Source organism: Mesorhizobium sp. M0195, assembly GCF_040322115.1.
Lineage (GTDB): Bacteria > Pseudomonadota > Alphaproteobacteria > Rhizobiales > Rhizobiaceae > Mesorhizobium.
This window is the reverse complement of sequence record NZ_JAMYSV010000010.1, coordinates 112,067-166,761: the sequence shown is the minus strand read 5'-3', so window position 1 is coordinate 166,761 and position 54,695 is coordinate 112,067. Positions and strand designations below refer to the sequence as shown.

The window sequence follows — 54,695 nt, the reverse complement described above, 5'->3', positions numbered from 1 at the left end:
CGTCATCAAGGTCAGATAGCAGTTGCCTCGAACGCAGCCTTGAGCGTCTCGAACGGCGCCAGGGCGCCGCGCACCTGCACGACGGCGGCGGCGACGCGATGGGCGCGCAGCACCGCCTCTGCCGGGGCATGGCTGGCAAGGCGAGCGGCGAGGTAGGCGCCGTTGAAGGAGTCGCCGGCGCCGGTGGTGTCGACCGGGGTGGCGACGTGTACCGCCGGCACCGATTGCGAGGTTCCGTTTTGCGCGATCAGCGCCGGTTCCTCGCCGTTCTTGACGACGACTTCGCCGACCAGCTTTCGCAGCCGTTCAGCTGTTTCCTGCGGTGTCGTATCACCAAACAGCATCTGCTCGTCGGGAAAGGTCGGTAGCGCGATGTCGGCGACGGCGAGCGCCTCGAGGATCGCGGCCTGCGCTTCCTCGCTTTGGCGCCACAGCCTCGGCCGGTAATTGGGGTCGAAGGCAATCAGCGAGCCGGCCGCGCGCGCCTTGGCCACGGCCGTCAGCAGTACCTTGCGTGGAGCCTCGTCGAGGATTGCCAAAGTTATACCGGAAAAATAGACAAGCGCTTGGTTTTCAAGGCTTTTCTGCAATGCGGCTGGGTCCGAAGCCAACTGCCTTGCGGCCGCATCGGCCCGCCAATAGGTAAAAGAACGTTCGGCGCCGGTCAGCGTGATCGCATAGAGGCCGGGGCGGGCGCCCGCTATCACCGGGCTGGCGCCGATGCCGATGCCGTTCTCGGCCAGGAACTTGATCTGGTCGCGTGAGAACGGGTCGTCGCCGAAGGCCGACACATAGGTCGCCGGCCGCTCGCCGCTCAAAGCATGCAGCGCCCACAAAGTGTTGAACGTGTCGCCGGCAAAGCCCATGCGCCAGTTCGGCCCGGCCTGGCCCGAAAGCTCGAGCATGCACTCGCCGATCGAGGCGATGCCGATTCCTGCCATGAAGCACTCCTCCATCCTGCAATTGCGGTGCTGTAGCTTTTTGCTGCCGGCAGCGCCATGCTTGGCGACGGCGGATTCTTGCACTGGGCGCGATTTCCCACAGGGGCGTGGGACGCGATCTGCCCAGCGAAACGTTATCCGCAGAACAGGAATGGGTTTGGCATCGTTATGGCGTTATCTTCTTGGAGGCCTCGGCTTGACTGCCTTGCTCGCCGGCGTGCTGGCAATCGTCTATCTGACGGCGCCGCATGCACCGCAACCAAGCTCGGACGTCGGCCGTTCCAAGACGACGGCGAACAAGCTGTTCGCGGCGACTTTCGAGCCCGAGAAAGGCGTCATCCGGCAGGGCGAACTGGAATCCTGGCTGCTCACGCTCAAAACCGTCGAGGGTGCGCCGGTGGAAGGTGCTGCGATAACGATTTCCGGCGGGATGCCGCAGCACAAGCACGGTCTGCCGACCAGCCCGCAGGCGACCGATTACCTCGGCGCGGGGTGCTATCGCATCGACGGGGTCAAATTCACGATGAGCGGGTGGTGGCAATTGCATTTTGCCATTTCCGCTGCGGCCGGTTCGGACACTGTCGTCTTCAATGTGGTGCTGTGAGCCACTGATGAGCCGGTTTCCCAGTCTTCTCGCGTTGCTGGTGGTGGCCGTGCTTGCCGGCTGCGGCAGACCGGAGTTTTCCGATGCCGAAAAGCAGACCATCGCCTCGCTGGCCCTGTCCAAGCTGCCGCCGCTGAAGCCCGATACCACCAATCGCTTCGCCGATGTGCCGGCCGCCGCGGCACTCGGCTCGACGCTGTTTTTCGACACCGGGATGAGCGGCGACGGCACGGTATCGTGCTCGACCTGCCACAAGATCGACCGGCAGTTCCAGGACGACCTGCCGCAAGCGGTCGGCGTCGGCCGCACCAACCGTCGTACCATGCCGCTGGCCGGCGTCGCGCATGATCCCTGGTTCTTCTGGGACGGGCGGCGCGACAGCCTGTGGGCGCAAGCGCTGACACCGCTCGAAAATCCGCTGGAGCAGGCCGGCAGCCGCGCCGCCTTCGCGCATTACATCAAGGCCCGCTTCGGCGAGCGCTACGAGCGCATCTTCGGGCCGCTGCCGGACCTTTCGGGCGTGCCGGCCAATGCCGGCCCGCTCGGCACCGATGCCGAGAAGGCGGCCTGGAACGCCATGCCCGCCAGCCAAGCCGAGGAGGTCAACCGCGTCTTTGCCAACATCGGCAAGGCGATCGCCGCCTTCGAGCGCTCGATCGCGCCGCCGCAGACACGCTTCGACCGCTTTGCCATCGACCTGGCTGCGGGCGCCGAGCCGAAAGGCGACGCCGCCTTTTCGCCGGAGGAAATCCTCGGCCTGAAATTGTTCATCGGCAAGGCCAATTGCGTGACCTGCCACAACGGCCCGCGTTTTACCGACGGCAGCTTCCACAACACCGGCGTGCCGCCGGTCGCGGGCCTGCCGCCGGATCGCGGCCGCGTCGAGGCGGTGGCGCAGGTCGAGGCCGATCCGTTCAACTGTTTCGGCGCCTTTCGCGACGGCGATGCCAGCGCCTGCCGCGAGTTGCGCTTCATGGTCAAGACCGGGCCGGAACTCGTCCGCGCCTACAAGACGCCGTCGCTGCGCGGTGCCGCCACCCGTCCGCCCTACATGCATGCCGGGCAGTTTTCCTCGCTGGACGAGGTGGTGGCGCATTATTCGAAGGCGCCGGCAAGTGTCGAGGGTGTGTCGGAGGTCCACTCGCTGCAGCTTTCGGACCGCGAGCGCACGGCGCTCGTGGCATTTCTGAAGACGCTGGCGGAGTGAAGGCGGCGGGGTAGCGATCCTTCGCGCCCCCCTCTGTCCTGCCGGACATCTCCCCCTCTAGTGGGGAGATTGGCAGCTTCGGCGCGCCGTTCACTCCTGCGACGTTTAGAGATTGGCGAAAGCGGCAGTGACAACCGATCTCCCCCCTGGAGGGGGAGATGTCCGGCAGGACAGAGGGGGGCGCTGTCCCGCCGGCGTTTCCTACCGATCCTTCACCGTCTCCATCGCGACAAACGTCGAGGTCTGGGCTACGTGCGGCAGGGCGGAGATGCGCTCGCCAAGCACGCGGCGGTAGGCGGCGATGTCGGTGGTGCGGACCTTCAGCAGATAGTCGAAGCTCGATGCCATCATGTGGCACTGCTCGATCTCCGGCACCGCCTGCACGGCGCGGTTGAAGGCGTCGAGCGCGGCCGAGCGGGTGTCGGACAGTTTCACCTGGACGAAGGCGACATGGCCTTCGCCCATGCGCTCACGGTCGATGATCGCCTGGTAGCCCCTGATGAAGCCGTCCTTCTCCAGCCGTTTGACTCGTGCCTGCACCGGCGTCTTCGACAGGCCGACTTTCGCCGCCAGTTCCGACATGGAAAGCCGGCCATTGCTGCCCAGAGCCGACAGGATGTTCCTGTCGATCCGGTCCAATTGGTCTTCGGTCACTGGATTCCTGGTCGAATTGGAGGTGATCAGTCCTAATGATAGATCGATCGATCTGTTCTGTCGACTTCTTTGGACCGACTGCAATCCCTACTTATGTTAGCTTGCGCCGTTCGGTCCGGTGACCGCCGGCCCGCTCCCTTATGCTCGCTCTACAGGACCGCCATGCCAGCGCTCGACACCATCCGCCAGCAGATCCGTGCCAATTACCTGCCTGACGAAGACGAGGCTGTGAAGCGGCTGGCCGAGGCGACGGCGCTTTCGGGGAAAGACCGAAAGGCGATCTCGGCCCGCGCCGCCGATCTGGTGCGGGCAGTGCGCGGCTCGTCCGATCCGCGGCTGATGGAAGTCTTCCTGTCCGCCTACGGCCTCTCGACCAAGGAGGGCGTGGCGTTGATGTGCCTGGCCGAAGCGCTGCTGCGGGTGCCCGACACCGAGACAATGGACGACCTTATCGCCGATAAGATCGCGCCGCACGACTGGTCGGCGCATGCGGGCGGCTCGAGCTCGATCTTCATCAATGCGTCGACCTGGGCGCTAATGCTGACAGGCCGGGTGCTCGACGAAGGCGAGGGCGGCATCGAAGGCACGCTGCGTGCCATGGTGCGCCGGCTCGGCGAGCCGGTCATCCGCAAGGCGGTTGCGGCGGCCATGCGCGAGATGGGCGAGCAGTTCGTGCTCGGCCGCACCATTGCCGAGGCGGTCAGGCGCGGCCGGCCGATGACGCAGAAGGGCTATCTCTATTCTTTCGACATGCTGGGCGAGGCGGCCCGCACCGAGGCCGACGCGCTGCGCTACCTCAAGGCATATGCCGATGCCATCTCTTCGCTCGATGCCGGCGCCAACGGCCCCGACATCCGCCAGAACCACGGCATTTCGGTAAAACTGTCGGCGCTGCATCCGCGCTATGAAGTGACGCAGAAGGAAAAGATGCTGCCCGTCATGGCCGAGCGGCTGCTGTCGCTGGCGCTGGCGGCGCGCCATTCGCGCATGGGCCTCAACATCGACGCCGAGGAGGCCGACCGCCTCGACCTGTCGCTCGACGTCATCGAACGGGTACTGGCCGAGCCGGAGCTTGCCGGCTGGAACGGCTTTGGCGTCGTCGTCCAGGCCTACGGTCCGCGCGCGGCCTTCACCATCGACTGGCTCTATGCGCTGGCGAAGAAATACGATCGCACCATCATGGTGCGGCTGGTCAAGGGCGCTTATTGGGATACCGAGATCAAGCGGGCTCAGACGCTCGGGCTCGACGGCTATCCGGTTTTTACCCGCAAAGCCAACACCGACATCTCCTACCTGGCCTGCGCCAAGAAGCTTTTGTCGATGACAGACCGCATCTACCCGCAATTCGCCACCCACAACGCCCACACCGTCGCCGCCATCCTGTCGATGACGACGGACCGCGATACATTCGAGTTCCAGCGGCTGCACGGCATGGGCGAGGCGCTGCATGAGACGGTGCGGCGGGCCGAAGGCACGCGCTGCCGCATCTATGCGCCGGTCGGCGCGCATTCCGACCTGCTCGCCTATCTGGTCCGCCGGCTGCTGGAGAACGGCGCCAATTCCTCCTTTGTCCACCAGCTCACCGACGAGGAAGTCGAGCCCGAGGACATTGCCCGCGACCCGATCGACACGATGGAGAAACAAGGCCCCGCCGCCAATCCGGCGATCGTGCCGCCGTCGGCGATCTTCGGTCCCGGCCGGCGAAACTCCAAGGGTTTCGATATCACCGACACGCTGACGCTGGCGGCGATCGACCAGGCGAGGGCCGAGTTCGCCGGGCCGGAGCGCTGGCACGCCAAGCCGGTCAGCCGCGCTGCCGGCTATGGCAAGCAGCGTCCGGTGGTCAATCCTGCGAAACCTTCGGAAGTGGTCGGCACGGTCAGCGAGGCCGGCGCCAAGCAGGTCGAGACCGCCGTGCGCATCGCCGTCGAGGCACAACCGGCATGGGCAAGACGCCCGGTCGCCGTACGCGCTGCCATCCTCAACCGGGCGGCCGATCTCTACGAGGCGAACGCCGTCGAGTTCTTTGCGCTCGCCGCCCGCGAGGCCGGCAAGTCGCTCGCCGACGGCGTTGCCGAGGTGCGCGAGGCCGTCGATTTCCTGCGCTACTATGCTGCCGAGGCGGCCAATGCCGAAGCGGGCACCGAGGCGCGCGGCACCATCGCCTGCATCTCGCCGTGGAATTTTCCGCTCGCCATCTTCACCGGGCAGATCGCGGCGGCACTCGTCACCGGTAATTCGGTGATCGCCAAGCCGGCCGAACAGACGCCGCTGATCGCTTTCCGTGCTGTCCAGCTGCTGCGCGAGGCCGGCGTGCCGGAAGACATCATCCAGCTTCTGCCCGGCGACGGCCCCACGGTCGGCGGCCCGCTGACCGCCGATCCGCGCATTGCCGGCGTCTGCTTCACCGGCTCGACCGAGGTCGCCAAGCTGATCGAAAAGCAGCTCGCCGACACCGCCGCGCCCGACGCCATGCTGATCGCCGAGACCGGCGGCCTGAACGCCATGATCGTCGATTCCACGGCACTTCCCGAACAGGCGGTGCGCGACATCCTCGCCTCCGCCTTCCAGAGTGCCGGCCAGCGCTGCTCGGCATTGCGCATTCTCTACGTGCAGAAGGACGTCGAGAAGAAGATGCTTGAGATGCTGAAAGGCGCGATGGAAGCGCTCAGCCTCGGCGACCCGTGGCGGATCTCGACCGATGTCGGCCCGGTCATCGATGACGAGGCGCAAGCGTCGATCCGTGACTATTGCACCAAAATGGGCCTGCAGGGCCGGCTGATCGCCAAGCTCGAAGCGCCGAAGGACGGCCGCTTCGTTGCGCCGCACGTCTTTCGGGTCAAGGGCATCGAGGAGTTGGAGCGCGAGGTGTTCGGGCCGGTGCTGCATGTCGCCACCTTCGATGCCGACGAGATCGATGCGGTGATCGCTGCGATCAACCGCAAAGGCTATGGCCTGACCTTTGGCCTGCACACCCGCATCGAAGGCCGCGCCCAGCATTTCGTCGATGGCATCCATGCCGGCAACATCTACGTCAACCGCAACCAGATCGGCGCCGTCGTCGGCGCGCAGCCGTTCGGCGGCGAGGGCCTTTCCGGCACCGGGCCGAAGGCCGGCGGGCCACATTATCTCCGGCGCTTCCGCAAGGGGCCGGAAGCCGGCACCCATCTTGCCGAAGGCCGCAAGGTGACGGCGACCGAGCTCGCCGACAATCTGCCGGACCCGGCCTTTGGCGGCTGGTCGACGCGGCCGGATCGCGTCGCCATCCTGAGGAAACATCTGCGCGGCAAGGGTGCCGCGGCTATCGGCACTACCGCCGGCATCGATTTCGGCCAGGTCGACCTGCCCGGGCCGACCGGCGAGGCCAACACGCTGTCGCTGTCGCCGCGCGGGCGCGTGCTGTGTCTGGGTCCCGACGCGGATACGCTGCTTGCGCAGACGATCCAGGCGCTGGCCGCCGGCAATGCGGTGCTCGCCGTCGCACCCGGCGCGCCGGCGGCGCTATCAGCGCTGACCGGCAAGGGCCTGCCGCTGGCGGCGATCGACGGCCGGCCGGACCCGGTCGAAGCGCGCTCGCTGCGGGTCGATGTCGTCGCCTTTTCCGGCACGCCCGAGGCCGCGCGCATCGTGCGCAAGGTCATCGCCGAGCGCGCCGGCCCGATCGTGCCGCTGATCAGCGAAGTCTATTATCCGGCCGCCTACGCCCACGAGCGCGCCGTCTGCGTCGACACCACGGCGGCGGGCGGCAATGCCAGCCTGCTGGCCGCGGCCTGAGGGTTTCGCTAGGGCTCGCTCATCGCGGGCAGGGCGGCGCCGACTTTGGTGCCTGCATGGAGATGATCGTTACCTGATGCCGAGCGGCACTTCGAACTGCCAGGTCGAGCGACCGGCTCCGTCTGGAATAGGGGGAAAGGGAGAAGCCCGGCGGACTGCGTCGAGTGCGGCCTTGTCCAGCGCGGCAACACCCGAACTGCCCGTCAGCCTGGCCGACCGGACGCTGCCGTTCGAGCCGACGGTAAAGGCAACCGTAGCTGTGCCGGTGGCGCGCGTGCGTGTCGAATTGAAGGCCCGCACCAGTTTTGACCTGATCTTGCCGGGATAGTTCGTGACGGCTGCATTGCCGATGCCTGATTTGCCGCCCCTGCTGGCGGTCAGGATCTTGCCGTCCTTCCTGGCGTCGGCCATGCCGCGCGCGACATCCGTTTCGTCACGGCCGCCGGAGCCGGCTTTTTTCTTCTTGGTGTCGGCTTTGGCCGCAGCCTTGCCCGCCTTCTTGCGCAGGGCCGGCTTTTCAGGCTCGTTTGGTTCGGCCTTCCTGGCCGGCTTGTTCTTTGCGGTTGCCTTCTTCGGCTGCTTGGGCTCCGGCCTGTCCGGCTTCGGTTCTTCCGCCGCGCCGACTGTCTCGGTCGTCTGAGCTGTTTCGGCTGGCTTCGGATCGGCTGGTGCCGGTGCGCTTGTCTCGGCAGGCTCGGCCGTTTCGGCCGCGCTGACTGGCGGCGGCACGGCATTGTCGTCGGCAGGCACCAGCCTGTCGGTCGCAAGAAGGTCGGGCGATGGGTCCTGGCGCGCCGGCTGCGCAGGTGCTGGTTCGGTGCGATCGGCAGGCGCAGCAGTTTCCGTGGCGGCCTCGCTGACCGGCTCGACCACTTCTGTTCCCGATGCTTCGGCCGCGTCAGTGACCGGCTGGAGCGTCTCCTCTGCCGCGGCCGCCTGCGCCTCGACCGTTTCGACGGGCTTGGCGTCCAGCATGGTCACCATCGTCACGTTGGCCACTTCCGGATCGTCTCCGACATCGCCGGCCGCCTGGCGCGGGTCGGCGCCGAGCAGCATTTCGCCTTGCTGGTCGGCACCTTCGATCCTTGGCCGGTCGTCCGGCAGCGTGAGAAAGGCCAGCGCCACGGCTACGTGGAATGCGCAAGAGCAGGCGATCGCGACCGTCCAGTTGCGGCGCCGCCGCGTCTGTCGTGCCTGCCGCAATGGCTCCACAGGTACCGCAGTCAAGTCGCCGTCGGCATCGGCGATGTAACTGTCTTCCGGCCTGTCGCGCGGCGAAACAAGCAGCGCCCCGCGCGGGATGGCGAAATCCGGATCGTCCGGTTCCGGCGCCAGGAAACCGGCCAATGGCCACGCGACGGGGTTTCGTGCGAATGCGGGTTCCGGTCCCAAAATTCAGACCCCGAAGGCGATGCCGGTCCTGGTCTGCGTCTTCAGCCCGCGCATGCAGGCATTCGGCTCGGCGCCGGCGCATTCCGTGGCGCTGTTGATCAACACGCGGCTGACCTTGCCGCAATCCGTGCCGGCAAGATCGAAACGCGTCACCTTGGTCTTGCCTGCCGGTAGTTCCTTGAAGTCGAGCACGGTCAGCCGGTCGACGACGCCGGCCTCGTTGAACAGCGCGATCTCGAACGCCGCCTTGGAAAGGTCGGCGCCGAGGTTGTTGGTGACCACGAAGGTCAGGCGGCAGCCCTTGTCGGAAGGCTGCGCGCCATTGAGCTCGAGGATCAGCGCCGGTGCTTGCTGCTGTGTCCATGCCGGAACCGCCGCAAGCAATATTGCCAGCACCGCGGCGAACAGACGAAGGGATGCCGTCATGCCTGTCATTGTCGTCAGCCTCCAAACCTCATCGTCGCCGCCAGCTTCAGGGTGACGCCGGGCTCGTAGACGACGCTCGTCGTCGATGCGTTCAGCGGGTTGGCGTATTTGACGTCGAACAGATTGTCGGCGCGGAAATCGACCTTGAAATTGTCGGTCGCCTGGTAGCTGGCGAAGGCATTGACCAGCGTGTAGTCCCTGGCCACCGGGTTGCCCTGCGGCTTGCCGTTGTATTGCACCTCGCCGCCGATGGTCAGCCTGTCCTCGAGGAAGCGAAAGCCGAGTTGCCCAGTGATCTGTGAGGAGGGGACGGTGACAAGGTCCGCCCGTTCGCCTTCATAGGAGATGGTGTGGCCGTCGGTGACCGACGCCGACAGCCCGGCAAAGCCCCAGGCGGCATCATAGACGCCCTCCATCTCGAAGCCGTGAATCTTGGCATTGGCGAAATTCTGATACTGGAAGCAGATCGGTATGCCCGGACCGAACGGGCAGCCGCTGGTCGGGTCGAACGGCGACAACGTCACGCCGTCGATGTAGTCGTCGACGTTGTTGTTGAAATAGGCCGCCTTCAGCCGCAGCGCGTCGTCGGCCTCAATGACGCCGTTGGTGCTGTAATTGACGCCAAACTCCACCGTCTTGCCGGTTTCGGGCTTGAGATTGGGATTGGGGAGGAACGGGAAGCTGACGCCGGCTGGATGGTTACCGCTGATCAGGGTCTCCGACAGCGACGGAGAACGATAGCCTTCAGCGTAGGTGCCGTAAAATTGCAGCCCGGAAAGGCTGGCGCTCTCGAAGGGCGAAATGCCCACTGTGATGCGTGGCGACAGCCGGTCGCCAGAAGTTTCGCCGACATCGCTGTCGAGCTTGTAGCTGTCGTAACGCAGCCCGGCGATGACCTCGAGCCAGTGCCAGATGAGCTTGTCCTGAACGTAAGCGCCGGAGACGTTCCTGTTGCCCGAGGGCGTATAGAAGCTGTCGCCGCCGGCCGTGCCGCCTGTCTCGACATCGTCGCCGACCCAGTCGCCGCCATAGGTCAGCTCATGCGCGATTCCAACGGTCTCGAATCTCGACGTGTTCCAAATGTCGATGCCGGAGGTGCCGATGTCGAACGTCGATTTCGAACCCGCCGGCAAAACCACGGGCAGACCGGTGACCGGATCAAACCGGTTTTGCGCCACAAGGGTCGTCAGATCGAGCTTGGTCTTGTTGTAAGACGCGTTGATGTGGAGATCGAGCCAGCTCTTGTCTTCGTCGGTGATGTTGTAGCGGGCCGTGAAGGTATTCGCCTTCAGGTCGGCGTCGTTCACCGGCGCACTGCCGCTGGTTTCGGTCCATCGGTCGTTCGAGCCGATCCAGCCGAGCTTCAGCTCGCTGTTGTCGCTGGGGCGGATGGTCGTCTTGAGCAGCCCGCTCAAGACATCGAAGCCGGTGCCCGCTACAGTGTCGCCGCCGCCATGCCTGTAGTCGTCATAATCGCGGTAGACGATGTTGCCGAGCACGTCCCAATTCTCGTTGATCCGATAGGCACCGCTGGCGCTGGTGGTCCAGCCTTCGCCGTTGGTTTCGTAGCGCCCGGTCGCTGCTGCTGCCCAGGTCTCGTCCGACCTGAGGAAATCCTGCGCATCCTTGGTGTCAAAAAAAACGACGCCGCCGATCGCCCCGGAGCCATAGGTGTTGGCGACCGGGCCGCGGATCACGTCAACGGATTTGATTAATTCGGGATCGATGTAGAAGGTCGATTGCGTGCCATGATCCGAGCGCTGGAAATTCTGACGGGCGCCGTCGACGATGACGGAGACGCGGCCGAAATCCTGCAGGCCGCGGATGTTGATGCTGGAGCTGACACGCCTTGCGTCGGCCTGGACGGCGACACCCGGCACACCGAACAGCATTTCGTTGGGCGTCGTCGCCATGCGGCGCTCGAGCTGTTCCTCGTCGACATGGCTGGCTGACGCAAGCGATTCGATCGCCGTCTCGCCGGTGCGGCTGAGGATCAGGATCTTGTCGAGCAGCGTGGTACCCGTCGGAGCCGGCTTTGCCTGTTCGGGCTGTTGTGACGGGTCAGTCCGTTGCTGGCCGGTTGCCGGTTGGGCGGCCTGCTGGGCGCCGGCCGGTGTGGCGAGCAGCGGGATCGCCGCCGCGCCGGCCAGCAACGCGGCCATTTTGCTTGCCATAGAACCCATTTTTCTTGCCGTCGACCAGTGTGCCAGGCCGCTGCCCGCCGGCCGTCCCCAATTCGCCAACCCCATGCTGCAACTCCAAGAATCCATGTTCGATGCTGGCTGGCTTGGGGCTCGCTGGCATTTTTCATCGCGTCCGGCGCCTTAAATGTTGACTATTTACTCCGGTATTGCACTGCTAGATAACATGACCATTCAAGTCAAGAATTGAATCGGCATTCACGCAGGCGCCGAGCCAGATGCCCGGCACAGGAAAGGGATCGAACCAATGAACACGCACAATCCCAGCGACTTTCGCTATCGCGTCCGCCGTTCCGACGAAAATTCCATCCGTTTCGACCGGGTCCAATCGGCCGTGAGAACGCTGTCCAGCAACACGCTGTTCCAGGGTGAGCACGAGATCGGCATCGAGCATCATGGTGCGCTGTATCGGCTGAAGATCACCCGGCAGGGCAAGCTCATCCTCAACAAGTAGGTGGTAGAAATGGACCAGCGCGTAAAACCCGCCCCGCACGAGATCCGGCGGGCACGGGCAGACAATCCGAAGATGCGCGAGCGTGAGCTCGCCGCCCAGCTGAGGATTTCGGAGGCCGAACTGGTCGCCGCGCATTGCGGCGACGGGGTCGTGCGCGTCGAGCCGCGTGTCAACGACCTCTTGACTGGCCTCGAAGCTGTCGGTGAGGTGATGGCGCTGACCCGCAACGAAAGCGCGGTGCACGAGAAGATTGGCGTCTACGACAAGGTCGTCACCGGCAATCACAATGCCATGGTGCTCGGCGAAAACATCGACCTGCGCATCTTCCCGAAAGTCTGGGCGCACGGCTTTGCCGTGGAAAAGCGCGATGGCGCCGACATCCGCCGCAGCCTGCAGTTCTTCGACACCGCAGGCGAGGCGGTACACAAGGTGCATCTCAGGCCAGCCTCCAACCTCTACGCCTATCAGAAACTGGTGGCCGGGCTGGAATCGCCGAACCAGGAGCCGACGGTGGCGATTTCAGCGGGCACGGCTGACGAGACCGAGACTGCGGACAATTCGGCGAGCGTCGACGATCTGCGCAACCGCTGGAGCCAGTTGACCGACGTGCACCAGTTCTTCGGCATGCTGAAGACACTGAAGATCAACCGCCGACAGGCGGTGCGCATGGTCGGCCAGGACTACGCCTGGCTGGTGGACAAGGATGTAGTGAACGCCATGTTCAACCACGCCGCTGCCGGCGCCATTCCGATCATGTGCTTTGTCGGCAATCGCGGCTGCATCCAGATCCATTCCGGCCCCGTCGCCTCGATCAAGCCGATGGGACCATGGCTCAACGTGCTCGACGAGACCTTCCATCTGCACCTGCGGACCGACCACATCGATGAGGTCTGGGCCGTGCGCAAGCCGACCAAGGACGGCCATGTCACGTCGCTGGAAGTCTATGGCGCCGACGGCAAGATGATCATCCAGTTCTTCGGGAAGCGGCACGAAGGCGAAAGCGAGCGCGAAGACTGGCGCTTTCTGGCCGAAAACCTGCCGCGTATCCCAAGCCCGACCGCAGCCTGAGGAAAAACGACGATGGTTCTTGTCTCCAGGCTGGCATCGGTCTCCAGGCCGGCGCTTGGTCCTGCGGCCGCCGTTTTCTTGGCATTCGCCACGCTGATGACGGCTCAAGCCGCCGAGGGCATCGCGACTTTCGCCGGTCGCTCGAGGATCGTGGCTATTGGTGGCTCGATCACCGAGATCGTCTACGCGCTCGGCGAGCAGGATCGGCTGGTTGCCCGCGATTCGACCAGCCGTTACCCCGAGGCGGCGCTCAAGCTGCCTGATGTCGGCTACATGCGCCAGCTTTCGCCGGAGGGTGTGCTGTCGGTCAATCCGTCGGGCATATTGGCCCTGCACGGCAGCGGACCGAAGGAAGCCGTCGACGTCTTGAAGAAATCAAGCATACCGTTCATCGAGGTGCCCGAGCGCTATGATAATCAAGGCATTCTCGAAAAGATCCACATCGTCGGCAAGGCGCTCGGCACCGAGGCCAAGGCCGATGCGCTGGCGGCCCAGACAGACGCCAAGCTGAAGGCAGCTGAAAAGCAGACCGCCTCGATCAAGGAGCGCAAGCGCATCCTGTTCGTGCTGTCGATCCAGGGCGGCAGGCTGCTTGCCGCCGGCAGCGACACCGCCGCCGACGGCATCATCAAGCTGTCGGGCGGCATCAACGCCATCGATGGCTTTGCCGGCTACAAGCAATTGTCGGACGAGGCAGTCATCACCGCCAGGCCCGACGTGATCCTGATGATGAACAATGCCGGGCCGGCCACCGCGGATGACGAATTGTTTTCGAACCCTGCCGTGGCTTCGACGCCGGCGGGTGCCGCCCGCAAGCTGATCCGCATGGACGGCGGCTATCTGCTCGGCTTCGGCCCGCGCACGGCCGACGCCATCCATGATCTCGCCGTCTCGCTCTATGGCAGCCAGGTCGCGGATTGAGCGCGATGGCCGATCATTCGATCGCCGGTGCGACGGGCATCATGGCGACGGCAGGTGACCGTTCGCGGCGTGCCTGCCTCGTCATCGTGCTACTCTGCGTCGGGCTGGTTATCGCCGTGCTGTTGTCGCTGACCTCCGGCGCGTCCGATGCCTCGGCCATCGGTGTCATGCACAACTGGCTGTTCGGCGCGTTGCCCGGCGACGCGGCGTTGAGCGCCCGCGACCGCCTGATCATCCATGACATCCGTCTGCCGCGCATCATTCTGGGCGTGCTGATCGGTGCATCGCTTGCCGTCTCCGGTGCCGTCATGCAGGGGTTGTTCCGCAATCCGCTGGCCGACCCCGGCCTGATCGGCGTTTCGGCTGGATCGAGCCTCGGTGCGGTCGCCGTCATCGTGCTTGGTTCGACCATGCTGGCGCCGCTAACTTCGGCGCTCGGCACGCTGGCTCTGCCGCTGGCTGCGTTCTGCGGCGGGCTGGCGACGACATTGCTGCTCTATCGGGTCGCGACACGACAAGGCCGGACCTCGGTCGCCACCATGCTGCTCGCCGGCATCGCGCTGGCGGCGCTTGCCATGGCGCTGACCGGCATCCTGATCTTCATGGCCGACGACCGGCAATTGCGCGACCTGACCTTCTGGCAGCTCGGTTCGCTGGGCGGCGCAACCTGGCAGAAGATCGGCTCGGTCGGGCCGGTCATCGTGCTGGCGCTGGCGGCAATGCCGTTCCTGGCGCGCGGCCTCAACGCGCTGGCGCTTGGCGAGGCCACCGCCGGCCATCTCGGCATCCCGGTGCAGCGGCTGAAATACACCGCCATCATCGGCGTCTCGGCAGCGGTCGGCGCCTCCGTCGCGGTCAGCGGCGGCATCGGCTTCGTCGGTATCGTCGTACCGCATTTGCTGCGTTTGCTGATTGGCCCGGACAACCGCTATCTGCTGCCTGCATCGGCACTGCTTGGTGCGGCGCTGCTGCTTTTGGCCGACGCCGTCGCCCGCACCATCGTCGCCCCGGCCGAATTGCCGATCGGCATCGTCACCGCGGTCGCCGGCGCACCGTTCTTCCTGTGGATACTGCTGCGTAAGCGCGGCGTCATCGACCTGTGAGAGACTGTTTGGAAACTCTACTCTGGCGGCCATCTGATGGCGTTTTTCTGCGCTTCCGGTGCTCACGGACCCAAATGTCCGCTCCGCTCCGGTTCTCGAAACCACCACCATATGACTCGCCAGAGCGAATTTCGAAACAGTCTCTAAGAGGGTTTTTATGATCGAAGCGCGCGATGTCTCGGTGGCGATCGGCGGCAAGCGCATTGTCGCCAATGTCGATTTCGAGGCGCGGCCGGGCGAAATCGCGGCCATTGTCGGCCCCAACGGTTCGGGCAAGACGACCTTCCTCAGAGCAATGTCCGGCGATCTTGGCTATTCGGGAGAGGTCACCGTCAACGGCCGCAATCTATCGGCGATGAAGCCGGTCGAGGCGGCGACGGTCCGTGCAGTGCTGCCGCAGGCGACGACGCTGTCCTTCCCGTTCACCGTGCGCGAGATCGTCAGGCTAGGCCTGGTCGGCGGGCGCTCCGGCGCCTTGCCCGGCGAGGACCAGCGCCTGCCCGAACGGGCGCTGGCTCGCGTCGACCTCGAGGGTTTTGCCGGCCGCTTCTACCAGGAGCTATCCGGCGGCGAACAGCAGCGCGTGCAGCTTGCCCGCGTTCTGTGCCAGGTCTGGGCGCCGGTGCTCGACGGCAAGCCGCGCTATCTGTTCCTCGACGAGCCGGTGTCCAGCCTCGACATCAAGCACCAGCTAATCATCATGGACATCGCTCGCGATTTCGCCAGACGCGGCGGCGGCGTGGTCGCCATCCTGCACGACCTCAATTTGACGGCGATGTATGCCGACCGGATTTTCGTCATGCATCGCGGCAGGCTCGCCGCTACAGGTTCGCCGCAACAGGTGCTCAGCGACGAGCTGATCGAAAAGGTCTTCGATTGCCGGCTGAAGGTCGGCGTGTTGCCGGCCGCAAACATGCCGTTCATATTGCCGCAATCGGCGGCTTAGGCAATCAGGAAACTCAGGCGGCCGGCGCCCTTTGCACCAGCATGTCAATGCCGAGCAGGTGCCGCACATTCGGGCGCGCCGCCACCAGATCGGCGATCGTGTAGCGCGACAGCACGGCGAAGAAGGCGTTGAGCGCTTCGCGCAATGCCGAATTCAAGGCGCAGCTGTCGACCAGCGGGCATTCGGCGGCGTCGTTCTCGAAGCACTCGGCCATGGCAAAGCTTTCCTCCGTCACCCGCACGACATCGAACAGGCTGATTGATTCGGCCGCACGGCCGAGCCTGACGCCGCCATTCCGGCCGCGCACCGTTTCGATCAGCCCGTGCTGGACCAGCGGCTGCAGGATCTTGAACAGGAAAAGTTCCGATACCGAATAGGCGGCGGCGATCTCGGGGATGCGGCTCAACCGTTCGGTGTTGGCGGCGCAATACATCAGAATGCGCATGGCGTAGTTTGTCTGACGGGTAAGCCGCATCGTGTCCTCACATAGCAGTGGTTGGCGTCAATATGGCCTATAGTTTGGAACAATTCCAGACTGGCGCTGCATAATAGATGAATTCCGGCGTCAAGTTTGCGTGCACGATTGCGCGCGCTGAAACCAGCGGCGCGCTTTCCGGGGCAGGCGGCACTAGATAAGTTCGCATACACGATCAGGAGCGGCCCATCATGTCTCGACCAGCCCCGGCATTTGCATCTGTCGCGTCCGCCCGGTTCGATGCCGATGCCAAGCTTTCGGCGCTCAGGCGCACCAAGTTCGTTGCCGCCGCAGCACTTGCGTTTTGCGTGCTGGTCTTTGCGGTGGCGAAATCGCTCGAGAGCCGGCATGCGTGGCTGGGCTTCGTCGCCGCTTTCGCCGAGGCGGCGACGATCGGCGGGCTGGCCGACTGGTATGCGGTGGTGGCGCTGTTTCGGCGGCCGCTTGGCCTGCCGATCCCGCATACGGCCATCATCCCGGAAAACCAGAACCGCATCGCCGACAATCTCGGCCGCTTCATCGAGGTCAATTTCCTGGCGCCGGAACCGGTGCGCGAAAAGCTTGCCGAGGTGGACTTTTCGGCGCTGGTCGCGGACTGGCTGGCCGACCCGAACCGCGCCGCCGATTTGTCGCGTTTCGTTGGCCGGCTGGTGCCGCAGACGCTGGTAGCGGTCGAGCAGTCCGGGCTGCGCGGATTCGTCACCAGCCGCATGCTGGAGCAGATCGAGAAGGTACCGCTGGCGCCGCTCGCCGCCGAGCTGCTGTCGGCGCTGACCGACGATCGCCGCCACCAGAAACTGTTCGACGAGTTCACCAAGGTGGTCGGCCGCTTTCTGAGCGACGAGCAGGCGCTGGCGACGATGCGCGAGAAGATCCGCGAGGAACTGCCGTCGCTGTTCAACCTGTTTCGCGCCGACGCCTATCTGTTGAAGAAGATCGTTGCGTCGGCCGGCTCGCTGCTCGATGAGGTGCGGGCCGATCCGCACCACCCGATGCGAGCCGAATTCGACCTTTTCGTCGAAACCTTCGTCGAGCGGTTGAGGACATCCAAACAATATGCCAGGCGCGCCGAAAAGCTGAAGCGCGATTTCCTTGCCCGGCCAGAGCTCAGCGCGCTGGCCGGCGATATGTGGGACAGCTTGCGGCTGTTCATCGAACAGGACGCCAAGGCGCCGAATTCGATGATCCGCGACCATCTCGCCACCATGTTCGTCGATGTCGGCCGCCATCTTGCCGACGACGCGCAGATCAGGGCCGACATGAACCAGGGCTTCATCGTGGCGCTGGCCTCCTTCGTTGAAAGCCAGAAAAGCGGCGTGTCGAAGTTCATCGCCGACCAGGTCAAGCGCTGGGACCTCGCGCAACTGACAAGGCTTATAGAAATGAACATCGGCAAGGACCTGCAATATATCCGCTTCAACGGCATGATCATCGGTGGCCTTGCCGGGCTCGTGCTCTACATCGCCGAACGGCTGTTTCTCGTCGGCTGACTCGTCCGAATGGACCGCTGAGCTTCGCTGCACTATCTTCGGTGCAGTGGCGGCGTTCACGGCAACAGGGGGGGAGAACCAGCATGGCGAAACGACCGGAGTCTGAGTCCTTCATCGACATGTTCGGCAAGTTCGGCCGCGACCTGAAGCTGCCGAATGTCGACGTCGAGGCGATCCTCGCTCACAACCGCAAAAACTTGGAAGCGCTGGAGAAGTCGGCCCGGGCGAGCGCCGCCGGAGCCTCGGCGCTGTTGTCAAGGCAACGCGAGATGCTGCAGGACACGCTGCGCGAAATCACCGACATGGCACAAAACTACAGGGCGCCCGGCAATCCGCAGGAAATGATGCAGAAGCAGGCGGCGTTCGCCAGGAAATCCTTCGAGACCGCGCTGAAGAATGCCGGCGAGATGGCCGAACTGGCGAGGGCGTCCGGTAGCGAATCGATCGAAATCCTGCGCAGCCGCATCAAGGAGGCGATGGAGGAGATCCGCGCCGGCCACCACAAGAGGTAAGCTGTTCCCGGCAGCACGCTTGCCCGCAGCGAAGACCGGCGATTCGCGGCCGAAGATTATGGGCTGGAATCGCACTGGCGAATTGACAGGGGCGGCCGGTCGTGGTCCGGAACAGGCAAGCGATCGGGAAAGCAGGAATGACGCAGATACGGCCGAGGACGCCGCCGACCTTCGAGCAACTCAGGGCGATGGCCGGGCAGGAGTTGGGCGTTTCGGACTGGACGTTGGTCGATCAGCACCGCATCGACCAGTTTGCCGAATGCACTGGCGATCATCAATGGATCCATGTCGATCCCGAGCGGGCGAAGCGGCAAAGCCCGTTCCGCACCACGATCGCGCATGGCTATCTGACCCTGTCGATCATCGGCGCGCTGGCGCTCGAGATGGGGATCGTGCCCGAAAACACGCAGGCCGCGTTCAACTACGGTTTCGACAAAGTGCGTTTCGTGGCGCCGGTCAGGGTCGGCTCGCGAATCAGGCTGCGCACCACGCTGTTGTCGATGGAAGACAAAGGTCCGGGGCAGTATTTGATGAAGGCTGCCAATACAGTCGAGATCGAAGGCGAGCAAAAGCCGGCGCTGACCGCCGAGACGCTCGTCATGCTTTATGCACGCCGCAAGCGGGCAGGGGCCTGAGGGCACAGCCTCAGGCCAGCAGGCTTCCGGCAGCGCAATCAACGCGACATCGCCTCTTCAAGCGCCCTGAAAATCCGGTCGTCTCCCGATTGGGCGACGTTGAAGCGCATGTAACGGCTGGCCGAACGGGACAGGCTGAACGCATTGCCGGGCGCAAGCACGACGTTGGCCGACAAAGCGTGACGAGCGACGTCCGCGGCATCTATTCCCTCCGGCAGCCTGCACCATAAAAACATGCCGGCCGGCTGATCTATCCACGGCACGATGCCGATTGCCCTGAGCCGAGTGCCGGTTTCTTCCATGGCGTGCGAGAGCCGCGCGCGCAGCAGATCGACGTGCTTGCGATAGAGGCCGTCCTTCAGCAACGTCAGCACCAGTTCGGATGCAAGTCGCCCGCTGCCAAAGGATGTGGCAATCTTGAGATCGGTCAAACCTTCCATCCAGTCGCGAGGAGCGGCGATGAAGCCGCAGCGCACCGATGCCGACAGCGTCTTGGAAAAGCTTCCGATATGGATGACCCGGCTGAGGCCGTCGAAGGCCGCCAGCCTGGGCGTAGGCGTGTGTTCGAAATCGGCGAAGATATCGTCCTCGATGATCGTCAGCCCCGACTGGTCGGCGAGCTTCAGCACCCGATGGGCAACGACCGGGGACAATATCGCGCCGGTCGGATTATGGAGCGCCGAATTGGTGATGTAGAGGCGCGGCCGGTGCTCGTTCAGCGCCTGCGCGAACAGTTCGATGTCCGGCCCCGAGCGCGTGTAGGGGACACTGATCACCTTGGCCCGATGGGCGCGCAACAGGGCATGGAAGTTGAAATAGCACGGATCGTCGACCAACACCGTGTCACCCGGTTCGAGCAGGAACCGGCACAGCAGGTCGATCGCCTGAGTGCCCGATTCCGTCAGCATGATCTGTTCCGGGGACGCTTCGATGCCGTGCTCGGCCATGCGCCGCGCCAGCAGATGTCGCAACGCCCGCAACCCGAGCGGCGTGCCGTAATCGGTCAGCGCTGCGTCGTCGGCGCGGGCCATCGTCCGCAGCGCGCGACGCAATCCGGTCTCGGGCATCCATGACGCCGGCAACCAGCCGCAACCCGGTTTCAGGACGCCGTCGCCGGCTTCCAGCGATTGGCGTGAGACCCAGAGCGGGTCGACAGCACGGTCAAGCCTGGGGCCGATCTCGGCCAGCGACAGCGGAGCCAGCGGTCCGGCGGCATAGAAGCCCGAGCCTGGCCGCGAGCGGATCATGCCTTCCGCCGCAAGTCGTTCATAGGCTTCGACCACGGTGGATTTGGAAACCTGCATGGCCTTGGCGAGAGCCCGGATCGAAGGCAGCCGCATTCCCGGTGTCAGGCTGCGCGAGGCGATCCTGTGCCTGATCGTCGCCATGACGCTTTCGACAAGCGTCCGGCTGCCTTCATCTGTTGTCGTCTGCTCGTCCATCCGTACTGCTCGCCCCACCATGACAGTTTTGTCAAACTGTACCTGATTGTCTCTGGCGGAGCCATACGCTCGGCCCGATAGAGGGCGAAATCAGCGGGGCATCTATGGACAAGGCGGCGAGTAGCTGGGCGGCGAGCAGTTGGGCGGCGAGTGGCTGGGCGGCAAGTGGCTGGGTCAACGGGTTCATCGGCGTGCTGATCTTCAGCGGTTCGCTTCCGGCGACGCGCGTGGCGGTGATGGATTTCGATCCGGTGTTCGTAACGGTCGCCCGTGCGGCTTCGGCGGGCATCCTCGGCCTGGCGCTGCTGCTTCTCTTTCGCCAGAAGCGCCCGGAGCGGCGAGATCTGTTCCCGCTGGCGATCGTGGCGCTTGGCGTCGTGGTCGGCTTTCCCCTGCTGACAGCGCTGGCGCTCAAGCACATCACGTCGGCTCACTCCATCATTTTCGTCGGCCTGTTGCCGTTGGCGACCGCGATCTTCGGCGTGGTTCGAGGCGGCGATCGCCCGAAGCCGGCGTTCTGGCTGTTCTCCTGCCTCGGCAGCGCCCTTGTTGCCGGTTTTGCAGTCACGCAAGGCCTGTCGGTCTCGCCGCTCGGCGACATCCTGATGCTGGCCGCCATCATCGTGTGCGGATTGGGCTATGCGGAGGGAGCGGCGCTGTCGCGCAAACTCGGTGGTTGGCAGGTGATTTCGTGGGCGCTGGTGCTGTCGCTGCCCCTCATGCTGGCGCTGACGTTCATCACCATGCCGCCGTCGCTCGAAAGTGCAGGCAGAGGCGCATGGATAGGCCTGGCCTATGTTTCGCTGTTCAGCATGCTGATCGGTTTCGTGTTCTGGTATCGCGGCCTGGCGCAAGGCGGCATCGCCGCGGTCGGGCAGTTGCAACTGCTGCAGCCCTTCTTCGGCCTTGGGCTGGCGGCAGCGCTGCTGCATGAGCAGGTCAGTCCCGCCATGATCGCCGTCACCGCCGCCGTCGTGCTTTGCGTCGTCGGTGCCAAGAGATATGCGAAATAGGTGCGCCAGCGCACTCTTGACTCGATACAATCGCGTCCAATTGATACCAAGAGCTGCCGACCTGGCGGAACGACGTCTCGAGGTGCCGAGTCGGCCAGAGTGGCACAAAGGCGCGAGGTGGCCTCACGTCGGCGTGGAGGAAAAAGGGACGATTTTGGTGCCTGGGGTCCAGAAGATAGTCTTGTCCTCCGGCGGCGAGGTGGCCGTCCGGACGGCTGGTGACGCTTCCAAGCCCGCGCTCGTGCTGCTGCACGGCTTTCCTAGCTCTTCGCGGACGTTTCGCGACGTGATCGCGCCGCTCTCCGGCAGCGCCTATGTCGTGGCGCCTGACCTGCCGGGCTTCGGCGCGTCCGATCTGCCGCCCGAGCCATCGTTCGACATGCTGGCCAGCGCGATTGAAGAGCTGCTCTCGCGTCTCAACGTTGGCCGCAGGTTTCTTTATCTGCATGATTTCGGAACCCCGGTAGCGCTTCATCTCGCCATGCGCGCGCCGGAACTCGTCGAAGGCCTCGTTATCCAGAATGCCAATGCCCACCGCTCCGGTTTTGGTCCGCAATGGGCAGACACATTGGATTTCTGGGCTGCGCCGAATGCGGCGAATGAGCAGGCCGCCACCGCCCATCTGACCCTCGAGGGAACACGCGACCAGTACGTCGCCGGGCTGCCAGCCGAGATCGCGGCGCGGGTCGATCCAGGTAATTGGATTGAAGACTGGCGGGTCATGTGTCTGCCGGGACGACTTGATCTGCAGAAGGCGCTGATTGCCGACTACGGCCGGTACGTCGACCGGTTCGGGGAAGTTGCTGATTATCTGGCGAAGCATCAGCCCCGAGCGATGCTTCTTTGGGGTCGCCACGATGCCTTCTTCGACATTGCAGAGGTTCAGTCGTGGCTTGTGGATCTTCCCCGGATGGAAGCTCACGTCTTCGACGCAGGCCATTTTCTTCTGGAGACGCATGCGCCCAAGGCTGCTGGACTGATGCTGGAGTTCGTCGCCGGCGGCTCAGCTTAGCGCGCTGGCCGCGGCGACCAGAAATAGTCGCAAGGATCAGCGCCGCCACTACCAGGGCCGTCGCCACCTGGAAAGTGACCTGCATCCCTCGTGCGGCTGCCGCAGGTGCTAATATGGCCAAGCCAGTTCCTTCGCTTCCGCCAGCCGATGCGAAGGCAAACACCGCGCCCATCACCGACGCACCGGTGATCAGGCCGAGATTGCGCGACAGATTGAGAAGGCCGGAGACGACGCCGCGCTGGTCGGGTGCCACGCCGGTCATCACGGCTGAATTGTTGGAGGTCTGAAACAGGCTGTAGCCGGTGCAGACGATGATGATCGGCACGATATAGCCGGCAATACCGAATTCCGCCCGCGACAGAGCAAAAGTACCAATAGCGAGATCGAACAGGCCGACGATCGTGATCCGGTGCGCCCCGAAACGATCGACCAGGCGTCCGGCCGGCAGCGCCGCCAATGCGGTAACCAGAGGGCCGGTCGACAGAACCAGCCCGACCATGGCTGCGTCTAGCCCAAGCGTGCGCGACAGATAGAACGGCGCGACCACCAGCGTCGCCATCATCACGGTGGCGACGATCAGGCTCATGGCGAGGCTTGCGTTCAACGCCTGATCGCGGAGCCTCGCAGGTTGAATCAAAGGGTTCTCGGCCCTTGTCTGCGCAATCACGAACAGCAGGCCAGCCACGGCGGCGGCAATCAGCAAGCCGATATTGAGAGAACCAAAACTGCCGCGCCCAAGAGTCATGGCGAGCGCATAGGCGGCCAGCGTCAGAGCAAGTAAGGCCGTGCCGATCCCGTCGAAACCCCGCCGATCTGGCGTCTTTTTTCCGGCCGGCAGGACGCGCCAGGCAAGCGCGAAGGCCAGCGCCCCCAACGGCAGATTGATGAGGAAGATCGCGCGCCAGCCGAGGCCGGCGATCAGCAATCCGCCAAGCGACGGGCCAAGCGTGGTGCCGATCGCCGACATGGCGCCGAGCAGGCCCATGGCGCTGCCGGTTTTTCCCCGGGGAACCGTGTCCGCGACAAAGGCCAGCGTAAGAGCCATCATGACAGCCGCGCCGAGCCCCTGTGCCGCCCGTGCGGCGATCAGCAGCCAGAGCGTCGGGGCAAGCCCGCAAAGCACGGATGCGAAGGTGAACAGGGCAATGCCGCCGAGCAATAGCGGGCGGCGGCCGAATATGTCGGCGAGCCGTCCGGCGCTGACGACCAGGGTGGTGATGGCGAGCAGATAGGCAAGAACGACCCATTGCACGAGCTGGAACGATGCGCCGAACGCCTGCATCAGCGATGGCAGCCCGACGCTGGCGATGCTGGTGGCGAGCGACGACAGCAGCGTTGAAAGCGACAGGCTTGCCAATGCCCATCGGGTCGAGCGTGCGCTCACCGGGGCAACTTCGCCCCAGGTCTTTTCAGCGGTCGATGCCAAGGTGAACTCCTTTGCCGTCAGCCCCAAATCGGAGCTGTCGGAGGCTATTCCCTCGCATGATGTGGCGGAAGGCGCAGTATTTGCATCTTATTCGTGCATGAAACGCCACATTACGGCTGAGCTGTGCTACGGTCCTTCCATGTCATCGCCCGATCTCAATCTGCTTGTCGCCCTTGATGTGCTGCTGAGCGAAGGCAGCGTCGCGCGCGCCGCCGGGCGGCTGCGCCTCAGTCCCTCGGCGATGAGCCGGACGTTGGCGCGGTTGCGCCAGGCGACAGGCGACCCATTGCTGGTTCGGGCTGGCCGCGGCCTGGTTGCGACACCGCGCGCGCTCGAATTGCAGCAACAAGTGGGCCGCGTCGTGCAGGATGCGGAAGCGCTGCTGCGCCCGGCCAGGCCCCTCGACCTCTCCGCTCTCGACAAGGTGTTCACGCTGCGCGCCAACGAAAGCTTCGTCGAAGAGTTTGCACCGCCTCTTGTGACCCGTGTCGAAGCGGATGCGCCTGGTGTGCGGCTGCGTTTTGCGCCGAAATCCGACAAGAGCGACATGTCGTTGCGCGACGCGGCGATTGATCTCGAAATCGGGGTTGCCAGTGAAACGAGCCCTGAAATGCGCATTCAGGCGCTGTTTCGCGACCGCTTCATCGGTGTGGTGCGAACGGGACATAAACTGAGCGAGGGCCCGGTGAGCCCGGAACGTTATGCGGCCGGTCGCCACATCAGCGTGTCGCGGCGTGGCCGCGAAAAGGGCCCGATCGACGAGGCCTTGAAACTGCTGGGTCTCCAGCGGACGGTTGCGTGCATGGTTTCCGGCTTCTCGGCCACGCTCGCCATGGCGCGCGCCTCTGATCTGATCGCCAGCGTCCCCGAACGGCACACGCAAGGCGCACGCGCCGGCATGCACAGCTTCCCATTGCCGGTCGATATCGAGGAGGTCACCATTTCGATGCTCTGGCATCCGCGGCTCGATGTCGATCCGGCGCAGCGCTGGCTGCGAGCCTGCGTGCGGGAGGTCTGCGCGTCGTTTCGTTGATCCAGACTCGGGGCGTGATCTAGAATCTGGTCACCACGCCGATGCCGATGCCTTCGAAGCCGCCCATCGCCATCAAAGCGGCCGGCGCTTCCTCGAGGCTGATCTTCTTGCCGACCAGCAGTTCGGGTTTGAGCTTGCCAGTGCGGATCATCTCCATCATCGCCTGGTAGCGAAACGCCTGCATGCCGTGGCTGCCGCGGATTTCGAGCTCGAATGCGATCACCTTGTCCATCGGAATCTGCGGCCTGGCATGGTCGCCGAGCATCAGGCCGACCTGCACGTGGCGCCCGCGGCGGCGCAGGTTCGCGATCGAATTGAACGAGGTTGTCGGGTGGCCGAGCGCGTCCATCGACATATGCGCGCCGCCATTGGTGATCTGCTTGACCGCCTTGACCACGTTCGGCGTGTTCGCCGCGTTGATCGTCGCCACCGCGCCGATCTTTTTGGCAAAGTCCAGCTTCTCGTCGGTGAGGTCGATGGCGACGACATTGGCGCCCATGGCGCTGGCGATCATGATCGCCGACAGGCCGACGCCGCCGCAGCCATGTACGGCCACCCATTCGCCGGGCGTCACGCGGCCCTGATCGACGATGGCGCGGAACGAGGTGACGAAGCGGCAGCCGAGGCTGGCGGCGGTGGCGAATTCCATCTCGTCGGGCAAGCGCATGAGATTGGTATCGGCATGGTCGATGGCGACATATTCGGCGAACGACCCCCAGGCGGTGAAGCCGGGCTGGAACTGGTGCTCGCAGACCTGATGGTTGCCCGACGTGCATTCGAAGCAGCGGCCGCAGCCGACGGCAAACGGCACGGTGACGCGCTCGCCGCCCTTCCAGCGGGTCACCTGGTTGCCTGCGGAGACCACGACGCCGGCCAGTTCGTGGCCCGGCACATGCGGCAGCCGGATGCCGTCGTCGTGGCCCATCCAGCCATGCCAGTCGCTGCGGCAGAGGCCAGTCGCCTCCACCTTGATGACGACGCCTTCCGGCGAAGGCGTCGGATCCGGCACCGTCTGGATCGTTGGCGTTTCGCCGAACTTTTCGAAAACGACGGCTTTCATGACAAGGCTTTCATAAGTTTCAATTCACTAAGGGCGCATTCGTCAGGCGGTTGTTCGGAGTTAGCTTGATGCCGGCGGCGTGTCGAGAAGCGGTTGCCGCTTTCGAAACCACTCGCTCGCTTCAGTATCCCACGGCCAGATGCCTTCGGTCGTAGGATAGATAAGCTGCATAACCCGGAAGCCCAGGCCGTCGTAGAACCAGATGTCCCAACCGAAATGTTCAGTGTAGTGCTCAACATGGACCGAGCCGAACTGACAGTCGAAGCCGCCTATGAAACCAGACGATCGCTGCCCGATGCGGAAAATCTCGCCGTTGCACACCCGTCTGCAGTATTGGTTGATGACAGACTGGGAAAGCTCTGGCTTCAGCCCGACAACGACCAGTTCAGGAGCATTGAAATTGTGCTCTATCCCCACCGAGTAGCTGAAAGGCGGATGCTCGCCTTCTTCCAGCACATACAGAATGTGGCAGCCATATTCTTCGATGTCGGCGAGCGTTTTCGCTTCATCTGGATCTTTGGCTTCTCTATTCGGCATCGATCTGGTTCTCCGGCGCGGCCTTCCGGAATGCCGGCAGCGCCATGCAGGCGGCATTGATGCGCGCGATCGTCGGGTAGGGCGTCATGTCGACGCCGAAGCGGGAATTGCTGGTGACCTGTGCGACCAGGCAGATGTCGGCCAGCCCCGGCGTGTCGCCATGGCAGAATGTCTTGGTCTCGGCCGAGGAAGCCAGAATCTTTTCAAGCGGCTGGAAGCCTTCGTTGACCCAGTGCCGGAACCAGTTGACGACATCCTGGTCGCCGGCACCGAACAGCGTGCGCAACGAGGTCAGCACGCGCAGATTGTTCACCGGATGGATGTCGCAGGCGATCATCTGCGCCAGCATTCTGACGCGGGCGCGGCCAGGCGCATCCTTGGGCAGCAGCGGCGGCTCGGGCGTGGTCTCGTCGAGATATTCGATTATCGCCAGCGATTGCGTCAGCAGCGTGCCATCGCTGAGGACCACCGCCGGCACCAGCCCTTGCGGATTGACCGCGAGGTAGGCGGGCTCCCGATGTTCGCCGTGGCGCAAATGATGCGGCACGTACTCGTAGGCAAGGCCCTTCATCTCCAGCGCGATCCGCACCCGGTAAGAGGTCGAGGAACGGTAGTAGTTATGGAGGACGATGTCGCTCATGGATCATGGGCCCGGTTGGCCGATGGTCAGTTCGATTTCGCCGATGCCGTCGACGCCACCGGTGATCTTTTCGCCCGGCCCAACGGCGCCGACGCCGGCCGGCGTGCCGGTGAAGATCAGGTCGCCGGGCCGGAGTTCTACCGCCTCGCTGCAAATCGAGACGATGTCGGGAACCGGCCAGATCAGTTCGGCAAGGTCGCCGTCCTGCCTGATCTCGCCGTCGACGGCGAGCCAGATGCGGCCTTTTTCGGGATGACCGGATTTTTGCGCCGGGACCAGCGGGCCGCAGGGCGCTGAACGGTCGAAGGCTTTCGACCAGTCCCACGGCCTTGCCGCCTTTTTCGCCTCGTCCTGAAGGTCGCGGCGGGTCAGGTCGACGCCGACGCCGTAACCCCAGACATGGTTCAGCGCCCGCTGGCGCGGGATGCGAGAGCCGGCCTTGCCGATCGCGACGACCAGCTCGATTTCGTGGTGCAGGTTTCGGGTCAGCGGCGGGTAGGGGATCGTGGCGCCCGAACCGACTGCCGCGTCGACCACTGCGTCGCCCGGTTTGGTGAAGAAGAAGGGCGGGTCGCGCTCGTCATTGCCGAGCTCGCGGGCATGGGCGGCGTAGTTGCGGCCGACGCAGAAGATCCGGCGCACCGCAAAACGCTCCGGCGAGCTGGCCACGGCCACCGACGGGGTTGCGGGCAGGGGAAGGACGAAGCCGGTCATGCACTGTCTCTGTTCAGTGGATCTGTCGCCGGCACATTCGGCCGATTTGGGCAAACGGGCAAGGCATTGGATGGCGGAGGAGCAGGCCTGCCGCACGGTGCCGCGGAAATCGTCGGTCCATTCTGCTTTAGCCAGCCAAGATGGCAATGTACTATTTGGCAATAAGCTGGCCATGGTTGCCGGACTATTCTAGACCAGACCAGACCAGACCGAACCGAAGTGAAGCTAATGACCGCAGTCAACGATCGCGCCCGGTTCCTCATCATCGACGACCATCCGCTGTTTCGCGAGGCCCTGCACAGCGCAGTGCAGATGGCCTATCCGGAGGTCGACACGGTGGAAGCGCGCTCGATTGCCGAGGCGCTCGAGCTTCTGACGGATGCCAAGCCGTTCGACCTCGCATTGCTCGATCTCAGTATGCCCGACGTGCATGGCTTTGACGGGCTGCTGCAGCTCAGGACGCGTTATCCGCGCCTGCCGGTCGTCATCGTCTCCGGCTATGAGGAGCCGAAGATCATTTCCGAGGCGCTGTCCTACGGCGCGGCCGGCTTCATCCCGAAATCGGCACGCAAGAGCGATCTTGCCGCGGCCATCCGCTCGGTGATGGAAGGTGCGATCTATGTTCCTGGGACCTATGAAGGCCGGCCGCCCGACGCCGAGAGCACCGACCGCGCCGAGATGGTGCAGCGCCTGGCCACGCTGACGCCGCAGCAGCTCAAGGTGCTGCAGATGCTGCGCCAGGGCCTGCTCAACAAACAGATCGCCTACGAGCTGCAGGTCGGCGAGACCACGGTCAAGGCGCATGTCTCGGAAATCCTGCGCAAGCTCAACGTGTACAGCCGCACCCAGGCGGTGATCGAGGTCTCGAAGCTGGACAATGCCGAGCTGTTTCGGGATCAGGCGGGGTTTTGAGAGGGCTCGCCAAAAAAGCGCACCGTCACTGTAGTCGACCGCACTCGTGTCACCGCAATCGGACTAGACTAGCCACGGCTCTCACGTTCCTGACACCAGCTAAGCAACCCGCACCTCTCTAGTCAGATCAAATTCACACGGCGATTGCTCAGCAGCAGTTAGCCGCTTTCCCGCGTCTAGTAAAATGGCGGCCCCGGGTCCCACGTAGAATGCTTTAATTTTACTAAAGTGCTTTTTGAATACCCTGTTAAAAATCTTCATTAGCTCCTGAGCAAGCGGCGCGTCGGAGGCTGTTGCCACGCGGCCATTTATGACAACATCTTCACCCCATCGCCCACCGGGGGACAGCGTCACTGTGTCCGGATTGCTAAGCTGATCTAACAAATATCGGATACCCGAGACTGTTTTTATCTGCCTCACCTCAATCGGAATGTCGCGGCCAGTGACAAGAAATGATTGACCGCTGGAAGCCGATTCAGTGGCTGATTGCCCAAGGCTGGAAATCTGCCTTCCGTTGCCAAAAGTTTCGAATTCATCGTGGGAAACTGACCCATGAGAATGTATTTTATCGGAATTTCACGCTCTACAGCTTCCAACACAGGGAGAAGATCATCCTTTAACGCAAAGAAGTGAACCTGCTTCATATGAATTACCGCCTAGGCACAAGTAATGGCTGGAATACGGTGACCCGTGTGCTGGGAAGATACGACCAGTTCAAGCCAGCAAATGCGCCAGCAGCGCCCGTAGCTGCGCGGGCTTCAGCGGCTTGCGCATCAGCTCGATGCCAGCGGCGCGGGCGGCGTTGGCGACGGTCTCCGAACCGTCGGCGGTGACGATCAGCGCCGGCACGGCGCGGCCGAGATAATCACGGACCTCGGCGATTGTGGTGGTGCCGAGGTCGCCGCCGTCGAGATGCTGGTCGGCTATGACAATGTCTGGCAACCAGTCGGTATCGCCAAGCATGTCGAGCGCGTCACCGGTCGAGGTGGCGGGGCGCACCAGGCATTGCCAGCGCTCGAGCAGGGAGGTCATCGCCTGCAGCACCTCGATGTCGTTCTCGACCAGCAGCACCCTTGTGCCGAACAGCCCGTAGCCGCGCGGCCGCTCCATGTCGACGGTGCCGGCGATTGGATCGGCCGTGTCGCCGATCCCGACCGGAACGTCGATATGGAAAATCGTGCCATGTCCGACCTTCGACGAAAACGTGACGGGATGGCCGAGTGCCGCGGCGATGCGGCGCACGATGGCCAGCCCCAACCCCAGCCCGCCGGCGGCAAGCCCGGCATCCGTCGGGATCACGCCCCGATGGAATTCCTCGAACACCGCCTCGCGCTGGTCGTCGGGGATGCCGCAGCCGGTATCGGCGACGTCGATGCGGATCGTGTCGCCGCGATGCCTGGTGCCGACCAACACCCCGCCCGAGCGGGTATAGCGCAGTGCATTGGACAGTATGTTCTGCAGGATGCGGCGCAGCAAGGTTCGGTCCGAACGAACGAGCGCATCGACCGGCCGGAACTTCAGCGTCAACCCCTTCATCTCCGCGACCGGCTGAAAATCCGAGCGCAGAGACGAAAACAGCGTCTCCAGGCTGACATCGGTGATGTCGGGCTGCACGACGCCGGCATCGAGCTTGGAAATGTCGAGCAAGGTGCGGAGCAGGTCCTCCATCGTCTCCAGCGATCGCTCGACCTGGCGGACCAGGTTTCTGCCTTCCTCGCTGGTCTGTACTTCGGCAAGCGCCGAGACCGACAGATGCGCGGCGTTCAGGGGCTGCAGCACGTCATGGCTGGCGGCCGCAAGGAACCTGGTCTTGGACAGGTTCGCCAGCTCGGCGTTTTCCTTGGCTGCGTTCAAGTCGATGTTCGACTGCTCCAGCCGGCGCAAGGTCGAATGCAGCTCTTCGGTACGGCTGCGCACCCGGCTCTCGAGCGAAATGGCGGTCTGGAACAGCGAAAAGGCATTGCCTTGCTGGTCCATGGAGCGCTCGACGCGGCTGATCAGCGCGGCGTTGATCTTCTTCAGCCTTTCCAGGTCGTCGATGTTCCTGAGCGGCATGCCGGATCCTACTCCGCCGCTTCGGCCGCATTGCGTTCACCGAAGGCGATGCCGGTGAAGGTCTGGTTCAGATGCATCGAACGGTACTGTTCGCCATAGGTGCCGAAGCCGAGGACGTTGTTGACCTTGTAGAGTTCCGAAATCTCGCGATAGACCTGCCGATTGCGCGCGTCGAGCCGGCGCAGCACGCAGTCGAAACCGAGGATCAGGTCGATGCCGCCAAGCCTTTCACTGACGTCGCTGAGAGCGGCGCGGGTCGCCTCGACCATGTCCTTAGGCTGGGCGACGGCAAGCACGACACCATCGTCGATGGCGCAGAAGAACGACAGCGAGCCATCCGCGTGCATCTTCTGGATTGAACGGCAGTAAAATTCGCCGCCGACTTTCACCACCACCGGATGCGAGGCAAAACTCAGTGGCGTCAGCATCTGCGCGACGACGCCGACCGAGGCGGCATATTCCTCGGCGGCAATGGTGGCGTTGAATTCGCGCACGATGCGGTGGTCGGGATCGGATGCCGTCACCACCAGCTTCTCGTCGGTGGGAACGAAATTGTCGGTCTTGAACACGTGGAAAGGAATTTCCGTGGTGATCAGCACGATGATGGCGCTGTCGGAGGTCACTTTGCCGTTCGAGATCAGCCGCGTTGTCTCGAATTTCAAGTCATCGCCAGCCGACCCGCCGATCAATGGAATATCGTCGAGCCCCCAATGGATGGCGGAGGTCACCGCTTCTTCGGCATAGGACAGCCCGTCGATCAAGCAGAGCGCGAAAGTGGTGTCGGCTCGCTCGTGCCCGAGGCGCTCGCGTAACGAACGCCTCAGCGCCTCGACTTCGCCGGTAATCCCGTCCATGCCCGATGAGGACAGATTTTCGACCATGGTGCTGGCTGCCGAAAACGAGGCGGAGGGAAGCAGCATCGCCAGGATCTGGCCTTCCTCCAGCCCTTTGGGCGTTATCTCACCGGCCGTCGAGCAGCCGGCATAGTGGAGCGCCGGCGCGCGGGTCTTCAGGGCTTTCGACAGGGCGACGGCCTCTATGAGCCTCTGCGAGAAAAACAGGAGGGCAAACCCGGCGTCAATGGCCACTGCTTCCGCTGCCACCGCCCGGGCGAAGGCATCCGCGTCGGATTCGTCGGTCGTGAGCACCGAGAGGCCGCATGCATAGCGCGTCCGTGACTTGGCCAGCGGCTTCCTCCTCCATTTCCTCCGACGCTTTTTTTGTGCGCGTCTGGCGCGCCGGCGTCGAGGTCATTGTTGTCTTGAAGCGGCGCTTTGGCAATGAGCCAACATGATGGATTTGAAGTTTCTACCGTTTGACAGCGTCAGCGCAGCCGCTGACGGACGGAAGGTGTGCGTCCCGTCGGGCGTGTCGTTATTTCGCAATTGCACAAAGTTGTAGTGCACTGCAATATAGCTGAGAATGCGGCCTTGAGCCCGCCTTTCGCAGAGGGGACCGGCATGACGGACATCTCCGCGACGCGTCTTGTCGTGGCCAGGCCTGTCGCCGACACATCGTCAAGGGCGAGGCTTGCCTATCTCGACGGCTGGCGCGGCCTGTCGATCGCGCTGGTGCTGATCGGCCATTTCTTCCCCGTCCCCGGCATCAATCTCGGCGTCCTGGGCGTCGAATTCTTCTTCGTGCTCAGCGGCCGGCTGATGGCCGAGATCCTGTTCGTCGAATACTATCCGCTGAAGAAATTCTTCAAGCGCCGGTTCTCCCGCATCTATCCGGCACTGCTGGTTTTCGTCGTCGTCGCGATGATCGCCTTGTCCGGCACGTTCATCGCCTTCAAGTGGAAGGCGGCGCTGACGGCGCTGACGTTCACCTACAATTACGCCGGAGTTCTCGTTACCCGCGCCGGCGCGCTCGACCATATCTGGTCGCTCTGCGTCGAAGAGCATGCGTATATCATTCTGGCTCTGATTAGCGTCGTCGTCCGGGGACGGTCCCGCGTCATCATGCTGCTCGGCGCTTTGTCGCTGCTGGCCATGGCGAACGGCGCCATCTCCTACTGGGTGCTCGCAATAGGCTACGAGGGCACCTATTGGCGCACTGACGTGCACATCGCCTCGATCCTGCTGTCGGCGGTGTTATGCCTGCTCAAGGCCGACGACAGGCTGCCGGCGCTGCTCAAGGGGCCGCATGTTGCCCTGGCGGCCACAGTCGTGGCTGTGCTCCTTTTCATGGCTGCCGTGCCAACCCCCATTCACTATCTGGTCGCGGTGCCGCTGCTGGCGCTCGCCGTCAATTTGCTCGACTTCAGCAGCCGCTATCTGACCAGGTTTCTGTCGTCCCTGCCAATGACGATGCTGGGGCTGTGGTCGTATTCGCTCTATCTGTGGCAGCAGCCCTTTTATCAATTCGTCGACATACAAGGCAGTTCGCCGTGGCTGATGCTGGCGGCGGCGTTCGCTTGCGCGCTGTGCAGCTACTACATCATCGAAAGGCCGGCCCGCTCCTGGCTGAACCGCAATTGGTAGGGCGAACGGCGCCCGCCGTTAGCCGGCGATCCGTCTTGCATAATACCGCACGGCTTTCCTGCCACCGTGGATTACCGCGTCGCCCACTTCCGCAAAGCCGAGTGCGGCATGGAAGGCGTCCGAAGCCGGATTGGGCGGCTCGGCATTGACTTCGCAGGTGACGATCGCCTGGCTGGCGCGCGACGCCTGCTCGAACAGATCCTCATACAGCCGGCGGGCATGGCCGCGCCCGCGCGCTGCGGCGGCGACCACGACGCGATCGACATAGACGAACCGCGGATAGCGCTGGCGAAACCACAGGAAGTTGGGGCTGTCGTAGCTGGCGTCCTGGTCGAAGGTTATGATGAAGGCTTCGAGCGAACCGATACGGCGTGCGTAAAACGCTTCGCCGAGCAGGAAGGAAAGGTGCTCGGGTTCGAGCCACGACAATTCGGCGGCGTGCTCGTTGTTTAGCGCGAGGACGGCCGGCTCATCACGCGGCGAAACCCGCTCGATCGGCAAACGCGTTTCGATCATGTTTTTTCTGTCTTCCGGGATCATGTCCGGACGGCGGCAATGGTCGCCGCCACCCTCGCCTCGTCGGTCACGGTGTTGCGGTATTCGCGGTCGAGATCGGTGCCGCCCATGCCGACCCTTGGGTTGCGGTAACGCATGGCACTCGGCACGTCCTTGAGCGCGGCGAAATGCATTTCGCTCAACCCGGTTTTCCTCCGCACCTTGCCGATGTTCTCTGGGTCAAGCCCGCCGCAGCCGAGGATGATGATGCGGTCGCCAGCCTGCCTGACAAGATCGGCGAGCAGGTCAGCGCCCTCGAGCGCCGTGTCGCGCTGGCCGCTGGTCAGCACGCGGCCGACCTTGCAGCGGATCAGTGTCTCCAGCGCCTCTGTCGGGTCGCGCGTCATATCGAAGGCGCGGTGGCAGGTGACGTTCAATCGCCCCGCCGCCTGCACCAGTTCGCTCATGCGCTGTTCATCGATCGTGCCGTCGGCATTAAGGCAGCCGATAACGACACCGGCGACGTCGGTGTCGGCAAGCGCGTGGACATCGGCGAGCATCGAACGATATTCGGCTTCGCTATAGAGAAAATCGCCGCCGCGCGGCCGCACGATGACGTGGAACGGGATCGTCGCCAGCTCGAGCGCCGTGCGCACCGTGCCGAAGCTCGGTGTGATGCCGCCTTCGATCAGGCTGGCACAGAGCTCGACACGGTCGGCGCCGGCGGCTTGCGCGGCCAGCAGGCCGTCTATGCCTTCGACGCAGATCTCGATCAGCGGCAGGCGAGGGCGTTCGGTCTCGGGCATGGGGGATCCATTCATGATTTCAGCTGGCCAGCGGTAGCATCGGGTCTAGTGCGATGAAAGCCGGAAGTGTTGGCTCAACACGCGACAGGGCGGCCGGCGGTGCTCCAATTTTGCCGCTTGACACATCCATAACCGTGCAGCTATATGTCAATTAATAGCTGACGGGTTATTGATTACTTAATAGCGCCGAGCGCATCTGGGCGTTCCCCACCCGCCCCGAAAATGTCGCGCGTCTGGAGACGGCCTCGCAGCTCAGCAAGCCGGCCGTCGAGGGCATCGAGCAGCAGTTGCTCGAACCGTTTCGCGAAGAGGTTCTGGTCGATCCCGTCAAGCAGATGGTGGGCCACATGGTCCGGCAGATTCTCGAGCAGGCGTGATGGGGTGCTCGATCAGAGCGACGTGAAGGTGAAATCGGTGCCGTTCAGCAAGGCCGCGCGCTATTGCCGGCCCGAAAGGATCACATTCTACGCCTTCCGCAATGCGAGCGGTCCGCGCGAGGTCGCGATCACCGACTGCCGGCAGAAAGCGCCGCTGCCGACCGATGCCCGCTAGACCTACTATGCGACGTTCGCCAGCCCGTTACAGGCCTCGGTCGCGTTGGGCGTGCGCGACATCCGCCAGCTTCGTCAGCATGTGCACGCGCACGGCTTTCAGCGCGTGCGGATCGAGCGGATGCTGCGGCGCGTAACGTCCTCCGGCAGAATAGGCTGATGGATAAACACCGATCTCAATCTCATTGGCGCAAGAAGCTGGCATCGGGCTCTAATCGAAGGGATCGGCGACTGGCGGATCAATCGCCTGATAAGTTTGGATTAAATTTGCAAAGGCCTTCGCCATTCGCCGACCTACGGCTTGGTCCTTGCCTACATATACCGGATACTCCACATAACGCTGCCTAAATTGCCCGGCATTCTTGTTGGAAGAAATGCATTGTGCGTCCTGAGAGCAGACCAGCATCACCTTCCAGTCCTGAGAACTCCCCAAGACTGCCTTGGTTTTCGACGCATCCAGTTCACGCAGGTCCGCACTAATCTGCTTCCAAGAGACTTTGTTGTTCCCTGAAGGTGGCAGGAAAAAATCCTTTATGGAAAGCTGCAGCGAGCCTTCTACTACTCCAAAGGGTATCGATGGACCACCACTACAGAAAAACGTAGCCTGAAAATCACCCTTAAGCACAGCTTGCCGTTTAATACTTGAGCTGATGCCTTCCCAAGGCCCGTCTAGCGCATCGCATGCAACGGAAAGTTCATCGAGCCGATCGCTAATGTAATTCTCGGTCTCTTCAAACGAAATTTCAGCCGAAGCTTGTCTGCTTGCGAAAACCATGAAGCCGCCAATCACGAGCAGTGAGAGCACACCGTTCACGTTCATCTTTTGCTCCTTGCTTTCGAGTCGACCGAAACATTCAGGCGTTAAGCTGCGTCTCAGAGTTGCTTATCCAAAGAGGTTAGCAGGCGTCTCCCACATTGCAATTCTGCTCGGCCCTGTTGATCGCTCTTGAGTTGAGGTCAAAGATAGTAGGCTCAGGGGGCGGTTCGGGAGGAGTGACAACATCTTGCGGAAGCGGCTCAACGTTTGCGAACGGGTCAGGAATTTCGACACCAGTCGCGGAATCGGTGCCGGGGTCATCTACCTGCTCGCCGGGCGGCTCGGGAACGACAGGGTCGTTTTGAATGACTGTTTCATCTAACTCCTGTTCCTGCGCGAAGGCCGCGGCAGACAATAGAAGGCCACTGGACGCAAATAAAACTAGCAGAAGTCGTCTCATGATCACCCCTCCCCATACGTTCAGAATACATATCTATCAGTTACATTCAAATTTAGATAGATGAATGCGGTTCAAAGGATCTGCCGCCAGTCGCGGCCGGCTGCGCCTCTGGACCGCCGCAATGCGCTCCGCCCTGTGCAGCGGCTGCACCAGTCTTCCTTCCGGCAACGGGTGCTCGTTGCCTACGGAAGACGCTGGGCCTTGCCCGGACTGCCGGAAGGTCCTCCAAATCGATGTGGCGCACATCGTTCCTGACCAGGATCAGGGGACTCGGGCAGGCGGATGTTCGGCGTGGCAAAAAACTGTCGCATTCTGACGTACATTCGTGAGCGCTCGGGGCGACCGAGCGATTTGATGGGAAAAATAATCAACAAACATCCGGCACATAGATTGGCCGTGGCACCCATGATTGGTTGAAAAAATGCGTAATAAAGACAGTCTGTTATAGAGTTTTTGTGTTACCGGGGCAAAAACCGGTGGCGGACGCGGCGTTATGACTCAGGTGTATGGGCTAGAGTCGGTGGCGGTTTGGCGGGTGGCGGTCGGCGCCTGGGGCTGAAGGGGGCCGGGTTCTCGAAAAGCCACATCAGATCCGCAACTTGTGCGAATTCGCGCGGACGAAGTCGATGAAGGCCCGCAGCTTCGGCGGTACGAGGCGGCGGCTGGGATAATAGAGGTGGAGCGGCTCGTAAGCGGGACAGAAAGGCTCCAGCACCTTGAGCAGCGCGCCTGAGGCAAGAAGCGGCGCGGCGAGGCCCTCGACCGCGAAGGCGAGGCCAAGCCCCTGCTCGGCGGCGGTAATGCACAGCGGAAGCGTGTTCACGACCAGACATGCGTCCGGCGTGAATGCGACTTCGCGTCCCTCCACGATGAACTCCCAGGGCGAAATCGCGCGGGTGAGGGCGAATGCGATGCAGCGATAGGCGGCGAGGTCGGCCGGCCGCTTCGGCGTACCATTGCGCGCCAGATAGTCCGGGCTGCCCACCACGACCATCTGCAAGGGCCCGCCCAGACGCGCGCCGATCATGTCTTTGTCGAGAAGCTCGCCGATGCGCAGACCGGCGTCGAAGCCCTCGGCGGCGATGTCTACGAAGCTGTCGTCGAAAATCAGACTAAGCCGCACTTCGGGATAAGCATCCATGAACGGCCGCATCAGTGGCTCGATCAGCAGCGGGGCGGCGATCCAGGGCAGGCTGAGGCGCAGCGTGCCGGCGGGACGGTCGCGAGCTTCGCGCAGTGCCGCACCAGCCGCCCGGATATCTTCGGCTGCCGGGCGCACGTGGTCGAGGTATTGAGCACCAGCTTCGGTCAAGCCAACGCTGCGAGTCGTCCGATTGAGCAGCCGCACCCCCAGACGCTCCTCGAGCCCCTTGACCGCCTCGCTCAACGAGGCCGGAGCGACGCCGAGCTCGGCGGCGGCGCGGGTGAAGCTTTTGGCCTCCGCAACTTTTACGAAAGCGACGATGCCGCTGAACTGGTCGAGGCGCATTGTAAGGATTTTCCAAATAGCCCTGTCGAATTCTACTGGTTTTTCCGGTGAACAAAAGGCGTCATGTTGAGTCCGACGAACGGGCCTCGGTGTTGGGAACGGCTCGAACAGGGAAGGAAACAGGACCGATGACCAGGCTTGCTTCGCTCGCCGCCGCCGCTCTTCTGGCGGTGTCTGCCGCCCCGGCGAATGGCGGCCCGCTGGAAGACAGCAACATCCAACTCGTCAAGGACTACTACGCCGCTTATGCGACCGGGAATCCCGAGGCCGTCCGGCCCTTCCTCGCACCCGACATCGTGTGGCGCATTCCCGGCCATCATCCGCTTGCCGGCGACAAGCGCGGGCCGGACGAGGTGGTCGCCTTCTTCCGCGGCTTGGCCGACGGCAAATTCAAGGCCGAGCCGATTTTCTTCCAGGCGCAAGGCGACCTTGTCGTCGATGTCCATCGCGGCTGGTCGAATGTCGGCTCGGGTCCCGAGATCGACCAGCTCTACGCGCTGATGTTCCGCATCAAGGACGGCAAGATCACCGAGGCACAGAATTTTTTGACCGACATGTACCAGTCGGACGCCTTCTACTGGGCGCATTACCTGCTGAAGCCATTGCCCGGCCGACTTGCTGGCGAGCGCTGAGACGGCGGTCTTTTTCGCAACGCGCCGCGCTTCTCACTCCAAGCTAAAGGAGACTTGCAATGTTTAAAGCCCTGACATTTGCTGCAGCAACCGCCGTAGCGCTCGCCGCGTCCAATGCCGCCGCCGCACCGCGCGTCGAGCGCGTCACATTCTCCTCGCACGGTGAGCAGATCGTCGGCGAGCTCTATCTGCCCGATGATCTCGACGCGGCGAGACCTCGGCCCGCGCTGGTCGTGACCGGCGCCTGGATGACGGTGAAGGAACAGATGCCGGCCCGCTACGCCCGCGAGATGGCGGATCGCGGGTTCGTCGCCCTGACCTTCGATTTTCGCGGTTGGGGCGAAAGCGGCGGCATACGCCGCCAGTACGAGGATCCTCAGGCCAAGATCGCCGACATAGAAGCGGCGGTCGCCTATCTCGCGACCCGGCCCGAGACCGATCAGGACCGCATCGGCGGGCTCGGCATTTGCGCCAGCTCCGGCTATATGGTCACAGCAGCGGCCGAAAACGCCGCGATCAAATCGGTCGCCCTCGTTGCGCCCTGGTTGCAGGATGCCGAAGTGGTGGAGCAGGCCTACGGCGGCAAGCACGGCGTCGCCAGGCTTGAGGCCGCGAGCGATGCGGCCGAGGCCGCGTATCGCCGCACCGGCAGACAGGCATTCCTGCCGGCTGCGAGCCTGACCGACAAGCGCGCGATCATGTTCAAGGTGCCTTATTACACCGAACCCGATCGCGGCATGATCCCGGCCTGGCGCAACGAAGCCGATCCGGCCTTCTGGCGCGGCTGGCTGACGTTCGACGCCATCCAGGCTGCCACGCGTCTGCACCAGCCCTTTCTGATGGTGCATAGCGAGGCGGCTGCCATTCCGCAGGGTGCGCACAAGTTTTACGCGCGGCTGACCAGCTCCAGGCGGGAGCTGTGGCTCGACAACGTCACCCAATTCGATTTCTACGATCGCGCCGCGCCGGTGAAGGCGGCGAGCGACGCCGTCGCCGCGCACTTCCGCGCGACACTGGGCAGTGCGGGGGAGGCGGGACAATGAGCGTCGTCACCCGCCGGCATATCCTGGCCGCGGCGGTTTCCGCCGCGATGATTTCCGCCGTCTCGGCGTCCGTTTCGAGCGCCTCGGGAGCTGCGCTGATGGTTGAAGACAGGATGGCCATCGCCGAGGCAGTGGCAGGGATCGGGCTGTATGCCGATCTGCGTGATTGGAACCGGGTCAAATCCTATTTCGCGGCCCGCGTCACGACCGACTATACCAGCGTTTTCGGCGGCGAGGCGGGGACCAGCGACCGCGACGCGCTGATCGCCCAATGGCAGGGGCTGCTTCCGGGCTTCGACGCCACCCAGCACCTCATCACCAACATCATTGTCGAAGGCGCGGGCAATGATGCCATGGCGCGCAGTCACGTCCGCGCAACCCACTGGATCGGCGGGCGTTTCTGGGCGGTCGGCGGCAGCTATCTCCACCGGCTGGTGCGGGCGCCGGAAGGTTGGCGCGTCAAGGCAATCTCCATCCGCCGTTTGTACGAAGAGGGGGATCGCGCCGTGCTGGCCGCCGCTGCCGACCGGGTAAAGGCGGAGGCCAAATGAGTGTTCGGGTTTGCGCATGCCCAGCCACGCGGCGAGGTTGCTCGGAGCATCGGCAACGTGAATATTAATCGAAGATGTCGGGGCAGGCTTGGCGCATGCGGCATTAGTGGCGCCACCGTGGACACGAGACATGACCCTTTCACTGCAAGACGTTTCGGATCGGCTTGAGACTGTAGCGGGTTCTGAAGTTGATCCGCCGACGCGAGCCGTCGGCAGATCACGGTTGTTCCAGACCGCTCAGGCGGTCTTGCTCTTCCTCTGGCTCAAAGCGCCTAGCAGCGCCTCAGCTGCCTCGCTCGATGATGCTGGGTTCTGACCCGTGATAAGCTGGCCATCGACGACTGTGTGGACGCCCCAGTCCTTGACCTTGGAGAAAACCGCGCCGAGGCTGATCAGCTCGTCCTCGACCAAGAACGGCACGACATTCGTGAGACCTACGGTCTCCTCCTCGCTATTGGTGAAGCCGGTGACGTAGCGTCCCTGCACAAACGGCGTGCCGTCGGGACTGGTCACGCGATGCAGAACGCCCGGTGCGTGGCAAACGAGGGCGATCGGCTTGCCGGCCGCGATGAAGGATCCGATCAGCTTGATCGAATTCGCATCTTCGGCCAAATCCCACAGCGGGCCGTGGCCGCCGGGGTAGAAGACCGTATCGAAGTCCTTCTGGTCGACACTGTCCAGGCGCACGGTTTCTGCGAGCTGCGCCTTGGCAACCTCGTCAGCACTGAAGCGCCGTGTAAGGTCGGTCTGGAACATAGGCTCGTCGCTTTTCGGATCGAGAGGCGGCTGGCCGCCCTTCGGCGAGGCGAGGGTGATCTCGGCGCCGGCGTCCTTGAAGACGTAGTAGGGGGCTGCCAGCTCCTCGAGCCAGAAGCCGGTCTTCTTGCCGGTGTTACCGAGAGTGTCGTGGGAGGTGAGTACCATCAGGACTTTCATTGTCGGATCCTTTTCTCAGGTGATGCCGCGCCGATGAGGCGTCGTAGTTGGTTGATTTGGAGCTCAATCGGCCGCGTCGGCCTGTCGATGCACGGATAATGGCACCTGCCCATGTATTTCAGAAATTTATTTCATTTATTTTATATATTCATGTCAGATTATATCTCGATGAGATACGATCTGAACCTGCTCCCGGTTTTCCTCGCCCTGATGGAAGAGCGGAGCGTGACACGGGCAGCAGCGCGACTGGGCATCACCCAGCCGGCGCTGTCCAATTCGTTGAACCGCCTGCGCGACACCCTCCGGGATCCGCTATTCATCCGGGAAAGGTATGGCATAAAGCCGACGCAATTGGCTGAGGAGATCGCTCCGACGATCGAAGCAGCGCTGGCGCAACTGGACGATCTCATTTTGAACCAGCAGGAATTTCAGCCAGCAAAGGCCGAACGGCTGTTCACGCTTGCCCCCAACAGTTACGTGGAGCTTGTGTTGATGCCGGCCCTCGTCGCAAGGACGCGTGAGCTGGCGCCTGGTATCAAGCTCCGCATGACAGCATTTGGCAACGATCTCGCCGAAACCGGCGTCATTTCCGGTACCACGGCCATGGTGATTGGCCGGATCGTCGATCCGCCGGGCAATCTTGTCGTCCAGCATCTTATGGACGATGGGCTCGCCTGCGCGGTGCGCAAGGATCATCCCGACGTTCGAGACCATATTTCTCGAGAACAGTATGAAAGGCTCAAGCACGTGAACGTGCTCCCGCCGGGCCGGCTGCGGGCGGGCCTCTTCCAGGCATTGGAGCAACAAAACCTCAAGCGAGAGATTGCCCTTTCTGTCACGCACTTCCTGGCCGTGCCAGAGATGCTTGCCGTCACGGATTACTGCGCAACGCTGCCGAGACTGATCTGCCGCAGCCTTGAGAGGGATCCGCGCCTGAAGATACTACCGCCGCCCGTCGACCTCGGCACTTTTCCAGTGCAGATGGCTTGGCACATTCGCTACCGCCACGACCCAGCCCACAGGTGGTTGCGTTCGATGATCGGCGAATTGGCAAAAGAAATGGCGTCGGAGACCTAAGACGGCTTTCTTGTATCCGCGTTGATGTCCGCAAAGGCCAAACCGGGCCATTCATCGTGCCGTATGCCGAGCACCAGATCCGGACTTGCCCGAGCTATCAGCAAGCGGCAGCTAGGGTCGCACCATGCCGCCAACTAAGTGCTGTCCGTCACGACCGACTATACCAGCCTCTTCGGCGGCGAGGTCGCGACCAGTGGCCGCGACGCGCTGATCGCCCAGTGGCAAGGGCTGCTGCCGGGCTTCGACGCCACCCAGCACCTTATCAGCAACATCACCGTCGAAGGCGCAGGCAATGACGCGGTTGCACGCAGCGATGTCCGCGCAGCCCACTGGATCACGGGCGGTTCTGGACGGTCGGTGGCAGCTATCTCCACCGGCTGGTGCGGACGCCGGAAGGCTGGCGCGTCAAGGCAATCTCCATCCGCCGCTTGTACGAAGGGGGGGATCGCGCCGTTCTGGCCGCTGCGGCCGACCGGGTAAAGGCGGAGGCCAAAATGAGTGTTCGGGTTTGCGCATGCCCAGTCGCGCGGCGAGGTTGCTCGGAGCATCGGCAACGTGAACATTGATCGAAATGTCGGGGCAGGCTTGGCGCATGCGGCATTAGTGCCGCCAACCGCGGAGACAGGACATGACCCTTTCATTGCAAGAGGTTTCGGATCGGCTCGAGATCGAACAGCTGCTTGTTCGCTATTGCTACGCTGTGGACGATCGCGACTGGGACGCCTATCGCAAAATATTCACACTCGATGCCGTGCTTGACGACACTGTAACAGGTGGAATCAGGAGCGGTGTGGATGAGCATGTCGCTTACATGAAAGGCGCCCTTTCGAAGATATTGATCTCGCAGCACGCCATTTCGACAATCCTTCTGGATCTCCGAGGGGATGAGGCCAGCGCGCGCGTGCATTGTTCATGCCCGATGGTGGTCGACCTCGGCGAAGGCAAAAGGCAGGTCTTCTTCCAAGGGCTCTGGTATCGCGACCGCGTCGTACGCACGTCCGAGGGCTGGCGCATAAGTGAACTTGTCGAGGAAGGCTATTGGAATCACAATTTGCCGGAGGGGTTCGCGTTCTGACGTCGGTTACGCGCTGTGCTGGATCCGCCCCGGACGCCATTTTCAGACGTGGCAGCTACTGGCGCAACACCGTGTTCTTGGTACCTGCTTCGACCTGGTCGATGACCAGCAGCTTGACCGGATCGGCGCCGACATTGATCGCCTGATGCCATTGCCCGATCATCTCGATGATGAAATCACCTGTTTGATAGGTGTTGCTCTTGCCGGTCTCGACGTTGGTGACCTGAAGCGTGCCGGCCTCGACATAGGCATAGCGCGGAAACGGATGCTTGTGGACCGGCAAGGTCGCGCCCGGCGCGATCTGATAGGCCGAGACCAGGACCTGGACGTTCTTCTGGGGCAGCGTGATCGGCTGGCCGGACGCGGTCTCGGTGCGAGAGGCAAGCGGGGTCACGACAACCGGCGTCCCGCTGGCATCCAGCGCCTGGGCGCTGTTTGCAAACAGTGCAGCCGTGAGCAGCAGCGTCGGTGCCAAGATTTTTCGCATGATTCCCCCCGAACTGCGTCAGCATTGCGCAGCAAGCTTTGAGGCGCAAGGTTGTCTGTTCAGGAGCGCCTTATCCCGCTCTTCTGAACATGCCCGGCGTCATACCATGCATGGCCCGGAATGTACGGGAAAAATGGCTCTGGTCGGCGAAACCCGCCGTAATAGCTGCGTCGGCGAGGCCAAATCCCTGTTCGATCAGCGCGCTCGCCCGGCGCAATCGCCGGTCGCGGATATAGGCCGCCGGCGTCAGGCCAATTGCCTTGTTGAAATCGCGGATGACCTGGAACCGGGTCACGCCAGCCGCGCCGGCAAGCCGCTTGAGGTCGAGTTGCGAGCCAAGCTCGCTTTCGACAAGATCGCGGTAGAGCGAAAATCTTCGCTGCGATCCGGAGCTTTCGATCTCTTCGGCCTGTCCGCTCGAGTCGCCATGCCGAACGATCAGTTGTCTAAGCGCCACGAGCAGGGACGTCTCGGCCGTCATTGTGTCCGGGGATGTCGAGCCGTGGTGCGCTGCGGTCAATGCTGCGGCGAGACTGCTGTCTTCAATCGTCGCGCGCGAAAACACCGGAGCGCCGTCGCGGCCGAGTTCGCGGGTAAGCGCGGTCATCATCGGCACCGAAGGATAAAATGTCCGGTAGGCCCAGCCTTCATCCGTCCCGCGTTCGCCGTCATGCCACTCTTCAGGATTGACGACGGCAATGGCGCCCGCCGGAGCGAGAACGCGTTGACGGCCGATGCGAATGCGCTCGCAGCCGGCGGTGATCAGGGCGATCACATAGGTCGGGTGCGTGTGCAGGTCGTAGCGGTGCTGGGTGAAGCGCGCCTCGAACAGGCCCAGGTCGGGGAAGCACGGATGGCGCCAGTATTTCCCGGTCTCTGCCGCTTCGATTGTCTTTGCCATGGTCAATCCGGTTCAAGACGCTTTTCGTCTGGCCTTCTATATGGCTGGCAGGATCAAAGCGCGCCGCCTTGCCGGCGTGAAGGAGGCATCATGCTGCATAATGACCCCATCGCCGCCCTGACACCAGAGGTCGTAGGCTGGCGGCACCATATCCATGCCAATCCGGAGCTCGGATTCAATGAATACGAAACGGCGCGTTTCGTTGCAGAGAAGCTGCGCTCCTTCGGCGTCGACGAGGTGCATGAAGGGATCGGCGGCACCGGCGTCGTCGGTGTCCTGCGCAGCGGTGGCGGCGCACGCGCCATCGGCCTTCGCGCCGAGCTCGACGCGCTTCCGGTGCTGGAGAAAACCGGCTTGGCCTATGCCTCAAGGAAAGAAGGAGTAATGCACGCCTGCGGCCATGACGGCCACACCGCCATGCTGCTCGGCGCCGCCAAACTGCTCAGTCAATCGCGCACCTTCGACGGCACCGTCACTTTCATCTTTCAGCCGGCCGAGGAAAACGAGTGCGGCAGCATGCGCATGATCGAGGACGGCTTGTTCAAGCGCTTTCCGGTCGAGGCGGTCTATGCGGTCCACAACTGGCCGGGCGTCAGGCTGGGAACGGTCGCCGCCCGCGCTGGTGCGCAAATGGCGGCCGTGGATAATTTCGAACTGATCTTCGAGGGTCTTGGCGCGCATGCCGCGATGCCGCAGCTCGGCGACGACCCGATCCTGGCCGCCGGCGCCTTTGTGCAAGCCGTCCAGCGCATCGTCAGCCGCTCGGTCGACCCGCAAAGCGCGCTTGTCGTCAGCCTCACGCAGATCCATGGCGGCAATGTCGGCAACATCGTGCCGGGCAAGGTCTGGCTGCAAGGCACCTGCCGCTTCTTCGAGCCCGGCCTTTCCGATCACTGCGAGATGCTGATCGGGGAGATCGCACAAGGCATTGCCGCCGCGTATTCGCTCAACGCCAGGCTCGACTACAGGAAGGGCCATCCGCCGCTGATCAACACGGCGGACGCGACGACCCGCGCCGTCGAGGCGGCGGCCTCCGTCGTCGGCCGGGAGAATGTCTTGACCGAGTTCAGCCCCAGTCTCGGCTGCGAGGATTTCGCTTTCATGATCCGCGACGCCGGCGGCTGTTATGCGTGGATCGGTGCCGGCGAGGTCGGCCCGGGCGAAGGCCTGCATGGCGACCGCTACGTCTTCAACGACGAGATCGTGCCGACGGTGATGCGCTATTACCTCAACCTCGTCGAGCAGACGCTTGCGCGGGCCGGTCCTTCTACAGCAGTTTTTCCGGCGTGATCGGCAACTCCCGGATCCGCTTGCCTGTGGCGTCGAAGACGGCATTGGCCACCGCAGCGGCAACGCCGGTGGCGCCGAGCTCGCCGATGCCCTTGCCGCCGATCGGGCTGGCATGCTCATCCACCTCGTCGACGAAGTGGATTATGATGTCGCCGGGAATGTCGGCATTGACCGGAATGGCGACCCCGGAAAGGTTCTTCGACAGGAACCGCCCAAGCACTGGTTCGTGCCTGCTCTGCTCCATCGCCGCCATGCCCCAGCCCCAGATGATGCCGCCCGTCATCTGGCTGCGGGCGGTGCGGGGATTGACGATGCGGCCGGCGCTGTAGCTGCCGACGGCGCGACGAAGCCTGAGCAGGCCGAGCCCCGGATCGACGCCGACCTCCATGAAAATCGCGCCGAAAGTGCGCATGGCGAGGCCTTTGCCATGCTGCGCCGGATCGAACGAGCCGGAGCCGATGATCTCGCCGATGTCGGTATGCCTCATAACGTCGGCGATCGTCTGACCGCCGGCAGCGCCTTTGCGCCGAATCTTGCCGTCCTGCATCTCCACCTCGTCCGGCAGCAGATTGGCAAGACGGGCAAGCTGCGAACGCGCATCTTCGGCGGCGGCAAGCACCGCCGCGCCCACCCCCATGGTCGATGACGAGCCATAGGTCGGTCCCGCCTCCGGCAGCTCTGTATCGCCCATTTCCAACTCGATCTTCTCCATCGGCAGGCCCAGCACATCGGCCGCGATCTGCGGAAAGATGGTGAGTGTTCCGGTCCCTATGTCCTGGGTGCCGGTGCGGATGAGCACTCTGCCGTCCCTGTGCAGCCTGACCTCGGCTGCAGGCGTCGGGTGGCGGAAACAGCCCATGGTACAGGTCGCCATGCCGTAGCCGATCAGCCAATCGCCATCGCGTTGCGGCTTGCGCGGGCGCTCGCGCCAGCCGAACAGGCGGGCGCCTTCCTCATAAGCCTCGCGCAGCTTCTTCGATGACCAGGGCTGGCCGGTGGCCGGATCCGTGTCCGCATGGTTGATCAGACGCAGGTCGAGCGGATCGATGCCGAGGCGGTGGGCGAGCTCGTCCATCGCGCTTTCGAGGGCCCAGGTACCCGGACCCTCGACCGGCGCGCGCAGCGCCGTCGGCATGGCGACGTTCGCGCGCTCGACACGCTGGCTGAGACGCATGGCCGGCGTGGCGTAGAGACCCTTCGAGGCTTCGGTGGCGAACTCGACGAAATCGTCGCTCACGGTGGTCAGGTTGACCACGTCCTGTTGCACGGCGGTCAGCTTGCCCGACCTGTCCGCAGCCAGCACGATCTTCTGTGCCATGCGCGGCTGGTAGCCGAGGCAGGAATAGGCATTGGCGCGGCTCAGCGCCAGCCTGACCGGGCGCTGCATGATGCGCGCCGCGGCGGCGGCCAGCACCTGATGCGGCCAGATCCAACCCTTGCCGCCGAAGCCGCCGCCGGTATGGCGGGAAATCACGCGGACCTTCCCGGCGGGGACATTCAAACGGGCGGCAAGCACCTGGCGGACACCATAGACGTGCTGCGTGGCGTCGTGCAGCGTCAGCTCTCCGTCGTTCCACTCAGCGAGCGTCGCCGAGGGCTCCATGGCGTTGTGGTGGCGCGACGGCTGCAGGTAGACGGCTTCGACCATGGCGGCTGCGTCGCTAAGCCCGCGGTCGACGTCGCCCTTGGTAAATGTCGGCTCCAGGAACAGGAAGCCGCTCTCCCTCGGCACGACCGCAGCCTTGTCGATGGCGGTCCACTTCGGCGGTGCCGGCAATTCCGGCTCGGCGAACTCGAAGCGCAATGCGACGTGGCGGGCACCGGCCTCCGCCGCCTCCAGCGTCTCGCCCAGCACAATGGCAAGCGGCTGACCCTCGTGACGTATCTCGTCGCCCTGCATGGGCATGAAGCTCTGCGCTGCCGGTGGGCCTTCGGCCTGCTGCATCTGCGTATCGGGCTCGGCCCTCGGCGATGCGAACCGGCCGAATTTGGGCATGTCCTCATGCGTGAGCACACGCACGACGCCCTTCTCGGCGAGCGCGTCGTCGACCATGATCGACGTCATGCGGCCGGCCGGAACGGGCGCGGTCACGAGTACCGCATAGAGCAGGTCGGGGGCGAAATAGTCGGCCGCATAGCGGGCGCGGCCGGTGACCTTGACGCCGCCGTCAGGGCGGGCAACAGGCTGGCTGATCATCATGACGACATCCTCGCTGCTCTTTCGATCGCCCGCAAAGCGGCGGTCTTGGCCAGTTCGATCTTGTAGGCGTTCTGCGACAAGGGACGCGCTTGGGCGAAGGATTGCTCGATAGCGGTGTTCAACGCCTCGCGATCGCCGATTTCGGCACCGGCGAGCTGCTCCTCGGCGGCGCTCAGCCGCCACGGCCGCAGCGCCACGGACCCCAGCGCCAGGGCGGCCCGACGGATAGTTTGGCCGTCCATCTCCAGCACAGCGGCGGCAGAGACGATGGCGTATTCGTAGGATTCGCGCTCGCGCACCTTGAGGTAAGCCGATCGCGGCGCCGGCGCCGGCAGCTCGATTGCCGTGATCTGTTCGCCTTGCTGCAACACATTGTCTGCCTCGGGCCGCGTGTCGGGAAGCAGGTGGAATTCCGCTGCCGGAATGCGCCGGCCGCCGCTGCGGTGCGCGGTGACGATGATCGCATCAAGTGCTGCCAGCGCCACGGCCGGGTCGGATGGCTGAGTGGCGACGCAATCCTCGGTCCAGCCGAATATCGCGTGATTGTCGTTGATGCCATGCAATGCCGAACAGCCGGAGCCGAGCTGACGCTTGTTGCAGGGCAACTGCTCTTCGGCACGGAAATAGGCACAGCGCGTCTTCTGCAGAAGATTGCCGCCTATCGTTGCCAGGTTTCTCAGCTGCGGCGATGCGGCGTTGAGGATCGCCTGGCTCAACACCGGATAGTCGCGCACGACCAACGCATGCAGCGCTACATCGTTGAGATGCATCAGCGCGCCGATCGTCAAGCCGCCGCCGGGCAGTGCCTCGACCTGATCCAGCCCGTCGAGGCGGGAGATGTCGATGATCCGGGTCGGCTCTGCAATGCCAAGGCGCAGCCAGTTGAGCAATTCGGTGCCGCCGGCGAGAAAGGCGCTGTCCGGCGCGGCACCGGCTGCGATCGTGTCGCCCAGGCTGTCGGCGCGTGCATAGACGAATGGGGTCATTGGCTCGCCCTCCCGGCCGCTGCGCGCACCGCCTCGACGATTTGCGGATAGGCCGAGCAGCGGCACAGATTCCCGCTCATCCATTCGCGGATCTCGGCATCGGAGCCGGTATGTCCCTCCTCGATCAGCGCCGCCGCCGACATCACCTGGCCGGGCGTGCAGAATCCGCACTGAAAACCATCATGATCGATGAACGCCTGCTGCACGGGATGAAGCGCATCGCCGCCTGCCAGCCCTTCGATCGTCGTAACCTCGCGTCCCTCGCAGGACACGGCAAGTATCATGCAGGCATTCACACGCCGCCCGTCGAGATGCACGGTGCAGGCGCCGCACTCGCCGAAATTGCATCCCTTTTTCGTTCCGGTCAGATGAAGCCGCTCGCGCAGCAGGTCGAGCAGCGTGACGCGGGGATCGAGATCGGAAAGGCTGTGATCCTCTCCGTTCACCCGCAACCTCAATAGGTGCCGATCGTGGAAGTTCATGTGGGGTACCTCGAAGCACATGCCGTACTCGCCGCAAGGACTTGTCCAGCAAGCAGCCACCCACCTGTCGAGGCGAAATAGGGCGGTCGATTCCGGGGAAAAGACGCTGCCGGTCAGGGAAGGCTAAAAAACGCGCATTCGAGATTTGCGGCGGAAAGGCACTGAATGCCGCCGCAAAAAGTGCACTGTCACCGTAACTTCGTAATTCGGATGTGAAGTAACGCTGAAAGATTTATGGAGTAACGCATCAGCTTGGTTAGCCAGGTTCCTGGGAGTCATTTGCCGATATAGGCGGCCAGCTCGTCAGGTGTCCCCATGGGAAAGGCGCGTTTCAGATGGTCGAGGAATGCGGAGACGCGCGCGCTCAGCAGCCGCCGAGAGGGATAGAGTGTCCACAGGGCGATGTCGGGTCCCTCGACATCCCCCAAAAGTACCAGCGTTCCGTCCGCCAGATCATGGCTCACTAGCGACACCGGAAGGCGTCCCGCGCCGACGCCCGCTCGCACGGCATCCCGGACCATGATGAGCGACGACAACGCAAGGACGGGCTCGATCGCGATTGTTAACCGGCCAGTGGGCGTCTTCACGTCCCAAGCCCTGCGATCTGTCGAACGCATGACGGCCGGGGTCGCCAGGCCTTCGGCCGGCTGGGCGAGGTCAGGACTTGCCACGACCACCAGCCGATCACGCAGAAAGGCTCGCCCAACGAGGCTCTCATCCGGATCCGGATTGACCCGGATCACCAGGTCAAATCCCTCTTCGATCATGTCGACGACGCGGTCTTCGGTCGTGACCTCGAGCCTGACCTCCGGGTATTTCAGGGCGAAGCCGGCGGCGATCTTCCCCATCGCGGTCTGTGCGAACAGCAATGGGGCGCTGATCCGCAACCGGCCGCGCGGCCTTTCGCCGCCTGAGGCGATCGCCGCCGTCGTCTCTTCGAGCTCGGAAAGCAACCGGCCCGCGCGCTCGAAAAGCGCGCGTCCTTCTTCCGTCAGCTTTAACGCGCGCGCGCCACGCTCAAACAGCCGTAGATCCAGACTCGCCTCCAGCTCCGCCACGCGTCGGGACAAGGTGGCCTTCGGGCGCCCGGCGGCGCGGGCGGCCTTACCGAAGCCCCCGTGGCGGGCGACCAGATTGAAATCAGCAAGGGCAAGTAGATCCATGTGTTCCACCTGTGGGACGGCGTGTTCAGATATAATGCCTACCGACACAAATGTGGATCACTAATTTTCTGGGACGCCATCCGGCTCAACTCAGGAGTAATCCCATGACCATTCTCGTTACCGGCGCGACCGGCAATGTCGGCCGCCACGTAGTCGAACAGCTCGTGAAGCGTGGCGCCGATGTGCGCGCTTTGGTTCGCGATCCCTCGAAGGCCAATTTCCCCACTGGCGTAGATGTCGTGCAGGGCGACCTGCTCGATGTCGATTCCCTGCGCAAGGCGTTCTCCGGCGTCTCCACCCTTTTCCTGCTGAACGCGGTGGTGGCCGACGAATACACTCAGGCGCTGGTAGCGCTGGCCGTTGCCCGTGAGGCCGGCATCGAGCGGATCGTCTATCTGTCGGTGATCCACAGCGACATCTACGTCAATGTGCCGCATTTCGCGGGCAAGTTCGGCGTCGAGCGGATGATCGAACAGATGGAGCTCAACGCCACCATCCTGCGGCCCGCCTACTTCATGGACAACGACATCACGATCAAGGACGTGGTGATCGGCTACGGCATCTATCCGATGCCGATCGGAGCCAAGGGCGTCGCCATGATCGACGCGCGGGACATCGGCGAGATCGCCGCGATCGAACTCATCCGCCGCGAGCAGGCCGCTGCCCCGCTGCCATTCGACCGCATCAACCTGGTCGGCCCCGACACACTGACCGGCGCGGATGTCGCGGCGATCTGGACGGACGTCCTCGGACGCCAGATCGTGTATCCGGGCGACGACACCGCCGGGTTCGAGCAGAACCTGCGGCAGTTCATGCCGAGCTGGATGGCGCTCGACATGCGCCTGATGGCGGAGCGCTTCCTCACGGACGGCATGGTCCCCGATGCCGGCGATGTCGATCGGCTGACCGCGCTGCTGGGCCGGCCGTTGCGCTCCTATCGCGACTATGCGGCCGCAATTGCCGTCTGAGCCCCATCACCGACGTTCTGTCCAGAAGACATATCATGATTTACTCGACCGCTACCGTTCCGGTGAATCCCCGAGGCGAGACCAAGCTGACCCGGGCGCAGATATGGCAGGGCCTGGAACTCAAGGCGCGCGACGCCCGCCTGTTCCTGCCCGCAGGCCTCTGCACCCGTTGCGACGTCGTGGAGGAGAGCGCGACCCGCTTCGTGCGCGAAGCTATGATCGCCGGTACTGATCTGCGCGTGAGCGAGGTGCTTCAAAAGCACGGACGAAACGCAAAGCCAGTCCGTCAAAACGCGGGTGTAGATGACGTACTGCTTCACGGCTTTGTCCAGTTCAAGCGTTGTGCCTGACAAGGTGGTGGCCGAAGCATTGTCTAACGTCAACGTTCGTTGTGCCTGACCAAACGCTGAATAGCGGCGAACCCAAAGGCTCCCCAACGCAACGTACCCCGACTGTGCGCGTTCTAGTGAATGGGAGGGCGCCATAGCCGATCTGACGGGGGTGGCCTGATGACAAATCGGAGCAACAGGGATGGCAAAGTTTAAAGAAGCCCTTGAGCGCGGGAAGAAAGCTCGCCGTCAGCAGAAGGAGCACGTCGGCGGCGCGGAGATGGGGAAGCGAGATGCCCCCATGGCGGACTTCAGCGATCAAGCAAAGGCTTGGCTAAACGACGTCGTGATTGCATCGCTGGAGGCGGCCAAGGCGGACGTGGCAGGCGAGGTGACTGTCGACATAGACACCGCGCCACGCCGGCAGGTCAAAGCTTTAACCCCGTCGATTCGTTTCCAGATTGGAGAAGGCGCCTAGAAGAACCTATACGGTCAACGTTAAGGTGAGCGGGGCGGTGTCCGTATCTTCGCCGGGGATGGTGACCAAAGATGTGGGAAACATGGGGGATAGGTCCGACCTACGGGTCCGCACCGAACGTGGTCGAAATTGACGCAGCCAAACGGAAGGTTATTGCCGAAGTTGTGCGGCGGTGGATCACTTCAGAGGTAATCCGCAATTACCTTCGCAACCTGCTAAATCTGCCCGTAGAACGGGAGCTGCCGGCTGAGCAAAAGCATTTGCTGCAGGAACGTGATCGGGCCGACAAAGAGTGACTGCATGGCGCTCCATTGGTTCTCCCCGCCGGTCCCTGTCAGCACCGAGGGTAGCGGTTCGACGCGGAAGGTTAGCAACGCTGAAGCAGCCGCTGAGGAACTCCTGAAGTGGACCAACCATGGCCTTCAGTGGAACCTCGCGGTGCACGTATGCCTCGCTGTGATTGCCGACGAGATGGAGCCTGAGGAGTGCCGCAAGGCATTCTTGGCGGCTGCCAAGGAAGAGGGGTTGGTGCTACGCTCGTCTGATAGGGCCGAATGTGCCAGTTACCCGAGCCCAGTTCCCAAACATTCCTGATCCCTAATGCAACCATTCCCTCATCTCCGAGTTGCGCGACAGGCGGGGAAGCTCGGCCGACATGACAAAGCGCGACAAAGCCGGACACAAGTCCCTTCCAGAAGCCGTTCGGCACCGCCGTTCGGCACCAAGGAAGGGGATGTGATGCGTGCATATTGGTTGATGTGCATTGCCGCGCTTGCTCTCAATGCCGCGCCGGCGGCAGGGGAACCTTCGGTCGAGCGAGGACTCTACATCTCCATCATCGGCGGCTGCCACGATTGCCACACCGAAGGATATAGCGAAAGTGGCGGCAAGATCGATCCGGCCAAGGCTTTCAAGGGAAATGCACTCGGCTTTCAGGGACCGTGGGGAACCAGCTATGCGGCAAACCTACGGCTGACGGCCGCCGACCTCACAGCCGACGGCTTCGTTTCATATCTTCGAGGCCTTGAGACTTATCCACCGATGCCGCGGTATAATGTACGGGCTATGAGCGATGAGGACAAGAAGTCGCTCTATCTCTATATCCGCACGCTCGGTGACCCAGGCGAGCGAGCGCCGGCTTTCGTGCCGCCTGGCGAGAAGGTCCATACGCCTTATATCGTCCTCGCCCCGCCCTTGTCGCCGCCCGCCTGCACACGCGATTTCGATTGCGGTGTAGGAGAAGTCTGCGATCCCAGTGGCTCCGGGCAGTGCGTGAAGAGATAACGCTCAGACCAACTGGCCGCCATCGCGCACTGGCCGCTGAGGCCGGACCTCGGGGTCGACGATAGGCCGGGAATAACATCGTTGCATTGCCGGCGGCTTTGACCCCGAGCTGAGCATTTCGACGATTGTTAAATCCAAAGAATCACCACAGGAGGGTGGCCGTCGAGCGAGTTTTTAGCAGCCCATTTCCGCAGCCCCTTAGTGTGCAACTTCGGAAGCTGCCGACATCAATTCCTCGGGATTCGGCGCTCTGAAGGTGTTGAGGCCATCCTCCAGAACTTCAGTGAAGTTCCAGCGTACGATGCCCGCACGGTCGATTAGGAATTGACCGACAAGCTGCCCCTGGCCGGAAGCCATCGCCTGCTGATCGGCTCCCGTAATCTCATATCCTTCCTTCTTGTTAAGAAACTCGTACATGGCCATGACGTCCATAGGCTCGGGCAACTCGCCTGGGAGATGGATCCGGATCGCCATGACCGTGTCCATCCCGACCTCGCGCAAGCCGAAGGCACGGTGCGAGGCCCGCTCCGGGTCGGATGCAGCGATAAGATCGGGTGCCGGGTGGTAACGGAAATAGAGCCGCGCCCGCTCGACTGGCGTATTGACCACCGCCAGGCATTCGACGCCTTTCTCACGCAGGGCCGGCTTAAGTTGCGCCATCGCCGCGACATGGCGCCGGCAGAACGGACAGTGCAGGCCTCGGAACAAACCGATCAACAACGGGCTACGGCCTCGAAAATCATCGAGCGCGATCTTGCCTTCGCGTGAGATCGCATTGAGCACAACATTCGGTGCCCGGTCGCCCGGCTGCAGCGGGCGGTCAACACTACTGCTCGTGGACATGGACAACCTCCTCGCCCTGGGTCAGTCAGGGAAAGCAGCACACCCAGCGTTTCGGAGGCGATCAAGTTGCCGGGGGCGAAAGCTTCCTGTGCCAAGGCAATAGCTTTCGACCTCTGCCATATTGCCGAGGTCGAGATTACGCGTGTTGCAAGCTCATCATAACACGAAAAATTCATCTGCGGGTCGCCGCCAAATGTGGTGAATGACCTCACGCGAGCGCACTGCCAAATGCTCTTGCGCTGAAGGTCAGGTTCCCGACCTCGATTTGGAGGTTCAAGTCTG

55 protein-coding genes and 2 pseudogenes (1 of these 57 cut by a window edge) are annotated in these 54,695 nt (G+C 63.3%); 30 read left to right on the top strand and 27 right to left on the bottom strand.

Annotated features, from left to right (window positions below):
• On the top strand, window positions 1-19 hold the 3' portion of the coding sequence (locus NKJ12_RS20375; RefSeq protein WP_352704632.1) for an NADP-dependent oxidoreductase. Its footprint begins 983 nt before the window's first position; 19 of the gene's 1,002 nt are visible here — the last part of the coding sequence; its start codon lies beyond the left edge, outside the window; its stop codon occupies window positions 17-19.
• Here the strand turns inward: NKJ12_RS20375 and NKJ12_RS20370 are convergent.
• A complete protein-coding gene (locus NKJ12_RS20370) occupies window positions 12-941 on the bottom strand; it encodes a sugar kinase (RefSeq protein ID WP_352704630.1) in 930 nt (309 codons plus the stop codon). The genes NKJ12_RS20375 and NKJ12_RS20370 overlap by 8 nt on opposite strands.
• Before the next feature lie 157 nt (window positions 942-1,098).
• Here NKJ12_RS20370 and NKJ12_RS20365 point away from each other — a divergent pair, with 157 nt between their 5' ends.
• Together NKJ12_RS20365 and NKJ12_RS20360 are read left to right on the top strand one after the other, a co-directional pair.
• Window positions 1,099-1,545: a FixH family protein gene (locus NKJ12_RS20365; RefSeq protein ID WP_352704658.1), complete on the top strand. Its 447-nt coding sequence runs from the start codon at window positions 1,099-1,101 to the stop codon at window positions 1,543-1,545.
• A gap of 7 nt (window positions 1,546-1,552) precedes the next feature.
• Window positions 1,553-2,752: a cytochrome-c peroxidase gene (locus NKJ12_RS20360; RefSeq protein ID WP_352704628.1), complete on the top strand. Its 1,200-nt coding sequence runs from the start codon at window positions 1,553-1,555 to the stop codon at window positions 2,750-2,752.
• A gap of 201 nt (window positions 2,753-2,953) precedes the next feature.
• Here NKJ12_RS20360 and NKJ12_RS20355 read toward each other — a convergent pair whose 3' ends face one another.
• On the bottom strand, window positions 2,954-3,406 hold the full coding sequence (locus NKJ12_RS20355; protein ID WP_023676441.1) for an Lrp/AsnC family transcriptional regulator: 453 nt from the start codon (window positions 3,404-3,406) through the stop codon (window positions 2,954-2,956).
• Window positions 3,407-3,568: 162 nt separating this feature from the next.
• Between NKJ12_RS20355 and putA the strand changes: the two genes are divergently transcribed.
• Complete coding sequence (gene putA, locus NKJ12_RS20350; protein ID WP_352704626.1) at window positions 3,569-7,180, top strand: bifunctional proline dehydrogenase/L-glutamate gamma-semialdehyde dehydrogenase PutA; 3,612 nt, start codon at window positions 3,569-3,571, stop codon at window positions 7,178-7,180.
• 69 nt (window positions 7,181-7,249) lie between these two features.
• Here putA and NKJ12_RS20345 read toward each other — a convergent pair whose 3' ends face one another.
• Genes NKJ12_RS20345 through NKJ12_RS20335 form a run of 3 tightly spaced genes read right to left on the bottom strand, consistent with a single transcriptional unit; the run spans window position 7,250 to window position 11,160 of the window.
• Window positions 7,250-8,527, bottom strand: coding sequence for a TonB family protein (locus NKJ12_RS20345; protein ID WP_352704624.1), 1,278 nt, complete (start codon window positions 8,525-8,527; stop codon window positions 7,250-7,252).
• Window positions 8,528-8,575: 48 nt separating this feature from the next.
• The gene (locus NKJ12_RS20340) at window positions 8,576-9,007 is read right to left on the bottom strand and encodes a hypothetical protein (RefSeq protein ID WP_352704622.1); all 432 of its coding nucleotides are present in this window, start codon (window positions 9,005-9,007) and stop codon (window positions 8,576-8,578) included.
• A 5-nt stretch (window positions 9,008-9,012) separates the two neighbouring features.
• Complete coding sequence (locus tag NKJ12_RS20335) at window positions 9,013-11,160, bottom strand: TonB-dependent hemoglobin/transferrin/lactoferrin family receptor (RefSeq protein WP_352704620.1); 2,148 nt, start codon at window positions 11,158-11,160, stop codon at window positions 9,013-9,015.
• A 286-nt stretch (window positions 11,161-11,446) separates the two neighbouring features.
• Here NKJ12_RS20335 and hemP point away from each other — a divergent pair, with 286 nt between their 5' ends.
• From hemP to NKJ12_RS20310, 5 genes are all read left to right on the top strand, one after another.
• Window positions 11,447-11,653, top strand: a complete 207-nt coding sequence (gene hemP, locus NKJ12_RS20330) for a hemin uptake protein HemP (protein WP_352477658.1) — start codon at window positions 11,447-11,449, stop codon at window positions 11,651-11,653.
• Between the two features lie 9 nt (window positions 11,654-11,662).
• Window positions 11,663-12,721, top strand: coding sequence for a hemin-degrading factor (locus tag NKJ12_RS20325; RefSeq protein ID WP_352688203.1), 1,059 nt, complete (start codon window positions 11,663-11,665; stop codon window positions 12,719-12,721).
• A gap of 12 nt (window positions 12,722-12,733) precedes the next feature.
• Window positions 12,734-13,642: a heme/hemin ABC transporter substrate-binding protein gene (locus NKJ12_RS20320; RefSeq protein WP_352505794.1), complete on the top strand. Its 909-nt coding sequence runs from the start codon at window positions 12,734-12,736 to the stop codon at window positions 13,640-13,642.
• A 5-nt stretch (window positions 13,643-13,647) separates the two neighbouring features.
• Window positions 13,648-14,745 carry a FecCD family ABC transporter permease gene (locus NKJ12_RS20315; protein WP_352505795.1) on the top strand — a complete coding sequence of 366 codons (1,098 nt, stop codon included), beginning with the start codon at window positions 13,648-13,650 and terminating at the stop codon, window positions 14,743-14,745.
• Window positions 14,746-14,902: 157 nt separating this feature from the next.
• A complete protein-coding gene (locus NKJ12_RS20310) occupies window positions 14,903-15,691 on the top strand; it encodes a heme ABC transporter ATP-binding protein (RefSeq protein WP_352704618.1) in 789 nt (262 codons plus the stop codon).
• A 13-nt stretch (window positions 15,692-15,704) separates the two neighbouring features.
• On the opposite strand, the gene rirA is transcribed toward NKJ12_RS20310, so the two are convergent.
• The gene (gene rirA, locus NKJ12_RS20305) at window positions 15,705-16,166 is read right to left on the bottom strand and encodes an iron-responsive transcriptional regulator RirA (protein ID WP_352704616.1); all 462 of its coding nucleotides are present in this window, start codon (window positions 16,164-16,166) and stop codon (window positions 15,705-15,707) included.
• Between the two features lie 191 nt (window positions 16,167-16,357).
• Between rirA and NKJ12_RS20300 the strand changes: the two genes are divergently transcribed.
• The 3 genes from NKJ12_RS20300 (at window position 16,358) to NKJ12_RS20290 (ending at window position 18,803) form a co-directional block, all read left to right on the top strand.
• Window positions 16,358-17,656: a DUF445 domain-containing protein gene (locus NKJ12_RS20300; RefSeq protein ID WP_352704614.1), complete on the top strand. Its 1,299-nt coding sequence runs from the start codon at window positions 16,358-16,360 to the stop codon at window positions 17,654-17,656.
• 83 nt (window positions 17,657-17,739) lie between these two features.
• Window positions 17,740-18,168 (top strand): phasin family protein, encoded by a 429-nt coding sequence (locus NKJ12_RS20295; RefSeq protein ID WP_352704612.1) that lies wholly within the window; start codon window positions 17,740-17,742, stop codon window positions 18,166-18,168.
• A 137-nt stretch (window positions 18,169-18,305) separates the two neighbouring features.
• The gene (locus tag NKJ12_RS20290; RefSeq protein WP_254818237.1) at window positions 18,306-18,803 is read left to right on the top strand and encodes a MaoC family dehydratase; all 498 of its coding nucleotides are present in this window, start codon (window positions 18,306-18,308) and stop codon (window positions 18,801-18,803) included.
• A 38-nt stretch (window positions 18,804-18,841) separates the two neighbouring features.
• On the opposite strand, the gene NKJ12_RS20285 is transcribed toward NKJ12_RS20290, so the two are convergent.
• Complete coding sequence (locus NKJ12_RS20285) at window positions 18,842-20,245, bottom strand: aminotransferase-like domain-containing protein (protein WP_352704610.1); 1,404 nt, start codon at window positions 20,243-20,245, stop codon at window positions 18,842-18,844.
• Between the two features lie 104 nt (window positions 20,246-20,349).
• Between NKJ12_RS20285 and NKJ12_RS20280 the strand changes: the two genes are divergently transcribed.
• The gene (locus NKJ12_RS20280; RefSeq protein WP_352704608.1) at window positions 20,350-21,258 is read left to right on the top strand and encodes a DMT family transporter; all 909 of its coding nucleotides are present in this window, start codon (window positions 20,350-20,352) and stop codon (window positions 21,256-21,258) included.
• Window positions 21,248-22,270: an alpha/beta fold hydrolase gene (locus NKJ12_RS20275; protein ID WP_352704606.1), complete on the top strand. Its 1,023-nt coding sequence runs from the start codon at window positions 21,248-21,250 to the stop codon at window positions 22,268-22,270. The genes NKJ12_RS20280 and NKJ12_RS20275 overlap by 11 nt, the downstream gene beginning before the upstream one ends.
• 193 nt (window positions 22,271-22,463) lie before the next feature.
• Here NKJ12_RS20275 and NKJ12_RS20270 read toward each other — a convergent pair.
• A pseudogene (locus NKJ12_RS20270) lies at window positions 22,464-23,654 on the bottom strand (MFS transporter); the annotation flags it as partial.
• A 181-nt stretch (window positions 23,655-23,835) separates the two neighbouring features.
• Here NKJ12_RS20270 and NKJ12_RS20265 point away from each other — a divergent pair.
• Window positions 23,836-24,729 carry a LysR family transcriptional regulator gene (locus tag NKJ12_RS20265; protein WP_352704605.1) on the top strand — a complete coding sequence of 298 codons (894 nt, stop codon included), beginning with the start codon at window positions 23,836-23,838 and terminating at the stop codon, window positions 24,727-24,729.
• 19 nt (window positions 24,730-24,748) lie between these two features.
• Here the strand turns inward: NKJ12_RS20265 and NKJ12_RS20260 are convergent, their stop codons facing one another.
• From NKJ12_RS20260 to NKJ12_RS20245, 4 genes are read right to left on the bottom strand one after another with little or no spacing between them, the layout of a single operon-like run.
• Window positions 24,749-25,789 (bottom strand): zinc-dependent alcohol dehydrogenase family protein, encoded by a 1,041-nt coding sequence (locus tag NKJ12_RS20260; protein WP_352704604.1) that lies wholly within the window; start codon window positions 25,787-25,789, stop codon window positions 24,749-24,751.
• A 60-nt stretch (window positions 25,790-25,849) separates the two neighbouring features.
• Window positions 25,850-26,326: a DUF4262 domain-containing protein gene (locus NKJ12_RS20255; RefSeq protein WP_352704602.1), complete on the bottom strand. Its 477-nt coding sequence runs from the start codon at window positions 26,324-26,326 to the stop codon at window positions 25,850-25,852.
• Window positions 26,316-26,966: a maleylacetoacetate isomerase gene (gene maiA, locus NKJ12_RS20250; protein WP_352704600.1), complete on the bottom strand. Its 651-nt coding sequence runs from the start codon at window positions 26,964-26,966 to the stop codon at window positions 26,316-26,318. Before maiA ends, NKJ12_RS20255 begins: the two co-directional genes overlap by 11 nt.
• A gap of 3 nt (window positions 26,967-26,969) precedes the next feature.
• Entirely contained in the window at window positions 26,970-27,680 is a 711-nt protein-coding gene (locus NKJ12_RS20245) for a fumarylacetoacetate hydrolase family protein (RefSeq protein ID WP_352704598.1), read from the bottom strand.
• Window positions 27,681-27,908: 228 nt separating this feature from the next.
• Between NKJ12_RS20245 and NKJ12_RS20240 the strand changes: the two genes are divergently transcribed.
• Entirely contained in the window at window positions 27,909-28,592 is a 684-nt protein-coding gene (locus NKJ12_RS20240) for a response regulator (protein ID WP_352704596.1), read from the top strand.
• A 714-nt stretch (window positions 28,593-29,306) separates the two neighbouring features.
• Here the strand turns inward: NKJ12_RS20240 and NKJ12_RS20235 are convergent.
• Together NKJ12_RS20235 and NKJ12_RS20230 are read right to left on the bottom strand one after the other, a co-directional pair.
• Entirely contained in the window at window positions 29,307-30,647 is a 1,341-nt protein-coding gene (locus NKJ12_RS20235; RefSeq protein ID WP_254818247.1) for an ATP-binding response regulator, read from the bottom strand.
• An 8-nt stretch (window positions 30,648-30,655) separates the two neighbouring features.
• Window positions 30,656-31,795 carry an FIST N-terminal domain-containing protein gene (locus NKJ12_RS20230; RefSeq protein ID WP_352704594.1) on the bottom strand — a complete coding sequence of 380 codons (1,140 nt, stop codon included), beginning with the start codon at window positions 31,793-31,795 and terminating at the stop codon, window positions 30,656-30,658.
• Window positions 31,796-32,107: 312 nt separating this feature from the next.
• On the opposite strand from NKJ12_RS20230, the gene NKJ12_RS20225 reads away from it, so the two are divergent.
• Window positions 32,108-33,130, top strand: coding sequence for an acyltransferase family protein (locus NKJ12_RS20225; protein WP_352704593.1), 1,023 nt, complete (start codon window positions 32,108-32,110; stop codon window positions 33,128-33,130).
• An 18-nt stretch (window positions 33,131-33,148) separates the two neighbouring features.
• On the opposite strand, the gene NKJ12_RS20220 is transcribed toward NKJ12_RS20225, so the two are convergent.
• Together NKJ12_RS20220 and NKJ12_RS20215 are read right to left on the bottom strand one after the other, a co-directional pair.
• Window positions 33,149-33,646, bottom strand: coding sequence for a GNAT family N-acetyltransferase (locus tag NKJ12_RS20220; RefSeq protein ID WP_352704591.1), 498 nt, complete (start codon window positions 33,644-33,646; stop codon window positions 33,149-33,151).
• Window positions 33,647-33,666: 20 nt separating this feature from the next.
• Window positions 33,667-34,431 (bottom strand): copper homeostasis protein CutC, encoded by a 765-nt coding sequence (locus NKJ12_RS20215; protein ID WP_352704589.1) that lies wholly within the window; start codon window positions 34,429-34,431, stop codon window positions 33,667-33,669.
• A 381-nt stretch (window positions 34,432-34,812) separates the two neighbouring features.
• Between NKJ12_RS20215 and NKJ12_RS20210 the strand changes: the two genes are divergently transcribed.
• Complete coding sequence (locus tag NKJ12_RS20210; protein WP_352704587.1) at window positions 34,813-34,983, top strand: hypothetical protein; 171 nt, start codon at window positions 34,813-34,815, stop codon at window positions 34,981-34,983.
• 210 nt (window positions 34,984-35,193) lie between these two features.
• Here NKJ12_RS20210 and NKJ12_RS20205 read toward each other — a convergent pair whose 3' ends face one another.
• From NKJ12_RS20205 to NKJ12_RS20195, 3 genes are all read right to left on the bottom strand, one after another.
• Window positions 35,194-35,802: a hypothetical protein gene (locus NKJ12_RS20205; protein WP_352704585.1), complete on the bottom strand. Its 609-nt coding sequence runs from the start codon at window positions 35,800-35,802 to the stop codon at window positions 35,194-35,196.
• A gap of 76 nt (window positions 35,803-35,878) precedes the next feature.
• A complete protein-coding gene (locus tag NKJ12_RS20200) occupies window positions 35,879-36,199 on the bottom strand; it encodes a hypothetical protein (RefSeq protein ID WP_352704583.1) in 321 nt (106 codons plus the stop codon).
• Between the two features lie 586 nt (window positions 36,200-36,785).
• Window positions 36,786-37,688, bottom strand: a complete 903-nt coding sequence (locus NKJ12_RS20195; RefSeq protein WP_352704581.1) for a LysR family transcriptional regulator — start codon at window positions 37,686-37,688, stop codon at window positions 36,786-36,788.
• 128 nt (window positions 37,689-37,816) lie between these two features.
• On the opposite strand from NKJ12_RS20195, the gene NKJ12_RS20190 reads away from it, so the two are divergent.
• From NKJ12_RS20190 to NKJ12_RS20180, 3 genes are read left to right on the top strand one after another with little or no spacing between them, the layout of a single operon-like run.
• Window positions 37,817-38,320: a nuclear transport factor 2 family protein gene (locus NKJ12_RS20190; RefSeq protein WP_352505813.1), complete on the top strand. Its 504-nt coding sequence runs from the start codon at window positions 37,817-37,819 to the stop codon at window positions 38,318-38,320.
• A 59-nt stretch (window positions 38,321-38,379) separates the two neighbouring features.
• On the top strand, window positions 38,380-39,363 hold the full coding sequence (locus NKJ12_RS20185; protein ID WP_352704579.1) for an alpha/beta hydrolase: 984 nt from the start codon (window positions 38,380-38,382) through the stop codon (window positions 39,361-39,363).
• Window positions 39,360-39,914, top strand: a complete 555-nt coding sequence (locus NKJ12_RS20180; protein ID WP_352704577.1) for a nuclear transport factor 2 family protein — start codon at window positions 39,360-39,362, stop codon at window positions 39,912-39,914. The genes NKJ12_RS20185 and NKJ12_RS20180 overlap by 4 nt, the downstream gene beginning before the upstream one ends.
• 237 nt (window positions 39,915-40,151) lie before the next feature.
• On the opposite strand, the gene NKJ12_RS20175 is transcribed toward NKJ12_RS20180, so the two are convergent.
• Window positions 40,152-40,850: a type 1 glutamine amidotransferase domain-containing protein gene (locus NKJ12_RS20175; RefSeq protein ID WP_352704575.1), complete on the bottom strand. Its 699-nt coding sequence runs from the start codon at window positions 40,848-40,850 to the stop codon at window positions 40,152-40,154.
• A gap of 168 nt (window positions 40,851-41,018) precedes the next feature.
• Between NKJ12_RS20175 and NKJ12_RS20170 the strand changes: the two genes are divergently transcribed.
• From NKJ12_RS20170 to NKJ12_RS20160, 3 genes are all read left to right on the top strand, one after another.
• Entirely contained in the window at window positions 41,019-41,927 is a 909-nt protein-coding gene (locus tag NKJ12_RS20170) for a LysR family transcriptional regulator (RefSeq protein ID WP_352688242.1), read from the top strand.
• Between the two features lie 138 nt (window positions 41,928-42,065).
• Window positions 42,066-42,407 carry a nuclear transport factor 2 family protein gene (locus NKJ12_RS20165; protein ID WP_352704573.1) on the top strand — a complete coding sequence of 114 codons (342 nt, stop codon included), beginning with the start codon at window positions 42,066-42,068 and terminating at the stop codon, window positions 42,405-42,407.
• Window positions 42,408-42,555: 148 nt separating this feature from the next.
• Entirely contained in the window at window positions 42,556-43,002 is a 447-nt protein-coding gene (locus NKJ12_RS20160; RefSeq protein WP_352505818.1) for a nuclear transport factor 2 family protein, read from the top strand.
• Window positions 43,003-43,057: 55 nt separating this feature from the next.
• Here NKJ12_RS20160 and NKJ12_RS20155 read toward each other — a convergent pair whose 3' ends face one another.
• Window positions 43,058-43,489, bottom strand: a complete 432-nt coding sequence (locus NKJ12_RS20155) for a cupin domain-containing protein (RefSeq protein WP_352704571.1) — start codon at window positions 43,487-43,489, stop codon at window positions 43,058-43,060.
• A gap of 70 nt (window positions 43,490-43,559) precedes the next feature.
• Window positions 43,560-44,390 carry an AraC family transcriptional regulator gene (locus NKJ12_RS20150; RefSeq protein WP_352704569.1) on the bottom strand — a complete coding sequence of 277 codons (831 nt, stop codon included), beginning with the start codon at window positions 44,388-44,390 and terminating at the stop codon, window positions 43,560-43,562.
• A 90-nt stretch (window positions 44,391-44,480) separates the two neighbouring features.
• Here NKJ12_RS20150 and NKJ12_RS20145 point away from each other — a divergent pair, with 90 nt between their 5' ends.
• Window positions 44,481-45,680: an amidohydrolase gene (locus tag NKJ12_RS20145; RefSeq protein ID WP_352505820.1), complete on the top strand. Its 1,200-nt coding sequence runs from the start codon at window positions 44,481-44,483 to the stop codon at window positions 45,678-45,680.
• Here the strand turns inward: NKJ12_RS20145 and NKJ12_RS20140 are convergent.
• The 4 genes from NKJ12_RS20140 to NKJ12_RS20125 all read right to left on the bottom strand — a co-directional run bounded on the left by NKJ12_RS20140 (window position 45,658) and on the right by NKJ12_RS20125 (window position 50,511).
• Window positions 45,658-47,880 carry a xanthine dehydrogenase family protein molybdopterin-binding subunit gene (locus tag NKJ12_RS20140; protein WP_352704567.1) on the bottom strand — a complete coding sequence of 741 codons (2,223 nt, stop codon included), beginning with the start codon at window positions 47,878-47,880 and terminating at the stop codon, window positions 45,658-45,660. The genes NKJ12_RS20145 and NKJ12_RS20140 overlap by 23 nt on opposite strands.
• Window positions 47,877-48,866, bottom strand: a complete 990-nt coding sequence (locus tag NKJ12_RS20135; protein WP_352704565.1) for an FAD binding domain-containing protein — start codon at window positions 48,864-48,866, stop codon at window positions 47,877-47,879. The genes NKJ12_RS20140 and NKJ12_RS20135 overlap by 4 nt, the downstream gene beginning before the upstream one ends.
• Window positions 48,863-49,348, bottom strand: a complete 486-nt coding sequence (locus NKJ12_RS20130; protein ID WP_352704563.1) for a (2Fe-2S)-binding protein — start codon at window positions 49,346-49,348, stop codon at window positions 48,863-48,865. Before NKJ12_RS20130 ends, NKJ12_RS20135 begins: the two co-directional genes overlap by 4 nt.
• A gap of 275 nt (window positions 49,349-49,623) precedes the next feature.
• Window positions 49,624-50,511: a LysR family transcriptional regulator gene (locus NKJ12_RS20125; RefSeq protein WP_352477699.1), complete on the bottom strand. Its 888-nt coding sequence runs from the start codon at window positions 50,509-50,511 to the stop codon at window positions 49,624-49,626.
• A 104-nt stretch (window positions 50,512-50,615) separates the two neighbouring features.
• Between NKJ12_RS20125 and NKJ12_RS20120 the strand changes: the two genes are divergently transcribed.
• From NKJ12_RS20120 to NKJ12_RS20100, 5 genes and pseudogenes are all read left to right on the top strand, one after another.
• Window positions 50,616-51,479: an SDR family oxidoreductase gene (locus tag NKJ12_RS20120; protein ID WP_352704561.1), complete on the top strand. Its 864-nt coding sequence runs from the start codon at window positions 50,616-50,618 to the stop codon at window positions 51,477-51,479.
• 35 nt (window positions 51,480-51,514) lie between these two features.
• Window positions 51,515-51,718: pseudogene (locus tag NKJ12_RS20115) on the top strand (AtaL-like protein); the annotation flags it as partial.
• Between the two features lie 292 nt (window positions 51,719-52,010).
• Window positions 52,011-52,286, top strand: coding sequence for a hypothetical protein (locus NKJ12_RS20110; RefSeq protein ID WP_352704559.1), 276 nt, complete (start codon window positions 52,011-52,013; stop codon window positions 52,284-52,286).
• A gap of 300 nt (window positions 52,287-52,586) precedes the next feature.
• Window positions 52,587-52,880 carry a DUF982 domain-containing protein gene (locus NKJ12_RS20105; protein WP_352704558.1) on the top strand — a complete coding sequence of 98 codons (294 nt, stop codon included), beginning with the start codon at window positions 52,587-52,589 and terminating at the stop codon, window positions 52,878-52,880.
• Between the two features lie 144 nt (window positions 52,881-53,024).
• Window positions 53,025-53,570 (top strand): hypothetical protein, encoded by a 546-nt coding sequence (locus NKJ12_RS20100; RefSeq protein ID WP_352688235.1) that lies wholly within the window; start codon window positions 53,025-53,027, stop codon window positions 53,568-53,570.
• A 198-nt stretch (window positions 53,571-53,768) separates the two neighbouring features.
• Here NKJ12_RS20100 and NKJ12_RS20095 read toward each other — a convergent pair whose 3' ends face one another.
• On the bottom strand, window positions 53,769-54,413 hold the full coding sequence (locus NKJ12_RS20095) for a peroxiredoxin-like family protein (RefSeq protein WP_352704556.1): 645 nt from the start codon (window positions 54,411-54,413) through the stop codon (window positions 53,769-53,771).
• Window positions 54,414-54,695: the final 282 nt, after the last annotated feature.

Bases quoted from the DNA above. Each gene is read 5' to 3' on its own strand.
- NKJ12_RS20215 (WP_352704589.1), bottom strand. From the start codon at position 34,431: ATGCCCGAGACCGAACGCCCTCGCCTGCCGCTGATCGAGATCTGCGTC.
- NKJ12_RS20120 (WP_352704561.1), top strand. From the start codon at position 50,616: ATGACCATTCTCGTTACCGGCGCGACCGGCAATGTCGGCCGCCACGTA.
- NKJ12_RS20360 (WP_352704628.1), top strand. From the start codon at position 1,553: ATGAGCCGGTTTCCCAGTCTTCTCGCGTTGCTGGTGGTGGCCGTGCTT.
- NKJ12_RS20245 (WP_352704598.1), bottom strand. From the start codon at position 27,680: ATGACCGGCTTCGTCCTTCCCCTGCCCGCAACCCCGTCGGTGGCCGTG.
- NKJ12_RS20310 (WP_352704618.1), top strand. From the start codon at position 14,903: ATGATCGAAGCGCGCGATGTCTCGGTGGCGATCGGCGGCAAGCGCATT.
- NKJ12_RS20295 (WP_352704612.1), top strand. From the start codon at position 17,740: ATGGCGAAACGACCGGAGTCTGAGTCCTTCATCGACATGTTCGGCAAG.
- hemP (WP_352477658.1), top strand. From the start codon at position 11,447: ATGAACACGCACAATCCCAGCGACTTTCGCTATCGCGTCCGCCGTTCC.
- NKJ12_RS20200 (WP_352704583.1), bottom strand. From the start codon at position 36,199: ATGAGACGACTTCTGCTAGTTTTATTTGCGTCCAGTGGCCTTCTATTG.
- putA (WP_352704626.1), top strand. From the start codon at position 3,569: ATGCCAGCGCTCGACACCATCCGCCAGCAGATCCGTGCCAATTACCTG.
- maiA (WP_352704600.1), bottom strand. From the start codon at position 26,966: ATGAGCGACATCGTCCTCCATAACTACTACCGTTCCTCGACCTCTTAC.
- NKJ12_RS20185 (WP_352704579.1), top strand. From the start codon at position 38,380: ATGTTTAAAGCCCTGACATTTGCTGCAGCAACCGCCGTAGCGCTCGCC.
- NKJ12_RS20100 (WP_352688235.1), top strand. From the start codon at position 53,025: ATGCGTGCATATTGGTTGATGTGCATTGCCGCGCTTGCTCTCAATGCC.
- NKJ12_RS20125 (WP_352477699.1), bottom strand. From the start codon at position 50,511: ATGGATCTACTTGCCCTTGCTGATTTCAATCTGGTCGCCCGCCACGGG.
- NKJ12_RS20110 (WP_352704559.1), top strand. From the start codon at position 52,011: ATGGCAAAGTTTAAAGAAGCCCTTGAGCGCGGGAAGAAAGCTCGCCGT.
- NKJ12_RS20155 (WP_352704571.1), bottom strand. From the start codon at position 43,489: ATGCGAAAAATCTTGGCACCGACGCTGCTGCTCACGGCTGCACTGTTT.
- NKJ12_RS20180 (WP_352704577.1), top strand. From the start codon at position 39,360: ATGAGCGTCGTCACCCGCCGGCATATCCTGGCCGCGGCGGTTTCCGCC.
- NKJ12_RS20315 (WP_352505795.1), top strand. From the start codon at position 13,648: ATGGCCGATCATTCGATCGCCGGTGCGACGGGCATCATGGCGACGGCA.
- NKJ12_RS20170 (WP_352688242.1), top strand. From the start codon at position 41,019: ATGAGATACGATCTGAACCTGCTCCCGGTTTTCCTCGCCCTGATGGAA.
- NKJ12_RS20335 (WP_352704620.1), bottom strand. From the start codon at position 11,160: ATGGCCGCGTTGCTGGCCGGCGCGGCGGCGATCCCGCTGCTCGCCACA.
- NKJ12_RS20095 (WP_352704556.1), bottom strand. From the start codon at position 54,413: ATGTCCACGAGCAGTAGTGTTGACCGCCCGCTGCAGCCGGGCGACCGG.
- NKJ12_RS20260 (WP_352704604.1), bottom strand. From the start codon at position 25,789: ATGAAAGCCGTCGTTTTCGAAAAGTTCGGCGAAACGCCAACGATCCAG.
- NKJ12_RS20135 (WP_352704565.1), bottom strand. From the start codon at position 48,866: ATGACCCCATTCGTCTATGCACGCGCCGACAGCCTGGGCGACACGATC.
- NKJ12_RS20220 (WP_352704591.1), bottom strand. From the start codon at position 33,646: ATGATCGAAACGCGTTTGCCGATCGAGCGGGTTTCGCCGCGTGATGAG.
- NKJ12_RS20275 (WP_352704606.1), top strand. From the start codon at position 21,248: ATGCGAAATAGGTGCGCCAGCGCACTCTTGACTCGATACAATCGCGTC.
- NKJ12_RS20280 (WP_352704608.1), top strand. From the start codon at position 20,350: ATGGACAAGGCGGCGAGTAGCTGGGCGGCGAGCAGTTGGGCGGCGAGT.
- NKJ12_RS20160 (WP_352505818.1), top strand. From the start codon at position 42,556: ATGACCCTTTCATTGCAAGAGGTTTCGGATCGGCTCGAGATCGAACAG.
- NKJ12_RS20370 (WP_352704630.1), bottom strand. From the start codon at position 941: ATGGCAGGAATCGGCATCGCCTCGATCGGCGAGTGCATGCTCGAGCTT.
- rirA (WP_352704616.1), bottom strand. From the start codon at position 16,166: ATGCGGCTTACCCGTCAGACAAACTACGCCATGCGCATTCTGATGTAT.
- NKJ12_RS20140 (WP_352704567.1), bottom strand. From the start codon at position 47,880: ATGATGATCAGCCAGCCTGTTGCCCGCCCTGACGGCGGCGTCAAGGTC.
- NKJ12_RS20175 (WP_352704575.1), bottom strand. From the start codon at position 40,850: ATGAAAGTCCTGATGGTACTCACCTCCCACGACACTCTCGGTAACACC.
- NKJ12_RS20240 (WP_352704596.1), top strand. From the start codon at position 27,909: ATGACCGCAGTCAACGATCGCGCCCGGTTCCTCATCATCGACGACCAT.
- NKJ12_RS20290 (WP_254818237.1), top strand. From the start codon at position 18,306: ATGACGCAGATACGGCCGAGGACGCCGCCGACCTTCGAGCAACTCAGG.
- NKJ12_RS20320 (WP_352505794.1), top strand. From the start codon at position 12,734: ATGGTTCTTGTCTCCAGGCTGGCATCGGTCTCCAGGCCGGCGCTTGGT.
- NKJ12_RS20225 (WP_352704593.1), top strand. From the start codon at position 32,108: ATGACGGACATCTCCGCGACGCGTCTTGTCGTGGCCAGGCCTGTCGCC.
- NKJ12_RS20130 (WP_352704563.1), bottom strand. From the start codon at position 49,348: ATGAACTTCCACGATCGGCACCTATTGAGGTTGCGGGTGAACGGAGAG.
- NKJ12_RS20235 (WP_254818247.1), bottom strand. From the start codon at position 30,647: ATGCCGCTCAGGAACATCGACGACCTGGAAAGGCTGAAGAAGATCAAC.
- NKJ12_RS20300 (WP_352704614.1), top strand. From the start codon at position 16,358: ATGTCTCGACCAGCCCCGGCATTTGCATCTGTCGCGTCCGCCCGGTTC.
- NKJ12_RS20285 (WP_352704610.1), bottom strand. From the start codon at position 20,245: ATGGACGAGCAGACGACAACAGATGAAGGCAGCCGGACGCTTGTCGAA.
- NKJ12_RS20105 (WP_352704558.1), top strand. From the start codon at position 52,587: ATGGCGCTCCATTGGTTCTCCCCGCCGGTCCCTGTCAGCACCGAGGGT.
- NKJ12_RS20205 (WP_352704585.1), bottom strand. From the start codon at position 35,802: ATGAACGTGAACGGTGTGCTCTCACTGCTCGTGATTGGCGGCTTCATG.
- NKJ12_RS20145 (WP_352505820.1), top strand. From the start codon at position 44,481: ATGCTGCATAATGACCCCATCGCCGCCCTGACACCAGAGGTCGTAGGC.
- NKJ12_RS20195 (WP_352704581.1), bottom strand. From the start codon at position 37,688: ATGCGCCTCGACCAGTTCAGCGGCATCGTCGCTTTCGTAAAAGTTGCG.
- NKJ12_RS20150 (WP_352704569.1), bottom strand. From the start codon at position 44,390: ATGGCAAAGACAATCGAAGCGGCAGAGACCGGGAAATACTGGCGCCAT.
- NKJ12_RS20325 (WP_352688203.1), top strand. From the start codon at position 11,663: ATGGACCAGCGCGTAAAACCCGCCCCGCACGAGATCCGGCGGGCACGG.
- NKJ12_RS20265 (WP_352704605.1), top strand. From the start codon at position 23,836: ATGTCATCGCCCGATCTCAATCTGCTTGTCGCCCTTGATGTGCTGCTG.
- NKJ12_RS20340 (WP_352704622.1), bottom strand. From the start codon at position 9,007: ATGACAGGCATGACGGCATCCCTTCGTCTGTTCGCCGCGGTGCTGGCA.
- NKJ12_RS20190 (WP_352505813.1), top strand. From the start codon at position 37,817: ATGACCAGGCTTGCTTCGCTCGCCGCCGCCGCTCTTCTGGCGGTGTCT.
- NKJ12_RS20255 (WP_352704602.1), bottom strand. From the start codon at position 26,326: ATGCCGAATAGAGAAGCCAAAGATCCAGATGAAGCGAAAACGCTCGCC.